Raw genomic sequence first — 56,056 nt, 5'->3', positions numbered from 1 at the left:
CGATTGCCGGGGGGCAATATGCGCAGGTGCTGCAACGTTGGGGCCTGGATGTGGAACGGGTCGACCAGTCGCTGATCAACCCGCCTGGGCTGCCGGATTAAGGAGGTACAGACATGGGACTGACACGACGTGAAGCGCTGTCGAGTATCGCAGCGGTGGGCGGTGAGAAAGCGGTCAAGGATGCACTGGCAGTGTTGGGTCTGGGCCCATCGTCACACCGTCGACCGCAACCACTGAAACTCAAGGACGGCCTGGGGCAGGGCACCCGTGTACTGGTGCTGGGCGCCGGGATTGCCGGGCTGGTCACTGCGCTGGAATTGACGCGCGCCGGCTTCAGCGTGCAGGTGCTGGAGGCTCGCGAGCGCGTGGGTGGCCGCACCTGGACCCTGCGTAACGGCGACCGCGTGGACTATAAGGACGGTCGCTCGCAGACGGTGGGGTTTGACCCAGGCCAGTATTTCAACGCCGGGCCGGCGCGCATCCCCAGCCAGCACCGCACGATCCTCGACTATTGCAGTGAGCTTGGCGTGCCGTTGGAAGTGCTGGTCAACAGCAGCCATGGCGCCCAGGTGCGGCCGGACCTCAGCCAAGCGGCGTTCAGTGTCGGCCAGGCGCTCAACGATACCCGCGGGCATCTGTCGGGGTTGCTGGCCAAGGCGGTGCAACGCGACGCTCTCGATGATGTATTAAGTGGCGAAGAGCGCACACGCCTGCTCGGTTTTTTGCAGGTGTACGGTGACCTGTCCCAAGAGCTGGCTTTTGAAGGCACCCTGCGCTCCGGGCACCTTGAATCGGCCGCCCACCCTGGCGCCTTGCCCGACCGCCGCAGGCCGTTGACGTTAGAGCGGTTGCTGCACCCGGAACTCTGGGGGGCTTTACTGCACACCGAGTTCCCGGAATTTTCGGCCACCATGTTCCAGCCAGTGGGCGGCATGGACCGCATCACCGAGGCCTTCTACCGACGCGTGCAGGAGCAGGTGCAACTGGGCGCCCAGGTGCGGCAGATCCGCCAGCTGGAGGACGGCGTGGCGGTGACCTACCACGACCAGCACAGTGGCCGTGAACAGGTGGTGCGTGCCGACTTTCTGGTCTCCACCTTGCCGCTGCCCCTGCTGGCCAAGCTCGATACGGACTTCAGCGCGCCGGTCAAGGCGGCCCTGCTCAGCACCCGCAGCGACCAGGCGACCAAGGTGGCCTGGCAATCCCCGCGCTTTTGGGAGACCGACTACCGTACCTACGGCGGCTTGTCGTGGATCGAGCACCCGGCGCGCCTGCTGTGGTACCCCAGCAACGACCTCAACACCCGCGAAGGCGTGCTGGTGGCCGGTTACGTGACCGGCGAGGGCGCTGACGTGTTTGGCGGCCAGCCCCTCGATCAGCAGTACGCCGCTTCCCGGCAAGCCGTGGAGCTGTTGCATCCAGGTTATTCCAGGCACTTGCGCAATCCTCTGGCGGTGTCCTGGGAGCAGATCCCCTACAGCGAAGGCCCGTGGTTGCAACGCGAACACTTCCCCGCCGAGGCCCACGCCCTGCTTGAACAGCCCCATGGCCGGGTGTACTTCGCCGGCGACGGCCTGGTGCAGAGCGGCGTGGGTATCTGGCAGGAATCGGCAGCCAACTCGGCGCGCCATGTGGTCGCGCAACTGGCCGAGCGCATCACCCAACAACACCAACTCGCGGCGTTGGCCGCATCCTGAGGAGCCTCACCATGAGCGACAGCATCCAACGCACCAGCGTCGGCGAATTCCCCATCTCGCAAACCGTCACCGTGCCGGCCTCGGCCAGCCTGGTGTTTGTCAGCGGCACGCTGCCGGACCCCGCCGACCCGAAGGTGCCTGGGGTATATGGCGACACCGAAGTGCAGAGCGTTTCAGTGTTCAACAAACTGCGCCAGATCCTGCGCCAACACGACCTGGACCTGGGCGACATCGTGCAGTTACGGGTGTTTCTGGTCGGCGCCGAAGAGACCGATGGCAAGCTGGATTTTGCCGGGTTGCAGCGCGGCTATACCCAGTTCTTTGGCACGCCCGAACAGCCAAACAAACCGGCGCGCACCGCGTTGCAAGTAGTGGCGTTGCCGTTGCCGGGGGCGTTGGTGGAGGTGGAGGCGATTGCGGCCAGGGCGGTGTGATCACACCCGTCACTCTGCGGCGTGGAGCCTTTGCTCTGTCGCTTGATCGATCAGTGCTCGCAACGCTTCGAACAAGGGTTGGGCATCTGTGTGTTTTTTGCCGTAGGCCAGGTTGAAGGCGTAATCGAAATCGGGAGGGTTCAGCCCCTGGGTGTGCTGCAGCAGGGTCTCCAGTTTGTCCATGGCCTTGACGGCTTTTGCTTCCGGCGAAAGCGCGTTCTCGTAGTCATCCCATAACGCCAGGATCTCGGCTTTCAGGGGGCTGTCCAGGGACTGCGCCAAGAGCAGCAGATCGCGCCGTTCCTGTTCGCCCTTGTTGGGAAAGGCCACCTGATTAACCGCAGGGACATCGCCGTGGATGGCTTCGCCCAAATCGTGGATAACGCACATCTTGAGGATTTTCAGCAGGTCCAGGCCGGGCAATTGATCAGCGAACACCATCGCCATCAGACACAGGCGCCAACTGTGTTCGGCCGTGCTTTCAGTGCGACCCGAAGCCGTGTGGGCGCTTCTGAGCACATCCTTGAGTTTTTCCGCCTCGCGCAGAAAGTCGAGACGACCTTTGATTTTTTCCATGTCCATGCTGCTGCCCCGCAAGGTCGATTGTGCAGGTAAGCCTAGGTGCGGGAGTGCAGATCGTCCACGCATAAAATATGCGCGGCGGGCTTTATAGTGTTTCGACCAGGCGTGCTGCGCTGCCATCGCTCAGGGTCATGCGTGTCCAGCGACAGATGCTGGGGCGTATGGGCACGAGGTTGGAATCGTTGCTTCCAGTGGCGAACTCAAGAGCCGGTGGCGCCTGGGTTTCGCGCCAGCCGGTGTGCTCCAGGCTGGCTTCGATCAGTTGGATTTGCGGCGTTGCGAAGCGCCACAACGACTGGCCCATAAGCTCGGCGAGCGGGCTGCTGAACTGGCGTGCGCGGGAGGGCGAGCACGCGAGCAGGCGGTGAGTCAGGTCGCATACCAGGTGCATCGCTTGTGAACTCTCACTGACCAGCCGGGCCAATGCCTGATCGGCGGCTGCATCAAGCCGGGCTGCCAACAGTTGCTCTAGCTGCTGATGCGCAGCCGGATCCATCGCTTGTACGCCACTTTCCCAGCGCGAAATAGTCGATTGCGTGACGTTGAACAACTGCGCCGCATGACTTTGCTTGATGCGGTGCAGCAAACGCCACCGCCGCAGCGCAATGCCGGGCAAGGCAGGCTTGAGCAACGAGTGAGGCATCTGTGATTCCTGAGTTGGCGGGTTGATGACGAGTGTGATGACAAGAGGGCGGTGGTGCAAATGAGTGGGATGAACGGCCCACATGGTTACTCTCTATTCCTGCAACAGCAATGCCTGCTGCTTGAGCCTGCGTTTTTGCGCAAACAGCAAGCTCTCATCATCCCCATACGGCGCGCTATACCAGTTGCCGTAGCTCGGGTTGGGCAGCAGGAACCAACGCTGACCTAGCCAATTCACATAGGGTTCGACGGCCTTGCGTTGTGCATCCAGGGTGTTGTGTTCGGCTTGCACGAAATCTCCCAGCGAGTCACCGGCCATCAACAGCACGCGGGCATGGCTGGCGACCCACTGGCGGCGGCACTGCTTGCCGTAGCCCGCGCTTTCGCAGTGGCCGATGGGGGTGCTGGCCGCCAGCATCTGTGCGTCGCTCTCAATCGGAAAGCCGCGCAAACGCAGGTTTTTGGCGGTGGCCGCGACCTGGCTGTGTTCGCGGTTGGTGAGGTAGTAAACCTGGATGCCTTTTTGCCGGGCCGCCTGCAGGAACGCTACCGAGCCTGGCAGTGCCTGGGCCTTGGCCTGGTTGACCCAGGTGTTCCAGCGGTCATAGGAATAGACCTGATTGTTGATGATGTCGCGAGCGTTGAGCGGCACGTTGTCCAGCAGCGTTTCGTCGATGTCCACCACCACGGCCGGGGGCAAGCCGGCCATGTTGCGTGGGGCAAAGGGCAGGGCGTCCCAGCTCGGGTCGGCCAGGGCGACATCCAGTTGGCGGGTGGCATTGGCGAAGAGCTGGCGGTAGATCAACTCGTGCTCGATGGAGGTCTGAGTCCAGAGCACGGCGTCGAGTTGGTCGTTGGCAGGCGGGTGTTGCTGGCAGCCCGCGAGGGCGGTGGTGAGCAAGCAGAGGCTGACGAAGAACAGGTTGCGCATTGGGCTCGGTCTCGAAGAACGTGGTGGCGTGGTCTGCACGCCAGTCTAATCACTTGAGAGGCTCGCGGCTCGTTGCCGTTTCGGAATCGTCTTAAAGCCAGGCTTCACCCTTGGCGGGTAATGTAGCGAGCGTTGAAGGATCGTCGTCGCTGCCCATCTGCCAGGTTTGCCTATGTCCAATAAAACATTACGTTTTCTGATCGCCGACGGGGAGCATTTGCAGCGGGTCAAGATCGAGAAAATGCTCAACCAGTTGGGCTATTACCGTATCGCCCCCTTGAGCTCATTCGAAGAAGTGCAGGCGCTGACGCGCTCGAACGGCGTGATGTTCGACCTGTTGATCATCAACACCGCGCTGGCGCTTTCGCGCCAGTTCGACCTGCTGAAGTTCTGCCGTGAGAACCCGATGATCCGGCATGCGCTGATCTACGACGGGCAGTGCGCGCAGCGGTCAGTGGTGCCGGTGTCGGCCAGCCAGACCTTGCATCTGTCGTTGTCGCAATCGCCGGATTTCAACTCCCTGTGCCGCTGCCTGGAAATGCTCGACCCAGCGGCGATGGCGCGTGTCGCCGGGATGTCACCCAAGCGTTGAGCGTCAGCGCCCCCAGCTGGGCAGGTGGTGATTGCCCATTCGCCAATGGGGCTGCCGAGGCCTGAGGCACACACCGCCGACCCAACGCTCATGGCTGACGTGGTCCATCCAGTTGGCGTCGCCGTTCAATACAGCCTGCCCCAGTGGCGTCAACGCCAAGGGGCGCTTAGGCCATGGTTGATCCCTCTCTGTTTCCACCAGCAACGGCTGCTCGCCATCGATCAACGGCCGCATCAGCGCATGAAACATCAGGTCGCCAAGGAACGGCAGGGATTCGCGCCTGGCCATCAACTCTGCGAAGACCCGGGCAAACGCCACTGGCCCGCTTTCGGCGATATACCTCAGCGCCAAGCGCTCGGTCAGTGAGAGGCCATCCTCAATCCCTGGCAACTCCTGCAATTGGCGGCGTAGCGCCGGTGCAAGCAGCGGCAGGCTCGGGTGAGCGGTACGGGCCAGTTCTGCCAGCTTGATCGGCGAGGGGGCGCAGTAAGCCGACCAGGCTTGTTTGGCCACGTGCACGGCCGCGTCGTCGATCAAGCGTCGCTGAGGCCACAGCCAGGCAAGCACGTCGGGCGCCAGTTGCCCGATGCCGATAAACCGTTCGACGCCCGGTATGCGGTCGACCTCGATCAGCTCAAGCTTTTTTGGCGCGCGTTCAAGGCTTGAGAGTGCGCGAATCAGGAACAGTTGGTCATAGGCGTCCGCTTCACACCACAGCACGCTATGTTCGGCGCCGGCCAGTGCGTCCAATTGGGTGTATTCCTCGTCAACGCGCAGGTTTACATCAGCAGGGGTCAAGGCAAAAGTCTGGCTGATAAAAGCGCTGCGCAGGCGGCGGAATTCGGCGCTGGGAAGATTGCGTACGGGGCCCATGCACAGTGGGTCGCTGAGCATCTGGAAGCGGCCCTTGAACCCAGCCACCAGCAAGCTGTGGGCAATGTCATTGCCACAGCGCCAATGGTGAGTGCGTGCCTCGTCGCTGGCCTCGAAACCGGGGTGGCGCGCAGCAAAGTCCAGGGCATCGATATGCGCCTTGAGCTTGGGCCAACTGGCAAAACCCAATTGCCTGGCGACCTGCCATTGGGCCTGGGCCAAGGTGGCGCTGGGGTCTAGTTTTTTCAGGTGCGACAACAGTTCCTTGGCGCGCTTGCGCTGCTGCTCAAGGTTGAGGCGGCCATTGGTAGAGGAGGCCAAAGGGCGTTGCGACATACGAGCTCCTTGCACAAACCTTTTCCGCTTCAAGGTTGGGAGTCGTAGAAATGTGGTGGAGCTGGGATGTCTTGGGCGCAGCCCTTTCCGCGGAAGGTGGCGTAGAGAGCGCCAGGCGGGAAATATAGGCAGCATTGCCGTTCGGTGCAACCCTGAAAATGTGGGCTTGCCCCAATGCCACTCTGTCAAGCGCAGTTCCCGTGTGGGAGCGGGCTTGCGAAAGCGGTAGGTCAGTCGCTGCATCTGTTACTGCACCACCGCTTTCGCAGGCAAGCCAGCTCCCACATTGAATCTTCGTGCATTGCGTTCGCTTAATTCATCGACATTGGGGCAGGTGCTGTTTTATTTGTCCTGGCGCGCATCCAGGGTTTTTTGATGCTCGGCCAGGAAGGGTTGCTCCGCTGGATCAAAGCGATCAATCCCGGCTGTGAAGCGGTGCCAGTAGGGGTACAACGGCTGACGGCGAGTGACGGCTTCGATGCGCGCCGACTGCTCTTCGGTGAGTTTCAGCTCGGTGGCCGCCAGGTTGTCGCGCAGGTGTGCTTCCGTACGGGCGCCGATAATCAGCGAGGTGATCCCCGGGCGATCCTTGAGCCAGGCCAGGCAGGTGCGGGCGACCGAGACGCCGTGTTCATCACCGACGGCGGCGAGGGTCTCGATAATGTCCAGCGCACGCTCCTGGTCGTGGACGTAGGGTTCCGGCCAACCGCTGCCCTGGCGGGTATTGGCGGGCGGCTTGTGCCCGCGTCGGGTCGTGCCGGTCAGCAAGCCTTCGCCCATCGGGCCCCATACCAAAGTGCCGACCTTCTGGTCCAGGGCCAACGGCAGCAACTCGTACTCGGCCTCGCGGGATTCCGGGGTGTAGTAGATCTGCTGGGTAATCGGCTTGAGCATGCCGTGCAGTTCAGCCTTGCCCAGGGTTTTCATCATCTGCCAGGCGGTGAAATTGCTGGTGCCGAAGTAGCGGATCTTGCCTGAGCCGACCAACAGGCGCAGGGCTTCCAGGGTCTCTTCGATTGGCGTCATGCCGTCCCAGTTGTGCAGTTGGTACAAGTCAATGTGGTCGGTGCCCAGGCGCTTGAGGCTGGCTTCGCAGGCGCGGATCAAGTGGTAGCGCGACGAGCCGGAGTTGTTGGGGTTGTCGTCCACCGGGCTGCGGCCTTTGGTGGCCAGCAGAATGTCGTTGCGCTTGTCGCCCAGCGCCTTGCCCACCACTTCTTCGGCCAGGCCGTGGGAATAGAGGTCGGCGGTGTCGACCATATTCACTCCGGCGTCGAACGCCATATCGAACATGCGCTTGGCCAGGGGCACGTCCACCGCCCCGCATTTTTCAAACTCTGCGCGACCGCCAAAGGGCACGGTGCCCAGGATGATTTCCGATACCAGCAGGCCGGAATGACCCAGTTGTCGGTACTGCATGTTGCCTCCTACTTAACGTTGCACGTGAAGGTGTGAACGACGGGGACGGCGATAGTTTGAATTTTTTCATGAAATCCTCGCGCCAGGCTTGGCTGCGACGTGCACGAGGGATTGTTTCGCTGGATGAAATGCTGGATTGTGAATCCTGGTCATTCCGCCAGGCATGGCAGTGGTAGAACATCCCTGGCGTCGATACCCACTCATTTGGAGCCTGTCATGACCCAGCCTGCGATCAAACTCTATGGTTTCCCCCTGTCCGGCCATTCCCACCGGGTCGAACTGATGTTGTCCCTGCTGGGGCTGGCGAGTGAATTTATCCTGGTGGACCTCAAGCAAGGTGCGCATAAAGCGCCTGAGTTCCTCACCACCTTGAACAGCTTTGGCCAGGTGCCGGTGATTGATGACGGCGGCACGGTACTGGCCGACTCCAATGCGATCCTGATTTATCTGGCCAGCACCTATGGCCGCGGGGAATGGCTGCCGAGCGACCCTGTCGGGCAAGCCCGGGTGCAGCGTTGGCTCTCGGCCGCCGCCGGCCCACTCCATGCCGGCCCTGCCACGGCGCGCTTGGCCACGGTGTTTGGCGCCGAGGTGGACACTGTCAGCGCAATCAACCGCGCCCATGCCTTGCTGAACGTGATGGAACAGCAACTGAGCCAGAGCCGTTTCCTCGCCAGTGAGCAGCCCAGCATTGCCGATATCGCTTTCTACACCTACGTGGCCCATGCGCCGGAAGGCAATGTGTCCCTGGCCGACTACCCTGAGGTGCGCGCCTGGCTCGCCAGAATCGAAGCACTGCCGGGTTTTGTCGGCATGCCGCGCACGGCTGTCGGTTTGCAATCGAGTTGAAGCCCAGCACCTGTGGCGAGGGAGCTTGCTCCCGCTGGGCTGCGCAGCAGCCCCAACAAGGCTGCCGTATTTATTCAGCCAAACCGCGCTGGCAGCTTTCAGGGCCGCTGCGCGCCCCAGCGGGAGCAAGCTCTCTCGCCACAGGGGGACACATAATCAGAAGGCGTAAAGATGGATCGATTTCATGAAATGCAGGTGTTCCTGGCCGTGGCCGAGGAGGAGGGCTTCGCTGCTGCCGCCCGGCGCCTGAACACGTCGCCGCCCAGCGTGACCCGCGCCATTGCCGCCATGGAACAACGCATCGGCACGCAGTTGCTGGCGCGCACCACCCGCAGCCTGCACTTGACCGAAGCCGGCCAGCGTTACCTGGACGATTGCCGACGCATCCTTGCCGAGCTGGACGAAGCCGAGGAAGCGGCGGCGGGCAGCTACTCCATCCCGGGCGGCCAGTTGACGGTGACCGCACCGGTACTGTTTGGCGAGCTGTATGTGGCGCCGGTACTGGGGGATTATCTGGACCGTTTTCCGTTGGTGAGTATCAACGCCTTGCTGGTCGATAGGGTGGTCAATATGACCGACGAAGGTGTTGACGTGGCGGTGCGTATCGGCCACCTGCAGCCATCCTTGCAGCAAGCGATCAAGGTCGGCGAAGTACGCCGGGTGGTGTGCGCATCGCCGGCTTATCTTGACCAACACGGGCGCCCCCAGCGCCCCGAGCAGTTGCGTGAGGCCAAGCTCGTCACCTCATCGTCCAGCCAACTGATCAGTGAGTGGACATTCGTTGACGCCGGCCAGCCGCTGAAGGTACCGATCGCGCCACGCCTGGTTGTCACCGCCAACAATGCCGCGATCAACCTGGCCCGCCTGGGGTGGGGCATGACGCGGGTGCTGTCTTATCAAGTCGCGGCAGCGGTGGCGGCGGGGGAACTGGAACTGGTGCTGGAGGATTTCGAACCGGCGCCGCTGCCGATCCACGTCGTATTCCAGCAAAACGGCCGAGTGCCGGCCAAGGTCAATACTTTTGTGGATTTCCTCAGCCATCGCCTTGGGCATGACCCGGCCCTGAGCGCCGCGACCAAGCAGCGTGCCTGATGGAGCGTTATCGCGATATGCAGCTGTTTGCCGCGCTGGCCGGGCAACCCAGCCTGGCGTCGGCGGCACGCCATGCGCAGGTTTCCGGGCCGACGCTGGTACGTGCAGTTGCGCGCCTGGAGGCACGCCTGCGCGTGGTGTTGCTGCAACGTAGTACACGCGGTGTCAACCTGACCGATGCAGGCCAGGCTTACCTTGCCGACTGCGTGCGCCTGCTGGCAGCGGTGGACGCGGCCGAGGCCTCGGCCAACGGTTTGCATGTGCAGGCCCAGGGCGACCTGCGGATATTTCTGCCGTTGCTGTTCAGCCGCAATGTCATGGCGCCGCTGTTGGCCGGTTATGCGGATCGCTACCCGGCGGTGCGTGTCATCGCTCATTACCACGACTCTTACCCGAACCTGCACGTAGAGGGGTTGGACGTAGCGGTGCTGATCGGTGAGTTGCCCAACTCGTCACTCATTGCGCGGCAAGTCGGGCAGGTGCGCACTGTCGTATGTGCCAGCCCCGCTTACTTGGCGACCCGGGGCGAACCCCGGCATCCGGCTGAACTCAAGCAGCATCATCTGATTGCCAGCGCCGACCCGGTGCACTGGGATTTCCCGCATTACACCCTCAAGGCTCGCGCCCGGCTGCGTTGCGCCACTGTCCAAGGCGCGATCAATGCAGCGGTGCAGGGGGCGGGCGTGATTCGAGCCTTGAGTTACCCGCTGCACGAACACCTGGCGAGCGGCCAGTTGCAGCGCCTGTTGCCTACCTTCGAGTTGCCGCCGCAGCCGGTGCATGTGGTCTACCGCGAAGGCCGTCATGCGTCGATGCGCGTGCGCAGCTTTGTCGACTACTGCGTCACCGCGTTGCGCGAGCATCCGGCGTTTCAGTTGGCGTAATAGTGGATTGCCCTGGGTGGGCATTCTCTCCATTACGGCCTGGGCGCAGCATGCTCGTATCTAACCGGAGGTGAGCGCCATGCACTCGATTGAAGCAACCCCTTGGCATGTCGGCGAACGACACATGCAGGAAAGTGCCGGCGTCTCTGAACGCATGGCCATGATCGGGCCCAAGGTCATTCGTGATCATTTGCCTGAGCAGCACCGCGATTTTTATCCGCTGCTGCCGTACTTGATCGCGGGTGTGGTGGACGAACAAGGCATCCCCTGGGCAACGATGCTGGAAGGCGCTCCAGGGTTTGCGCATTCACCGGACTCACACACGCTGCAGATCGACAGCCTGCCCGCCAAAAGCGATCCCGCCTGGGCTGGGATAACGGATGGCGCGGCGATCGGCCTGCTGGGCATCGACCTCAACACCCGCCGCCGCAATCGCATGAATGGCCGGATCGGATCGCTTGAGGATGAGGGCTTTGCGGTGGACGTAGTGCACACCTTCGGCAATTGCCCCAAGTACATCCAACTGCGGCCCGTCGCTGGCATTGCACGCAAACCCGGCAACCTGGCCGAGCGCAGCTGCCGCCTGGACGACGCCGCACAAGCGCTGATCCGCCACGCCGACACCTTCTTCGTCGCCAGCTACATCGACCAGCACGGCGAACGCTCGGTGGACGTCTCCCACCGAGGCGGCAATACGGGATTTGTGCGCGTGGAAGGCAACGTACTGACCATCCCGGATTTTGCCGGCAACCTGTTCTTCAACACCCTCGGCAACCTGCACGCCAACCCGGTGGCGGGGTTGTTGTTTGTTGATTTTGAGACCGGTGACGTGCTGCAAGTGGCCGGGCGTACAGCCTTGATCCTCAGTGGCCCGCAAGTAGCTGAGTTAGAAGGCGCGCAGCGCTTGTGGACAGTGACGGTGGAACATGTGGTCCGCCGCCCGGCAGCGTTGGCCTTGCGTTGGCAATTCGCTGAATTTTCACCGCACAGCCTGGCGATGGGCACCTGGTAGCCTGGCACGATAATGCCTTGTAGGAGCGAGCTTGCTCGCGAAAAACGTCAACGATAACGCGTGCTTCCTGAGTAAGCGCGGCGGCTGTGGGTTTTTCGCGAGCAAGCTCGCTCCTACAGAAGGTGGTGTGAAGTGTGGCGCAGGCTGGTGGGTGAGCTCACTCTAGGGAAGACGGTCGAGTCATGCCGTAATCAGCATTGGGAAACAGCTGATTGGTCATCTCGATGATTTTGCTTTGCGCATCGATGAACTTGCCCATTCGGGCGCCACCCGAAGTTGAGTCATACAACGCCTGTCCGACCCTTCGACCGTTCTCGAACACCTGAATATCGGCGAAGCTCATGTACAGCGCCATGTCCCAGCTCCATGTACCGATATAAGTGGTCGACAGCGCGCAACTGGCGGGCGGGGCGCCTGGCGGCAACTCGCGGGGTTGAAAGCCCTTACTGCGTAATTGAGCGGTGTAAGTCGTATTGAAGCCTTCACGCAAGCCTGCGGCGGGAATCATGCAGATTTCGGGCGAGTGAATAGTTGAGGAGGGAACAGGGGTGACGGTTTGGGTGATGCTGCAGCCGGTGAGGGCGCCGCATACCAGTAAGCCAGCGAGGGTTGTTACCTGGTGCATAGCGACCTCCATGTCATAAGTAGTGGCTGGATGATAGCAGTGAAGTTCCAGCATGGATCACTATCTACTGAGACGCGGCCGATCCAATGTGGGAGCTGTCGAGCCCCAGCGAGGCTGCGATGGCGGCGGCACGGTCAACATATTCATTGCCTGACCCACCGCTATCGCGGCCTCGCTAAAGCTCGACGGCTCCCACAGGGGAATGTCATTGCCTGTTGGGTTTGCGCGTTTTCATCAGGCCTCCGGGCACTCAAGGTTCAGCGCTTGACCCATGAACATGTTGCTGGATGTTGAACCGTCAGCGTGGGTAGTGTCTCTAGGTTAGCCTTGTCTTCCTACTGACAAACAAGGATTGGTCATGCAACGAAAGGTCATTAATCCCACGACGGTATTCAACTCCCTGCAATACGGATTCAGCCAGGCCATGGAAGTGCCAGAGGGTCGGCGGATCATGCTGTCCGGGCAGGTGGGGGTCGATGCTCAAGAGCGTACGGTGGGCCCAGGCATTGCGGAGCAGACGGCCACGGCGTTGGACAATGTCGAAAAGGTGCTGGCCGCGGTGGGCGGTGATCTGTCTCATGTGATCATGCTGCGGCTGTATATCGTCGAATCTGCCCGGGATCAGCAGGAGCCGATTGCCGAGGCGCTGCGCCAGCGCTTCGCGCACAACCCGCCGCCGTCTTCGTGGATTATCGTCAGTGGGTTGTCGTTGCCTGAGTGGTTGATCGAGGTTGAGGCGGAGGCGGTGGTTCCGTTCAGTTAGAACTTTTGCAGGAGCGAGCTTGCTTGCGAAAAAACCATAGCCGCCGCATGTATTCAGGATGCACGCGTTATCGTTGACGTTTTTCGCGAGCAGGCTCGCTCCTACAGCCATTCAATACCGAATCATCACCGACTTAAGCTCGGTGTAATCCTCAATAAACGCACCACCAAACTCCCGCCCTAACCCCGAAGACCGGCTACCCCCAAACGGCACTGCCGGGTCGAGCAAGGTGTGCATGTTCACCCACAGAGTCCCCGCCTTGATGGCCGGGATCATGCGCAGGGCCTTGCCCAGGTCATTGGTCCACAGGCTGGCGCTCAAGCCGAAGGGGCCGTGGTTCATCATGGCGAGCAGTTCGTCTTCATCGTCGTAGGGCAGGAAGGTGGCGATGGGGCCGAAGGTTTCTTCGTTGAGCAGGGTGTCGTGCAGGTGGTTGGCCAGGATCACGGTGGGTTCGACGTAGCAGCCGGGACGGTTGATGAGGTGGCCGCCGTGGATGATCGTGTTGTTTTCGGTGCGGGCCTGGTTGAAGTAGCCGAGCAGTTTTTGTTGGTGTTGCTGGTGGGTCACCGGGCCGAATTCGGTGTGTTCATCCAGGGGCGAGCCGATGGTCAGGCGGCTGAGACGCGCCTTGAGTTTTTCCAGCACGGCGTCGATTTGCGAGCGGTGCACGAAGAAACGTTCGGCCGCTGCGCAGATTTGCCCCGAGTGCAGGAAACCCGCTTCGATAATGCCATCCACCGCTTTGTCTACATCCATGTCGCGCAGGAAGCCGGCGGCGTTCTTGCCACCCAGTTCCAGGGTCGCACGGGTGAGCCCGGCGCCCATGGCGCTGCGGCCGACGGCGATGCCGGTGGGCACTGAGCCGGTGAAGGACACCTTGTGCGTGCCGGGATGTTCCACCAGCCCCTTGCCGACATGGCCGCCGCCGGTCAGCACGTTGAGCACCCCCGCCGGCAACCCGGCGTCGATGGCCAGTTCGGCGATGCGCAGCAGGGTCAGCGGCGTGAATTCGCTGGGCTTGATGATGATGCTGCAGCCGGTCACCAGCGCCGAGGCCAGCTTCCAGATGGCGATCATGGTCGAGAAATTCCACGGCACAATGCCCACCACCACGCCCACCGGTTCGCGCAAGGTGAAGGCGGTGTAACGCTCGCCATTGAACGAAGGCAGGGAGGGCGTGAGGGTCTGGCCGCTGAGCTTGGTGGCCCAGCCTGCGTAGTAGCGCAGGAAGTGCGCGGCCTGGTCGACCTCAAAGGCGCGGGAAATCTGGATGATCTTGCCCGACTGGCAGGTTTCGATCTGCGCCAGTTCTTCGCGATGGTGTTCCAGCAGGTCGGCCAATTTAAGCAGCACGTTGCCGCGGATGGCGGGCGCAGCCTGGGACCACAGCTGAAAGCCACGGTTGGCAGAAGCGACCGCAGCGTCGATATCCGCCAGGTCAGCATCGGCCACTTCGGCGATCACCTGGCCGTTGGCAGGGTTGATTACGTTCAGGGTTTGATCGGCGTGGCTGTGCACGCTGACACCGTCGATAAACAGCCCATGGCGGCGACGCAAAAAGGCTTCCACTTGAGGCAGCAACGGGATATCGCTCATGGCAGGTTCCTGGCAGTTCACAAAGAAAACCCGAGGTTAACCAACGCACTGATAAGCGGCTTGACTGTGCCTGCCAGCTTTTATGCCTGTGCCTGCCGTGCTTGTGAAAAGTACAAGCTTGCCTGCCGAACGTGCATTTCCCGCCTGCACGACCCGTTTGATACTGGCCCTGCATCCCGCGCCGTTCCACGATTCGGAGCGCCTGCCGGACTTCCAATAATAAGCAGGGCCGTCCATGAAAAAGCCAAACCCGCTCCTCGAAGACCTCAAGCCTCTTCTGCCTGCCATTGCCGCGAACGCCAGCCGTGCCGAACAGCTGCGCCAGGTGCCGGATGAGAATATCGCGCTGCTCAAAAGTATCGGCCTGCACCGCGCCTTCCAGCCCAAGGCATTCGGTGGCCTGGAACTGTCGCTGCCCGAATTCGCCGACTGCATCGCCCTGCTCGCCGGCAGTTGCGCCAGCACCGCCTGGGCCATGAGTTTGTTGTGTACCCACAGCCATCAACTGGCGCTGTTCTCGGCGCAGTTGCAGGAGGAGATCTGGGGCGCCAACCCGGATGCCACGGCCAGCAGCAGTATTGCGCCGTTCGGCCGGGTGACCGAGGGCGAGGGCGGCGTGTACTTCAGTGGTGAGATGGGCTGGAGCAGCGGCTGTGACCATGGCGAGTGGGCGATTGTCGGCTGCCGTCGCCAGAATGCCGAAGGCACTCAGGATTACTGCTTTGCCGTGCTGCCGCGCAGTGACTATCAGATCCGCGATGACTGGTTCGCGGCCGGCATGAAAGGCAGCGGCACCAAGACCCTGATCATCGACAACGCCTGGGTGCCTGAGCACCGGATCCAGAAGGCCAAGGACATGATGGAGGGCAAGTCTGCAGGCTTTGGTCTCTACCCAGACAGCCAGATTTTCTACGCGCCGTACCGGCCGTATTTCGCCAGTGGTTTTTCCACCGTCAGCCTCGGCGTGGCCGAGCGCATGCTGGAGGTGTTCCGCGAAAAAACCAAAAACCGTGTGCGCGCCTATACCGGTGCCGCCGTCGGCGCAGCGACCCCGGCGCTGATGCGCCTGGCCGAGTCCACCCACCAGGTGGCCGCTGCTCGGGCGTTTTTGGAGAAGACCTGGCAAGACCACGCCGAACACAGCGCCGCCCACCGCTACCCCGCGCGAGAAACCCTGGCGTTCTGGCGCACCAACCAGGCCTACGCCACCAAAATGTGCATCGAAGCGGTAGACCGGCTGTTCGCCGTCGCCGGTGGCAATGCCTGGTTCGAACACAACGAAATGCAGCGCCTGTTCCGCGATGCCCACATGACGGGCGCGCATGCCTACACCGACTATGACGTGTGCGCGCAGATCCTCGGCCGTGAGCTGATGGGCCTGGAACCCGACCCGAGCATGGTGTAGCTGCGTTTTCCCTACAACAATCAGGCGGCCCATAGAGGCCACCCGGGAGTCTTGCATGTCCGACGTATTTGACCCACGAGCCTTTCGTCGCGCCTTGGGCAATTTTGCCACTGGCGTGACCGTGGTCACCGCCGCCACCGCCTCCGGGCGCAAGGTGGGCGTGACGGCCAACAGTTTCAACTCGGTATCCCTCGACCCGCCGCTGGTGCTGTGGAGCATCGACAAGCGCTCCAACAGCCATGCCGTGTTCGAGGAGGCCAGCCACTTTGCCGTGAATGTCTTGGCGGCGGACCAGGTGCACCTGTCGAACAATTTTGCCCGCCCCCGTGAAGACCGCTTCGCCCTGATCGAGTACGAGCCGGGGGAGGGTGGCTCGCCGGTATTCGCCGATTGCTCGGCGCGTTTTCACTGTGAGAAATACCAGCAGGTGGACGGCGGCGACCATTGGATCATGATCGGCAAGGTGGTGGCCTTCGATGATTTTGGCCGTGCGCCGCTGCTCTATCATCAGGGCGCCTATGCCGAGGTCCGGGCGCTGCCTCCCTGCGCGCCCGAAGCAGTTTAGAACGGCACGGCCACCACCAGTTGGCTGTAGACATTGGTGCCGTTGCCGCCGACCTGATTGCCACCGGTATCGGCTGATTTATCGGGTTTGTACAGGCCCAGCAGCGGCGTGATGATCAGGTGCTCGTTGACGGCCCATTCGGCATACAGGTCCAGTTCGCGGCCATCCAGGTTCAATTGGCCGTGGGTACTGACGGTGTTGTAGTCGAAGAACAGCGCCCCCAGGGTGACGTTCTCCAATGGTTTGACCTTGAGCGCCGCGTGCTGCACGGCGGTGTTGCTGTTGAAGGGGCCGGAATAGTTGCCCGCCACTTCGCCCTGCACCCAGGTGCCGTAGCCACGGTTGAAGCCTGAGAACATGCCGTCCCAGTTCTTCGAATAACGGGCGTAGCGGTAGGTCAGGTCCGGTGACCACGGCAGGTTGGCGAAGGTGTAGCCGGCTTCGGCGTAACCGGCATTTTCCTGGCCATCGCGACGGCTTTGGCGCGCCAGTTCGAAGGCGACGTGCGCGTTGTCGATACCGGCATTGCCGGTGCCGCGCAGGCTGTAGAGGTTCATGCCTTTGCGCTGGCGCTGCAGGTCGGTGGCGAAGCGCTCATCCACATCGATGCCGTGAATATAGGTCAGCCCCAGGGTGCCCGGCGCGGCACTGTATTCCAGGGTGCCGGCGGCCATTTCAGTGAGGGCCTGGGCACGGTTGTCGGACTTGATCCACATCAGGCTGCCATGCACACCGTCCTTGCCGCCCAGGCGAATCACCGCCGTCTTATCGAAGGCATGGCGTGCGGCGATGTAGTAGGCGCCGCCGCGATTGAACTCGCCGTCGCCGACGCCATTGCCCAGGTTGGGGCCGTCGTCGTTAAGGATAAAACCGTCGCCGAGCATGATGATCTGGCGACCGAACGACAGGTCCAGGCCGTCCTTGCCCAGCGCCGGTAACAACTCGCCAGACCGCCAGCCGGCGAAGGCTTCGTCAAACTTGGTGGTGCGCTCGGTGCCGTTGGTCAATCCGGCCGCATCGCCGTCGCCCCAGGTACCGGAACTCACCAGGTTGGCCGTGCCATACACACCGCCCAGGTTGCCCAGGCGCTGTTCGACGCTCAGGCCGTACTTGATGAACGCCTCACGCCAAGTGGAGCCGCCGCTGCGCCCATCGTAGTTCTTCGGGCTGTTGAACATACCGTACACGGCGAGGAAGTTGCCGGTGACCTGGGTGTCGGCGTCCGCATACAACTCGATGGCCTGCGCCTGGCCCACCAACAGTGCCACGCCCAGGCCGACCGTCTGGCGCAGGCAGCGGTTTTTCAGTGTGTGCTCCATTGTTATTGCCCCCATCTTGGTTAAGAGTGAGGGCGCATTAGGGCGAGCGGTGTGAGGCCAAGTCTTTTCCCTGCGTGCCAGGCAATTGACTCTGCCCGCCAGGCAGCAGGCCTTGGCAGGCAGCAACAAAACCGGCGGCAGACAGGGGCAAGACGATCAACGGGAGTGGGGCGCAGAGTGCCGACACATTAAAAAAAACCGCTTCGAGGACCCCTCCATGTCGATCAACGACCGACTCACCGCACACCTCAACCGGGGCACGGTAGGTTTTCCCACTGCGTTGGCCAGCACCATCGGCCTGATCATGGCCAGCCCGGTGATTCTCACCGCCACCATGGGTTTTGGCATCGGTGGCAGCGCGTTTGCCCTGGCGATGCTGATCGCCGTGGTGATGATGCTGGCCCAGGCGACGACTTTCGCCGAGGCCGCCTCGATGCTGCCCACCACCGGTTCGGTGTACGACTACATCAACTGCGGCATGGGCCGGTTCTTTGCGATCACCGGGACCTTGTCGGCCTACCTGATCGTGCATGTGTTCGCCGGCACCGCCGAAACCATCCTCGCCGGCGTCATGGCCCTGGTGAACTTCGAACACCTCAACACCCTGGCAGAGTCGGCCGGCGGCTCGTGGTTGCTGGGCGTCGGTTTCGTACTGGTGTTCGGCGTGCTGAACGCCTTTGGCGTCAGCGCATTTGGCCGCGCCGAGATCATCCTGACCTTCGGCATGTGGACCACCCTGATGGTGTTCGGCGTACTGGGCCTGATCGCCGCGCCGGCGGTGCAATTGGAGGGCTGGTTCGGTGAGTCGCTGGTGGGCACCGACCTGGTCACCGTGCTGTCGCTGGTGGGCATGGCGATGTTCATGTTCGTGGGTTGCGAGTTCGTCACCCCGCTGGCGCCGGACCTGCGCCAATCGGCCAAGGTGATGCCACGGGCGATGATGCTCGGGCTGATGGGCGTGGCGACGTGCATGTTCATCTATGGCGCGGCGATGAAGCGCCAGGTGGAAAACGTCGTGCTCGACGCCGCGTCCGGCGTGCACCTGCTGGACACACCCATGGCCATCCCCCGATTTGCCGAACAGGTAATGGGGCAGATCGGCCCGTTGTGGCTGGGTATCGGCTTTCTGTTCGCTGGCGCTGCGACCATCAATACCCTGATGGCCGGCGTGCCGCGCATCCTCTACGGCATGGCGGTGGATGGCGCCTTGCCCAAGGTGTTCACCTACCTGCACCCCCGTTTCAAGACGCCGCTGTTGTGCATCCTGGTGGCCATGTTGATTCCGTGCCTGCATGCGCTGTACCTGGGCGGCAACACCGACAACATCATGCACCTGGTGCTGGCGGCGGTGTGCGCGTGGAGTTTTGCTTACCTGTTGGTGACGCTGTCGGTGGTGATCCTGCGCGTTCGCCGTCCGGACTTGCCTCGGGCCTATCGTTCGCCGTGGTTCCCGCTGCCGCAGATCGTCTCCAGCATCGGCATCCTGCTGGGCATGTGGTTTATCACTCCGCCAGGCATGAACCCGGCTGACATTTATGTGCCGTTTGGCGTGATGCTCGGCGTGACGGCCACCTATGCGCTGTTCTGGACCCTGGTGGTGCAGAAGGTCAACCCCTTCAAGCCCGCCTGCGTGGAAGAGGTGTTGGCCAAGGAATTCAATCACGAACCGGGGCACGCCCATGAGGGTTATAGCGACCTTGCGGCAAAAACTGTTTGAGCTGTTTCGTGCTGACCGCGCACCCAGCGGGTATCGGCCGGGGGTGACCTTGGCCCACCTGCGGCGTAATCTGGGCCTGGCAAGCCTTGAAGTGGGCGGTGTGGCCTTCGAGATTGTCGAGCGCACCGAGTCGCAGTTGTTGATGCACCTGGTGCTGACCGAATGTGTCCTGCGCGTTCCTGCTGCAGCGGGTGGCGCTGGCAGCTTCGAGGTGCACCATGGCGGCGCGATCCGGCGCAGCGGTATTCATGTGCGGCGCCGCGCTGGCAACCAGGCACTGGGCCGTGAGTTGCAGGCGCGTTTGCAGGCTGACAGCGTGTTGTTCCAGGCGTTGATGCCGCTGGATTTCAAGCGCCTGCGCATCGAGCTGCAAGACCAGCAATGGTGCGTGCGCCTGGAGCATATGGGCGGCAGCGAGGTGGTCAACCGCATGCCGGCGTTCCGGCGCTACATTGCGTTGAGCCCCGAGCAACGCGGGTATCTCTTGGCCGTACTGGCCGGGTTGCGGCGGGTATTGTCGGACCTCTGATTGGCACCATTAGTGCTTCTGCAAAGGGCAAACAGGTTGTTGTTGCGTGCATATAGATAACATGTTAACTATTGCGCCAGAACAACAAGAATAACGCCACTGCGGAGACACCCAATGAGCATCCCACAGCATGCACCCGACGGGCTCGACAGCTGGAACCGCGAACTGCGCGACGCGTGCGGCCACTTCGATACCGAGCTGGCTTTCAACCGTTCGCTGTTTATCGGCGAGATCCATAACCTGCCGCGTGGCTTGGCCATCCTGCGCACCAATGCCGGGCTGATCAAGCGCTCGACGCACCACGCCGACCATGACAACGACCAGGAATGTTTCCTGGTCAGCCAACGCAGCGGCTACTCGCAAATCACCCAGAACGACCAGACGGTGCAACTGGCCCCCGGCGAAATGCTGTTGATGGATTCGGTAGGCTCCATTGAAATTACCCCCTTCGGCCTGATCGAACACGCCTCTCTGTCCTTGTCGCGCAACGCCGTATGCAAGCACCTGGGCGGCCAGGCACGGGCCTTCGGCAAGATCTCCTCGACCAAAGCCTGTGGGCGCATGCTGCATGTGCTGATGGACCAACTGTGCAAGGACGATACCGACGATGACGCCACGCAAGTGGAGGCGCTGCAAGCGGCCTTCGTCTCGCTGTTGGGTTCGGCGTTGGAGCAGGGCGACGAGTGCCGCGAGGGCGTAACTGCGTTGCACGGCAATAACCTGCGCAGCTATGTGCAAAAAGTCATTGATGAGTCGCTGAGCCAGCCAGGCCTGAGCCCGATCGGCCTGGCCAACCGCCTGAATATCTCGGTGCGGCACCTGTACCGTCTGTTTGAAGAACAGGACGACAGCGTCTGCCGCTATATCCAGCGCGCACGGCTCAAGCGCAGTGCGGATGACTTGACCAACCCGTTCCTGCGCAGCGAGTCGATCACCTCGATTGCCTACAAGTGGGGTTTTACCGACTCGGCGCACTTCAGCCGCTCGTTCAAGAAGCAGTTCGAAGTGTCGCCCAAGGATTTTCGTTCCAGCCGGTTGCAGGCGGTGCAAGCGTGATCGTTCCCACGCTCCGCGTGGGAACGCCGCCCCGGACGCTCCGCGTCCCGCGCCAGAAGTCGTGACGCGGAGCGTCACAGGATGCATTCCCACGCAGAGTGAACTGACCCCACAAAGTTGGACGATTTTCTATCTATGCCTGAGCGGCCTGAATTCTGTATTCAACAGGACTCAGGCCGTTTAGCTTCAGTCTGATACGCGAGTGATTGTAATACTGGATGTACTCGTCGATGCCTGCGTGAAGCTCATCCAGGTCGTTAAATTTGTTCAGATAAAAAATTCGGACTTCAGTGTGCCGAAGAAACTCTCCATGGCCGCGTTGTCATAGCAGTTACCCTTGCGCGACATGCTCGGCGTAACGGAGCGTTTTTTGAGAGCCCGCAGGTAAATGGGCATTCGATACTGCCAGCCCTGGTCTGAGTGCAAAACCGGTTTCTCATGCGGCTGAAGCCGCTTGAATGCACCTTTGAGCATCTTCCCGACCATATCGAACAGCGGTCTTCTGGCAACCTCGTAGGAAATGATTTCGCCGTTGTACAGATCCAAAACGGGAGACAGATAAAGCTTCTGACCTCCAACTTTGAACTCTGTAACGTCGGTTACCCACTTTTGATTGGGTGACGGAGCTTCGAATACACGCTTCAAAAGATTAGGCGCTGCCTTGCCTACCTCCCCCTTGTAGGCCCTGTATTTCTTCACCCGCACCAAGCTCTTGAGCTGAAGCTGCGCCATCAGTCGCTGAACAGTCTTGTGATTGACGAGATGACCAGCGCTCCGTACAGCAGCCGTTATGCGGCGATAGCCATACCGGCCCTTGTGCTCGTCGAACGTCGAGCGAATCTTGTCTTTCAGTTCTGCGTACTTATCAGCCGCTTGCAGCGCCTTTTGCTGATAGTAAAAGGTGCTGCGTGCCAAACCGGCAAATTTCAGCAGGCTTTCGAGAGAATGCAGCGGCCTCAGTCCTATTACGATTTGCGCTTTTTCTGCTGCGCTACTCGTTTCTTCTCCTGAACCAAGGCATCGAGCTTTTTTAGGTAGTCGTTTTCCATCCGCAACTGCTTCACCTCGGCAAGCAAATCATCGCGTGAGCGCGATTCGTCATCGGTTGAGCTGGGTTGAACGGGAGGAGTGGTGGTCGGCATTTTTTTCGGACGTCCGGCTCTATTAGGCTGCTTGGTAAGGGCATCAAAACCGCCCTCATCAAAGCGGCGTTCCCAGAGACCGATGATGTCGAACTTACGGATGTCGAACAAGGCCGCCGTCTGCCGATAGGACAGCTGTTCCTCACGCATACGTTTCAAAACAGACAGTTTGAAGTCGTTGCTATAGCGCTGCAGTTTTTTCTCTTTAAGCCCAGCAACGCCATGCACTTGATAGGCCGCGACCCACTGGCGAAGGGATGAAAAGTCCACATTGTGACGGTGTGCAACATCCCTCAAACCCGCGCTACCGGAACAATAGTCCTGCACGGCTGCGAGTTTTGCTTGCTCTGTGTACTTACCCATGACACCCCCCAAGGTTGTGTCCAACCTTTGGGGGTCAGTTCAGAGCGTGGGAACGATCGGCAAACCGCCCTCATCAAAGCGGCGTTCCCAGAGACCGATGATGTCGAACTTACGGATGTCGAACAAGGCCGCCGTCTGCCGATAGGACAGCTGTTGATCGTTCCCACGCTCCGCGTGGGAACGCCGCCCCGGCCGCTCCGCGTCCCGCTCCAGAAGTCGTGACGCGCAGCGTCACAGGATGCATTCCCACGCAGAGCGTGGGAACGATCGGGTTTCAGATTTCGGGCAGCGTCGCGCCACCATCCACCACCAGCGTCTGCCCGGTGATATAGCCCGCCAGGTCAGAGGCCAGAAACACCATCGCCCCGGCAATATCCGCCGCAGCGCCCAGGCGCCCCAGCGGCACACGGCGGGCGATGCTGTCATTCACGGCCGCATCGCCCAGGTTGCCCATCGCCGGCGTGGCGATCATGCCGGGCTCCACGCCGTTGACCCGCACATTCAACGGCGCCAGCTCCAGCGCTGCATTGCGGATAAACCCATTCACCCCAGCTTTGGACGCCGCATAGTGGCTCAGCCCCGGATAACCGACCCGGTTGCCGGTGACCGAAGACGTCACCAGCACGCAGCCCCGGCCTTGTTCGCGAAACATCGGCAACGCCGCCTGGGTCAGCCAGAACAGCGCCGACAGGTTCACCGCCAGGGTGCGCTCCAGGATCGTTGGGGTAATGTCGGCAAAGGCGGTCAGCGGAAAGTACCCGGCGTTGTGCACCAGCACATCCAGTTGCGCCAAGCCTTGGACGCAGGCGAACACCGCTTCGGCATCCGCCAGATCAACGCCAACGGCGTCAACGTGATGCCCCTGCGCGCATAACCCGGCAGCCAGGGCTTCAGCCTGTTCAACCCTACGGTCGGCAATCACCACTCGCGCACCGCGTTGGGCAAAGGCCTGGACGATGCCCAGGCCAATGCCCTGGGCGCCGCCGGTGACCAGCACGACCTGGCCGCTGAAATCCAGGTCATTCGTCATGGGCAGGCTCCAGGTGCGTAAACGCCAGCGTCGGCACGTCGACGATGCTGGAGCCACCGTCCGCCACCAACGTGGCGCCGGTAATGATCGAGGCGTCGTCGCTGGCCAGGAAGCGGCACACCTTGGCGATCTCGTCGGCACGGGCGGCGCGCCGCAGCGGGACATCGGCACACACACGCGCATAGGCCTGCTGCAAGGTTTCGCCGTACGCCTCCATCAACGGCTGCATCTCCGCGTCGGCCATCGGCGTGTGCACCCAGCCTGGGCACACCGCGTTCACCCGCACGCCATGGGGCCCATAATCACGGGCCAGCGAGCGGTTGAGCCCGAGCAGCGCATGCTTGGCGGTGGTGTAGCCACACACCTCGGGGCCTGCCGCCAATGAGGCGATGGAGCCAATCAGCACGATGTTCCCGGCGCTTTCCTGCAACAGCGGCAGGCAGGCGCGGGCGCTGTAAAACGCACTGTCGAGGTTGCTGCGCAGCGCGTCTTCCCAGGTGGCCGGGCTGGTCTGGGTCGCACTGCCCAGCCCGTGGCCACCGGCACAGGCCAGCAGCACATCGAGGCGCCCGAAGTGGCTGCGGATTTGTTGGATGAAGCCGTCCCAGGTGTCCGGGCAGGCGGCATCGCCCACCAGGATCAGCCCGCCGGTGTCTTGCGCCACCTGTTCCAGTGGCTCACGACGCCGACCGATCAGCACCAGATGCGCGCCTTCCTGTGCGTACAAGCGTGCGCAGGCAGCGCCGATGCCGGTGCCGGCCCCGGTGATCACCACCGTGCGCGGCTCAGTCACGGGGGTACTCCGTGCGGTTGAGCACCTGGCAATAGGAACTGATCGGGAAGTTCGACAGCGCGTCGAAGGACGCCCCGGCATAGCCGAAGATCTTGCCGTCGCTGCGGTGCTGTTGCAGGTCGATCAGCACCAGGCCGAGGGTCGGTACGATCTTCTCCTGCCAGACGAACAGGTACAGCTGTTCGGCGATCTTGTAGTAATGGCAGCGGTCGGTGTCGCACAGGCCTTTCTCCACGCCCTCAAGGCATTGCCAGGCGTAGAACCGCGGGTTGAGGTAGATGTGTTCGTAGACCTCGCTGGGGCTGTAGCGGTAGTGGTTGCGCAGGCCGACCAACTCGTCGGTGGGGGCGTGCAGGCAGTGGCCGTCCTGCCACGGCCGGTCGAGGCTGCCATGGAGGAAGTCAACCTGTACCGAGGTCAGCGGTTTGCCGGCCAGGGCGCGGTGGTAAAGGCCTTCGTGGGTCTCTGCCGGTTCCGGCATACGGCCAATCACTGCGGTAAAGGAGGCATTTGGCGTGTCCAGCACCAGGCTGATCGACCAGCTTTGCCCGGCCTCGTGCTTGATAAAATCCACCAGGTACAGGCCCGGGCGAATCGAGCTGGCGCGGTAGGCGGCGCTGCCGCTGGAGTGGCCATCGGCGGCGTGCCAGGCCAGGCGCTCCTGTTCGAAGCGGTGTTCGATCTGCCAGCCATTGGCAAAGTGCAGGGTGAAGGTCTGGCCGGCCAGGTCGGCCAGGTTCGGCAGGATGAACGCCTCGGGTGCAAAACCGTCGGCCAGGGCGCCCACGGTGATCCAGTCAGATGAATTCGACATGGCAACGCCTCCCTTACACGACGGCGAAGTAGTGTTTGACGAAACTCTCGCTGACCACTTCCCACAGCACCGGCGTGCCCTTGGTCACGAACCAGCTGTCACCGGCCTTGTAGCGGGTGGTTTGGCCGGTGGACTCGTCGGTCAGCACCACTTCGCCGGTGACCACCGTGGCTTGCTCGGCGAAAGGGTAGACCATGCGGAACTTGCCCTGGGTCGTGCCGAAGTACGCACTGCTGACCGCATCGGTGGGCGCGCCAAAGGTCATCTTGCCGAAGGCGCGGACGTCGCCTTCAAGGATTTGCGAGCCGAGGTCGGCCACGGTGCCCCAGGCGTCGAGTTCCGACAGCTGGACGTTGTGTTTGAGGGTGGTAAGTGTCATGGCAGATGCTCCGATAAGTACGAGATTTTTGTAGGAGCGAGCTTGCTCGCGAAAAACTCACAGGCGCCGCGTCCATTCAGGAAGCACGCGTTATCGTTGAAGTTTTTCGCGGGCAAGCCCGCTCCTACAGGGGGTTAGCGGCGACCGTTCCAGTAGCCGGAAAGTTGGTGCCAGGATTTGCCCGCCGTCAGCAGCAGCGGGCGAATCGCGTCCTTGCCGATGATGGTGGGGCGGTGAATCGAGCTGACCAGGTCATAGCGCGCCGAGCCTTCGCTCATGCCTTCGGCCAGCACCTTGCAGATGATGTGGCTGGGGGTTACGCCGAAGCCGGAATAGCCCTGCACGAAAAACGCATTGCTGCGCCCCGGCAAGGTTCCCACTTGCGGAAACAGGTTCGGGCTGCACGCCATCGGACCGCCCCAGGCCAGGTCGATTTTCACGTCCTTGAGGTAGGGGAAAATCTTCAGCATCAGGTGGCGGTTCCAGGCTTTCAGGTCGCCGGGAATGTGCTCCACCAAAGGCGTGGCGGCGCCGAACAGCAGGCGGTTTTCGTTAGTCACGCGGTAGTAGTCGATCACCGGGCGGATGTCGCTATACGCCCCACGGATCGGGCTGATGCGCTGGATCAACTCCTCGGACAACGGCTCGGTCATCATCTGGAATGCGTAGGTGTTGATGGTCGAGCGGTGCAGTTCCGGCTCCAGCTTGTTGAGAAAGCTGTCACAGGCCCACAGCAACTTGCTGGCGCGTACCGAACCGCGCCCGGTGCGCACGGTGATGCGCTCGCCGTAGCTGACGTCCAGGGCCGGGCTGTTCTCGAAGATTTTCACACCATGGCTGACCAGCGCGGTGGCTTCGCCCAGCAGCAGGTTGAGTGAATGCACATGCCCGCCGCCCATGTGCAACAGGGCGCTGGTGTAGGCGGTGGAGCCGATGATCTGCTGTACGTCGGAGCCGCCGAGAAAGCGGATTTCGTGCTGGCTGTTGATCGACTTGAAGTCCTTCTCCCAGGCGCGCAGGGTTTTTTCCTGGCGGGCGTTGAAGCCCATGTAGCCGTAGCCGTGGCAAAAGTCCGCGTCGATGTTGTACTTGGCGATGCGGTTCTTGATGATGTCGGCGCCCAGGTCGCTGATCTCGAACACTTGGCGCAGGCCGTCTTCGCCCACGTCCTTCTTGATCTTCTCCAGGTCATGGCCGATGCCTGCCATGATTTGCCCACCGTTGCGGCCCGTGCCGCCAAAGCCCAGGTAGCGCGCTTCAAGCACCACAATGTTGGTGATGCCTTTTTCCGCCAGCTCAAGGGCCGTGTTGATCCCGGAAAAGCCGCCGCCGATGACCACGACGTCTGCCTCGATATCCTGTTCCAGGGTGGGGAAGCTGAGGTTGTATTTCTTGGTGGCGGTGTAGTACGTGGGGGTTTCGATGTTGATCATGGCGCAGCCTGAAAAAGTGAAGGAAGGCGCTAAAGCGGATGCCTCCATTAGGGCCCCTGGCGGGCGGGAAGTCTTGATCCTGCGTGCCCGGGTTTTTGATTCAGCGCGCCACGGGCGAGGGCACCTACAAGTTATAGCGCGCTCGCCGGCCGGGAATGTTAGAGTTTCGTTAAACTATTAACTAAATACTTCGTGACCCTGAGCCCTATGTCCACACCTCGACAATCCCTGACCCTGGCCCTGCTGCAAGCGCGCGAGGCCGCGATGAGTTTTTTCCGTCCTTCCCTGAATGAACACGGCCTGACCGAACAGCAATGGCGCATCATCCGCATCCTTGAACAGCATGGTGAGTTGGAGATCTACCAACTGGCAGAACTGGCCTGCATCCTCAAGCCGAGCATGACCGGCGTGCTGGTGCGCATGGAAGCGGCCGGCATGGTGCACCGGCGCAAGGCCGAACAGGACCAGCGCCGGGTGCTGATTACCCTGGCGGACAAGGGCAAGGCGAGTTTCGAGTCCATGAGCCAGTGCATGGAGGCCAACTATCAGCGTTTGCAGGATCAGTTTGGCGAAGAGAAATTCCAGATGCTGTTGGGGTTGCTGGATGACTTGAAGAACATCAAGCGATAAACCAACAGCTGAATCACCACCGATCAACTGTGGGAGCTGGCTTGCCTGCGATAGCGCCGGGTCAGCTGGCTTATCTGTCGCTGATGCACCGCCATCGCAGGCAAGCCAGCTCCCACATGGATTTCAGTAGACACCACCGGTATTGGCAGCCACCGGTACGTCTTTGAACTTCCCGGCCAGGCTTTGCAGCCCCCGCATCAACACCGTGGTATCCACCCCCACCGCCACGAACGTCGCCCCCAACTCGATATAGCGTCGTGCGAGATTTTCATCCGCACTGAGAATCCCTGCCGCCTTACCCACCTTGACGATACGCACGATGGCTTCCTCAATCGCCGCCTGTACCTGCGGATGCCCCGGGTTACCCCGGTGGCCCATGGACGCGCTCAAATCTGCCGGGCCGATAAACACCCCGTCCACGCCTTCGACGGCGGCGATGGCGTCCAGATTGGCCAGGCCTTCGGCATTCTCAATCTGCACCAGCAGGCACATCTGCGCGTCGGCCTGGTCGAGGTAATCGGCGATGGTGTTCCAGCGCGAGGCGCGGGCCAGGGCGCTGCCGACCCCGCGAATACCCTGGGGCGGGTAGCGCAGGGCGCGCACCAGTTCCCGGGCCTGGGCGGCGTTTTCGACCATGGGCACCAGCAGCGTCTGGGCGCCGATATCCAGCAGTTGTTTGATCAGCGCCGTGTCGCCGATCACCGGGCGAATCAGCGCCTGGCTGGGGTAGGGCGCGATGGCCTGTAATTGCGCGAGCATGTCCCCCAGCTGGTTGGGCGCATGTTCGCCGTCGATCAGCAGCCAGTCGAAACCGGCGTTGGCGGCCAGTTCCGCGCAGTAGGCGTTGGCAAGGCCGAGCCACAGGCCGATCTGTACCTCGCGGTTGTGCAGGCGTTGCTTGAAGCGGTTGACAGGCATGTCCATGAAAGCACTCCTGAGTTCAGACGAAGCGGCAGGCAATCGAGCCGAGCAGGTCGTAGTCGACGTGGAAGGTATCGCCAGGGCGGGCTGCCACGGGGCGGGTAAACGAGCCGCCGAGAATCACTTGGCCGGGCAGCAGGGTGACGTCATAGGGCGCCAGCTTGTTGGCCAGCCAAGCCACGCCTTTGGCCGGGTGGTTGAGCACCGCCGCCGACACCCCGGACTCTTCGATCACGCCATTGCGATACAACACCGCCGGCACCTTGCGCAGGTCGATCTCGGTGGGGCGCACGGCGCGGCCGCCGAGGACCACACCGGCGTTGGCGGCGTTGTCGGAGATGGTGTCGAACACCTTGCGGGTGGCGTTGGTATGCGGGTCGACCTGCTGGATGCGGGCGTCGATGATTTCCAGCGCCGGGATCACCCACTCGGTGGCGTCGAGCACATCGAACACCGTGCAGTTGGGGCCTTTGAGCGGCTTGCCGAGGATGAAAGCCAGTTCCACCTCCACCCGCGGCACGATGAAACGCTCGAAGGGAATGTCGCTGCCTTCGTCGAAAAACATGTCGTCGAGCAGGGCACCGTAATCGGGTTCGGTGATATTCGAGGACACCTGCATGGCCCGTGATGTGAGGCCGATCTTGTGGCCCTTGAGCGTGCGCCCGTCCTTGATCTTCTGCGCGACCCATTCACGCTGGATGGCGTAGGCGTCCTCGATCGTCATATCGGGGTAGTCGAGGGAAAACTGGCGCACCTGTTCGCGGCTGCGTTCGGCGCGGTCCAGGTGGGCGGCGGCCGCGAGGATTTGCTGGGAGTCGAGCATGGCAACGGTCTCTAGTGTGGGTTGACGATGGCGGCCTGGGTGCGCAGCACCAGCAAGCCACCGAGGGCGATAAACAGCGCGAGTACGTACAGGGCCAGGCTGGCGCTCTGGGTGGCGTCGCGCATCCAGCCGATCAGGTAGGGCGCGAGGAACGCCGCGATGCTGCCGAACGAGCTGATCATGGCGATGCCCGCCGCCTGGGTGGTGTGGGAGAGAAACGCCGGTGGCAGTTGCCAGAACATCGGCAGGGCGGCACTGGCGCCCATGCCGGCGACCACCAGCCCGCCCATCACCAGCAGCGCATTGGCGGGCGCCAGGCCCGCGACGGCGATGCCGAGCGCCGCCATCAGCAATGGCACGCATAGGTGCCAGCGGCGTTCGCTGTGGCGGTCGGACGAGCGCCCGCAGCCGAGCATGAAGAAGCAGCCGGCCAGGTACGGCACGGCGCTGAGCAAGCCGACCTGGCTGTCACGGCCGATGCCGGCGCCGTGGATCAGGGTGGGCATCCAGAACGCCAGGGTGTTGACCGCCAGCATCACCGCAAAATACACGGCCACCAGCAGCCACACCTGCGGGTCACGCAGGATGCCGCCGAACGAGGTGATGGTCTTGCGCTGTTCCTCGTTGCTCAGTTGGGTGTGCAATTGCTGTTTTTGCTCGGCAGTCAACCAGTGCACCGACTCGAAACTGTCCGGCAGCCACTTGAGTACCACCAGTCCCAGTAGCACCACGGGCGCGCCTTCGATCAGGAACATCCACTGCCAGCCGCGCAGGCTGCCGACGTCGTGGAAGTTCTCCAGGATCGCCCCGGAAATCGGCCCGCCCAGCACTCCGGCCATGGGCACCGCAATGGCAAACAAGGCAGTGACCTGGGCGCGACGGCGTGCCGGGTACCAACGGTTGAGGAATACCAGGATCCCCGGGAAAAAACCGGCCTCGGCCACACCCAGCAGAAAGCGCAGCACGTAGAACCCGCGTGCGCTCTCCACCCACAACATGCCGGTGGAGAGCAGACCCCACACCACCATCAGGCAGGCGATCCAGCGCCGTGGCCCGACGCGGTCCAGGGCAATGTTGCTGGGCACGCCGAACAGTGCGTAGGCGATGAAGAACAGGCCGGCGCCGAAGCCATACACGGTGTCGCTGAAGTGCAGATCGCTGCTCATCTGCATCTTGGCAAAGCCGATGTTGATGCGGTCCAGATGGGCGAACAGGTAACACACCAGCAACAAGGGCATCAGGCGCCAGGTCACCAAACGATGGGTGCGGTCGTGCTCGGCAAGCCGCAGGCTTGCAGTGGAATGGGCTGTGCTCATGGCGTTGTTCTTTTTGTTGTAGGAGCGAGCTTGCTCGCGAAAAAAACGTTAACGAAAACGCAGCGCTGCCGGTGATCCGCGGGGCCTGTGGGTTTTTCGCGAGCGAGCTCGCTCCTACAGGGAGGACGGGGCCGTTTCAGTTCGCCGGGTTGTTCAGGAACGCATGCACATTGTTCTGCTTGAAGTTGAGCTGCGGGTGCAGCTCGATCATCTCGAACGACAGCGCCAACAACCGTTGCGCCTGCAGCTCGGCGAAGTGTGCGGTGACCACCGCGAACACCGCTTGGGCGACTGCTTCGCGCGTCGCCAGGTCGCGGCCATGGCCGACCTTGAGGGTCATGTGTACAAAGGCATAATCGTGCTTGCCGTCGGCCATGCGCCAGGTGTCCAGGCGCACGCCGCGACTGCGAATGCCGCCCAATGGAAACACACCGCTGTCACCCAGCACGCGGTGGACTTTTTCAAACAGGCCGGGCAAATCGGCCTGCTGTTCGAGGTTGTCGGTGTACTCAGCGATAAAGTGCGGCATGGTGTTCTCCCAGGGTTAAAGCGGGAAAATCGCGTTGATCTGGCCGGTGCCCGAACTGCCGAACGGCGGCGTGATGATCTCGGTCGGCTTGGCATAGTCCGGCCCACCCAGCAGGCCCAGGAGCATGGCGGTGTCGTGCATCTTGCCTTCGCCAAAACAATGTTCGGCGTAGTCGGGCAACATGGCGCAGAACTCCTTGAAGCGACCTTGCTTCCACATTTGCACGACATGCAGGTCCACCTGCTTGTCGAATTCGCGGGTCCAATTGTGGATATTCGCCTCAGCCTGGCGGTCGTCCGAGAACCGATGGGACAGCGAGCCGGACGCCAGCACCAGCACCTTGCGGTCGCTCTTTTCGATCGCCCGGCGCACGGCGGCGCCGAAGGCGAAGCTGTCTTCCAGGCGATGCCAGGCGCACCAGGCAGCGATGGAAATGACCTTGAGCTTTTGCTCCTCGGGCACGTCCATATGCATGTAGCGCATGGGCACCAGGGTGCCGTATTCCAGCTCCAGGCTCGGGATGTTATGGGCCATGCTGCGCACGCCGGCCAGGTTGGCTTCGGCGGCGATCAGCTCACCCAGTTCAGGGCAGCCGGGGTAGGCGTAGTCCATGTTCTTGATGAAGTGCGGCAGTTCGTTGCTGGTGTAGGTGCCCTGGAACTGCTCGCCGCAATTGACGTGGTAGCCGCTGTTGACCAGCCAGTGCACGTCGAACACCACCGCAGTGTCTGCCCCGAGTTCGCGGGCACGCCGGCCGATCTCCTTGTGCCCGGCAATCGCCGCTTCGCGACAGCCGTGATGCTTGCCGGGCAGTTCCGACAGGTACATCGACGGTACGTGGCAGATCTTCGCTGCCAGAACCACTTGGCCCATGATGACTCTCCTGAATAATTATTCTTGTATGGCCTGTGAGGTCCCTGTGGGAGCTGGCTTGCCTGCGATGGCATCGACTCGGTACGGCTGAAGGACCGCGGTGTCTGCATCGCGGGCAAGCCCGGCTCCCACAGGAGGCTCGTTTGAGCCTGGGCTACACGCCCCAGCGCGGAATGTGATGACTGCCCATGGAAATACACACGTTCTTGATCTCGGCAAACACTTCGAAGCTGTACTGGCCGCCTTCACGCCCGGTGCCCGAGCCTTTGACTCCGCCAAACGGCTGGCGCAAATCCCGTACGTTCTGGCTGTTGATAAATACCATGCCCGCTTCGATACCGCGCGCCAGGCGGTGGGCCTTGCCGATGTCCTGGGTCCAGATGTAGGAGGCCAGCCCGTATTCGGTGTCGTTGGCCAATTGCAGCGCTTCAGCTTCGTCTTTGAAAGGGATCAGGCACACCACCGGGCCGAAGATTTCTTCCTGGGCGATGCGCATCCGGTTGTTCACGTCGGCAAACACCGTTGGCTGGATAAACTGGCCGCGGCTCAGGTGCGCCGGCAGGTTGGCCGGGCGTTCCAGGCCGCCAGCCAGCAGCGTGGCGCCTTCCTCCAGGCCGATCTTGATGTAGCCGGTGACCTTGTCGTAATGGGCCTGGGTGATCATCGAGCCGACCTGAGTCTTCGGGTCCTGGGGGTCGCCGACGATCAAGCGCTTGGCTCGCGCCGCGAACTCGGCGACAAATTGCGGGTAGACGCTTTCCTGGATGAAGATGCGGCTGCCAGCGGTGCAGCGCTCGCCGTTGAGGGAAAAGATCGTGAACAACGCGGCGTCGAGGGCGCGTTCCAGGTCGGCGTCTTCAAAAATCAGCACCGGCGACTTGCCGCCCAGTTCCATGGAGTACTTTTTCAGGCCGGCGCTCTGCATGATTTTCTTACCCGTGGCGGTGCCGCCGGTAAAGGAAATCGCCCGTACATCCGGGTGGCGCACCAGTGCATCACCGGCGGTGGCGCCGTAGCCCTGGATCACATTGAGCACGCCGTCGGGAATCCCGGCTTCCACCGCCAGGCGCCCCAGTTCATTGGCGGTCAGCGGCGACAGCTCCGACATCTTCAACACCGCCGTATTGCCCAGCGCCAGGCACGGCGCGGTCTTCCAGGTGGCGGTCATGAACGGCACGTTCCACGGCGATACCAGCCCGCACACGCCCACCGGCTGGTACAGGGTGTAGTTGAGCATCTGGTCATCCACCGGGTAGGTGTGGCCGTCCATGCGGGTGCAGACTTCAGCGAAGAAATCGAAGTTGTGTGAGGCACGCGGGATCAACATGTTCTTGGTCTGGTGGATCGGCAGGCCGGTGTCCAGGGTTTCCAGCTCGGCCAGGTGTGGCACGTTCTGTTCGATCAGCTCGCCCAGTTTGCGCATCAAGCGCGCGCGCTCCTTGGCCGGCGTATTGGCCCACTTGGGGAACGCCGCCTTCGCCGCCGCTACGGCTTGCGCGACTTCTTCGGCGCCGCCGCTGGCGACTTCGCCGATGGCCTCGCCGGTGGCCGGGTTGTAGTTGATAAAGGTGTCTTTGCTTTCGACCTCACGGCCGTTGATCCAGTGTTTGATCATGGTGCTCAAGCCTCTTTGCGCGCGGAGAAAAACTCCGTTTCACTGACGATACGGTTGACCAGGCGGCCCACGCCTTCGACTTCCACCACTACCTCATCCCCCGGCACCACATCGGCCAGGCCCTCGGGCGTGCCGGTGGCGATCATGTCGCCCGGTTGCAGGGTCATGAAGCTGGACAGGTATTCGATGAGGTAGGGGATATCGAAAATCATGTCTTTCGTGCTGCCTTCCTGGCGCAGTTCGCCGTTGATCCAGGTACGCAATTTCAGGTTGCCTGGGTCGGGCACATCGGCCACGTCGACAATCCACGGGCCGACCGGGGTGGTGGCGTCGCGGTTTTTCACGCGCAGGTTGGGGCGGTAGTAGTTTTCCAGGTAGTCGCGGATCGCGTAGTCGTTGCACACCGTGTAACCGGCCAGGTAGTCCAGGGCGTCGGCGCGCTTGACGTTGCGCGCGGTCTTGCCGATGACCGCCACCAGCTCGCACTCGTAGTGCATGTAGGCGACGTTGTCGGGGCGCCAACTGACTTGGCGGTGACCGGTGTAGGTGCCCACCGATTTGATGAATGCCAGCGGTTCGGTCGGCGGCGTAAAGGCCAGTTCGGCGGCGTGGTCGGCGTAGTTCAAACCCAGTGCGAACATGTTGCCGGTGGCGGGTGGCAGCCATTGCACCTGGTCTTCGGCCAGCAACCGCCCATCCTCCAGGCGCACGCTGCAGTCGGCTTGCACCAATACGTTGTGGGTTGCACCTTCAAAGTGGATACGTGCGCGTTTCATGCCGATGCCTCCGCTGCAATGGTGTTGCTCAGGCGGCCAATGCCGGTGATATCGACCTCAACCTGGTCGCCTGGCTGCACATCCACGCGGCCTTGCGGGGTGCCGGTGATCAGTACATCGCCGGGGTACAGGGTCATGAACTCGCTGATCTCGGCGATCAATTGCGGGATGTCGCGTACCCAATCGGCGGTAGAGCTTTCCTGGCGCAGCTCGCCATTGACGAACAGCTTGAGGCTCAATTGATTGGGGTTGGCCACTTGATCCCGCGCCACCAACTGCGGGCCCAGGGCGCAAAACCCATCGCGGCATTTGGCTTTGACGGCGGGGCGGTAGTAGCTGTCTTCCGGCAGGCTGAATTCATTCACCACCACATACCCGGCCACATGCGCCATGGCGTTCTCCAGGCTGACACGGCTGGCGCGCTGGCCGATCACCACACCCAACGCCGGGCCCGGCTGCAGGCGCTCGCCCGCAGGCTGCAGCACTACGCCGCCATGGGCATTGCGGGTGTTGGGGGTTTTGATAAACAGCACCGGCTTGGTCGGCGGCTGCTGGTAGGGCGGCTGTTGGAAGGCGGCGAGATGCTGGTCCAGCAGGCCCTGGTAGTTCAGCGCAACGCCGAACAGGGTGCCGCTGGCAACATCATGCAGGGTTCGGCTCATGCGTTTCTCCTGGCGGTGACGACGGCTGCACAGGCCGTTCGTTAAGTTGTTAACGTTATAATTAATATGTTAACTACCGTCAAGCGTGGCACACTGCGCTGGCCTCACAACAACAAGAAGAGAGCCCCGTGAAGCCGATTCCCAACATCAACATCGGGCAGGTCTACGACCAGCGCTACAGCGACGCCGAGGTGCATTACGACAAGCTCGGCAACCTGGCGGGGTTTTTCGGGCGCAATATGGCGGTGCATCGCCATGACCGGTTTTTCCAGGTGCATTACGTCAAGAGTGGTGCAGTGCGGGTGTATCTGGATGACCGCCAGTACGTTGAATCGGGGCCGATGTTTTTTCTCACGCCGCCCACGGTGGCCCACGCGTTTGTCACCGAAGCCGATGCCGACGGGCATGTGTTGACGGTGCGCCAGCAGCTTGTATGGGGATTGATCGACGCCGACCCCAGCCTCGCCTCCGGCGCCGCATGTGTGGCCTTGACTGGCGACGCTGAGGGGTTGGAACAACTCTTCGAGGCGCTGTGCAGTGAGATCAACGCCGAACGGGCAGGGCGCGCCGCCGCCCTCGACAGCCTGACGCGGTTGATCATGATCCGGTTGCTGCGCCTGTGCGCCCACGCCCAGCCGGCACGCCCGACAGCCCATGAAGACCTGCGCATCTTCCATCGTTTCAACGAGCTGATCGAAGCCCACTACCTGGAACACTGGCCGTTGGCGCGTTATGCCGAGGGCATTGGCGTGACCCAGGCGCGGCTCAATGAAGTGTGCCGACGCATTGCCGACCTGCCGTCCAAGCGCCTGATCCTTGAACGGCTGATGCAAGAGGCCAAGCGCCTGCTGTTGTTTACCGGCAGTTCCGCGAATGAAATCTGCTACCAGCTGGGGTTCAAGGACCCTGCGTATTTCAGCCGGTTTTTTTTGCGCTATGCACAGATGACGCCGGGGGAGTACCGGCTGCGGCAGTCGGGGTTGCGCTGATATCCCAGGCGCCACCCAGTGCGGTATACAAATTCACCTCGGCGACCAACTGCGCCAGCCGGTCCACAATCAGCGCCTGTTGCGCGCTGAACAGCGAACGCTGCGCATCGAGGAACGTCAGGTTGCTGTCCACGCCGCTGCGGTAACGGTGCTCGGCCAGGTCATAGTAGTTCTGGTTGGCGGCGACGAAATCCCGTTGCGCCGCCAGTTGGTCGTTGAAGGTCTGGCGTGCGGCGAGGCCGTCGGCAACTTCCTGGAAGGCGCCCTGGATGGATTTTTCGTACTGGGCCACCGTGATGTCCTTCTGCAGCCTGGCGTAATCGAGGCTGGCGCGCAGGCTGCCGGCGTTGAAGATCGGCAGGTTGATCTGCGGCTGAAAGGTCCAGCTACCCGAGCCGCCCTTGAACAGCCCCGACAGCTCCTTGCTGGTGCTGCCGGCGTTTGCCGTCAGGGTCACGGAAGGAAAGAACGCAGCACGGGCCGCACCGATATTGGCGTTGGCCGCCTGCAGTTGGTATTCGGCCTGGAGGATATCCGGGCGGCGTTGCAGCAGGTCCGAGGGCAAGCCGGCGGGCACGCGAGCGACCAGATCGTCGGCCAGCGGTCGCGCAGGCAGGTGTTCATCCACCGGGCCACCCACCAGCAGCGTGAGGTTGTTGAGGTCCTGGGCCACCTGGCGTTCATAGCGGGCTACGCTGGCGCGGGTACTTTCCACTGCTGTGCGCGCTTGCACTACGTCCAGCGCCGAGGCTTTGCCTGCGCTTTTACTGCGGCTGGTCAATTGCCAGCTGTGGTCGTTGGCGACCAGGGTTTGCTCGGCCAGGGCCAGCAGTTCCTGATCGGCGCGCCAGGTCAGGTAGGCATTGGCGACGTTGGCCACCAGGCTCAATTGCGTACTGCGCCGCGCTTGTTCGGTGCCCAGGTAAGTGAGCAGCGCCTGTTCGCTGAGGCTGCGCACGCGGCCGAACAGATCCAGTTCGTAAGCGCTCAGGCCCAAGGTGGCGGAGTAATTGGAGGTTATCGCTGACTTGCCGGTGCCGGTCACGCTCCCCGGCAGCTTCTGGCGCTTGCCGGCGCCTGTGGCAGAGATCGCCGGGAACAGATCCGCGCGCTGGATTCGGTACTGGGCCTGGAACGCTTGCACATTCAGGGCCGCCACTCGCAGGTCGCGGTTGTTGAGCAGTGCATCATTAATCAGCTGTTGCAGCGCCGGGTCGCGGAACAGCTGCTGCCAGTCCGGGTTTTGCGCCTGGGTGCCGGCCTGCGCCAGGCGGTATACGCCGTCTTGGGGGTACTGCGCAGGCGTCGGCGCGGCTGGTCGCTGGTACTCGGGAATCAGCGAGCAACCGCCGAGCATCCAGGCCATGCCGACGGTGCACAGTGCTCGTGTGCTCATCAGGCGCCCACCATCCATTTGGCCAGGCCATGCCGGCCGCTCACGCCCAGCTTGGCGGCGGCGCGCTTGAGGTAGGTCTCGATCGAGCTGTTTTTGACACTGAGTTTCTCCGCGATTTGCGGCACGGTACCGCCGGTCAGCAGGCCCAGGCACACCTCCTGTTCCCGCGCCGAAAGGGTGATGTCGCTCAAAGACAAGCGTTTGTAGAACTCACGCTGCAACTGCGATTGTTCCAACAGGGTATGGGCCGGCTCAGTCTCGGCGTGCGTCGCCTGGCGCAGGCTCTGGGCGTGCCGTTCCATCAACGGCAACAGCGTGTCCGACAAGCACTTGAGAAACGACAACTCAGCCAGGGAGAACCCCTGCTGCGTCGGCGGGCGGTAGAACGAAATCACACAGCGTCGATTGCCCTGGCGCGATACCAGGTTGCACTGGTGCGAAGTACCGCGCGGATGCGCGCTGTTGGCCTTGGCGTTCATCTGGATCAGCAGCGGGTCTTGCATGTGCAGCATCTGCCGCAACAGCGGGTGGTCGTTCAGCGCATGCAAGGTCTGGGGCACCGACAAATCCTTTTTCACCCCGGCGCTGCCCAGTAACTTGATGTCCAGCACGCGGTCGCGCAGTTCATCCAGGGTCCATTCGCTGAGGTCCACCAGGTGAATCGGTACCCACTTGCCCACCAGCTGCAACATCGTGGCGGCGAAATGTTCGTCGCCGCTGTTTGAAATCAACTCGCCCATCTCGGCATAAAAATGCGGGCCGCAGGTGTCGCCAATACTTGGGGTCAGACTCATAGCCATCTCATCCTTGATGTCGAAAACCGTCAACGGTTGCCCAGGGCCTGTGCAGGGCGCTCCGTACTGCTTGAACGTAACTCGGCGTTCGAGATTTTATTTAGCCATAGGGATTTGTCCTACGTATGTAGCGGAAACGAGGGACACAAGCTGCCATAAAAGCTGCGCCATTAATCCGACGTTTCTCGTGAATTAAGCCGGCTACGTACAGGTGTAAGTTATTTTTAGTCTTGGTTAAGTTATTGATTTAAATTATCAATTATTAAAATGAAGGGGTTATCCAGAGGCTCGGCATGGATGCGCTGTAGCCAATCTCCTACAACGCTTTAATCGTTTCAGCCATGCACCTTCGATCAAGGCCTATCAATCCATTTGAATGTCCGGGTTTCGGGTGTCAGACACCCCTCGGCGGCCATGCTCCAATCCGGCAACTTCGGCGTAATGGGCCACCTCTGCGCGGCCAGTGCCTGACCCCCATGAGAAGGATCTTATGCAGTATTCCTCCAGCCAGCCGGCCCGCTTCCCCCTCACTGGCGCCCAACAAGACATTTGGCTCGACCAACTGCGCGTGGGCGATTCGCCGCTGTACAACATTGGCGGCTATCTGGATTTTGCCGGCACCGTCGAGCCCGAACACATGCAGCATGCTGTCGCACTGCTGGTGGCCCGTCACGATGCACTTCGCACCCAACTGCACACCGACGCCAATGGCCTGCCTGGGCAAACATTCGCCCCGGAGCTGAAGGTGGAAATGGCGCTGCATGATTTCTCCGCGCTGCCCGACCCATCCGCGGCAAGCCAAACCTTGATGCAGGCGCAAATGGCTCGGCCCTACGCCCTGAGCGGCGAGCCACTGTGCCGTTTTTTCCTGGTCAAACTTGATGATGATCACTACCGCCTCGGTACCCAGGCTCATCACCTGATCCTCGACGGCTGGGGCTTCGGCCAGATGCTGCAATCCCTCGCGCAGCTCTACAGCGCCCTGGAGCAGGGGCACGCCACCGAGCCACTGGCGCCTTCCTACATCGACTTTATCGACACCGACCAACGCTACCTGCAATCGGCCCGCTACGCCCGCGACCGTGATTATTGGCTGGGCAAATACCAGGTGCTGCCCGAGCCGCTGCTCACCCCCAGGCACAACACCAAGACGTCGAGCAACACCTGGGTGCAGGGCTTTCCGGTGCAGTTGCTCAACCGCATGGAGCAGGTTGCCAACCACTACCAGGCGTCGGCCTTTCATGTGTTGCTGGCGGCGATGTATGTGTATTTCACCCGCACCAGCCAACGGCAGGAATGGGGAGTGGGCCTGCCGATTCTCAACCGCTCCAACGCGCGTTTTCGCGCCACTGTGGGCCTCTTCACCCAGGTCAGCGCGGTACGTTTTGCGTTCAACGAGGGCGTGTCTTTCGGTGCTCTGGTACGGGGCATCCGTGATCAGCTCAAGCAGGATTTTCGTCATCAGCGCTTCCCGTTGAGTGAGATGAACCGCGAGCTGGGCTTGCGCCGAACAGATCGCGGGCAACTCTTCGACGTGTCGGTATCGTTCGAGCCGGACGACCACGACCTGCGCTTCGGTCAGGTCCAGGCCCGCGCGATCAAAGTCTCCAATCACCATGAAGCGCTACCGCTCGCCATTCACTTGCGCAGCAACCGTTACCAGGACAATGCGTGGCTGCATTGCGTCTACAACGAGGCGTATTTCCAGGCGCACGATGTGCAGGCGTTGGCCCAGCGTTTCATCGGGCTGCTGGAGCAGGGGCTGGAGGACACTGCGCTGACCATCGGCGAGTTTTGCATGCTGCTGCCCGAGGAGCAGGCCCGACTACTGCACTGGAACGCCACCGCGCAGCCCAACGCTACGCCGCAAACCCTGCACCAGCGTATCGAGGCCCAGGCCGCACGCACGCCCCACGCGATTGCGGCGGTGTATCAGGACCGCTCACTGAGCTACACCCAACTCAACCGCCAGGCTAATGCACTGGCCCATCAATTGGTGGCATTCGGCGTACAGCCCGATGACCGTGTGGCGATCCTGGCCCGGCGTGGCCTTGACACCCTGGCGGGGCTGTTGGCGATCCTCAAGGCCGGCGCCTGCTACGTGCCGCTGGACCCGGCCCATCCCGGCGAACGCCTGGAGTACCTGCTGCACGACAGCGCGCCTGCGGCCATCCTGACTCAGCGCGATTTACGCCAGCGTCTGCCCGTCTCGACGGTACCGGTGATCGCGCTGGAGCCTGGCAGCGCATCCATCGACAGTAACCCTCAGGTTGCCGTCACGCCGTCGAACCTGGCTTATGTGATTTACACCTCGGGTTCCACTGGGTTGCCCAAGGGTGTGATGGTCGAACATCACAGCGTGTCGAACCTGGTGGACTGGCATTGCCAAGCGTTCGACCTGCATGCGGGCAGCCACACTGCCAGCGTCGCCGGCTTCGGTTTTGATGCCATGGCCTGGGAAGTCTGGCCGGCGTTGTGCGTGGGGGCGACCTTGCACCTGCCACCGGCCCATGAAGGCGCGGAAGATATCGACGCGTTGCTCGGCTGGTGGCGCTCGCAACCATTGGATGTGTGTTTCCTGCCCACGCCTGTGGCCGAATATGCGTTCAGCCAGGGGCTGGGGCATCCCACCTTGCGCACCTTGCTGATCGGCGGCGACCGCCTGCGCACCTTCACCCAGGCGCAGACGTTTGCGGTGGTGAACAACTATGGCCCCACCGAAGCCACCGTTGTGGCGACCTCGGGGCGCGTTGAGGTGGGCCAGCCGTTGCATATCGGCGCGCCGGTCGCCAATGCCCGCGTCTACCTGCTGGACGCGCAGCAACGCCCGGTGCCGATTGGCGTGGCGGGGGAGTTGTATGTCGGCGGCAAGGGCGTGGCGCGGGGGTACCTGAACCGTGCCGAGTTGAGTGCCGAACGGTTTATCGACGACCCTTTCAGCGGCGGTCGCATGTACCGCACCGGCGACCTGGCGCGCTGGCTGCCAGACGGCAATCTCGACTACCTGGGGCGCAATGACGACCAGGTAAAAATCCGTGGCGTGCGCATCGAACTGGGGGAAATCGAGTCGGCCCTGGCCAGCCATCCGGCGCTTCAGGACGCGGTGGTGCAGTTTCGCGACGGGCAATTATGGGCGTGGTTTGTGCCCCGTCAGCCTGTGGAAATCGAAGTGCTGCGCACTCACCTGCAAGCCTCGCTGCCGGACTACATGCTGCCGGCGGCTTACGTGTGCCTCGACGCGTTGCCCCTCACCGCCAACGGCAAGCTCGACCGCCGAGCCTTGCCGTCACCGACCCAGGAAGCCTTTATCACCCGCCGCTTCGAAGCGCCACAAGAGGGCGTGGAGACCACACTGGCGCAGATCTGGGCCGAGTTGCTGAATGTGCAGCCAGTGGGCCGCCATGACCATTTCTTCGAGCTGGGCGGGCATTCGCTGTTGGCGGTGCAACTGGTGCAGCGCATGCGCGAGGCCGGCCTGCGCGCCGATGTGCAAGTGCTGTTCGGCCAGCCCACCCTGGCGGCGCTGGCGGCGGCGTGTGTCGGTCACGAAAAGGCGGTGCCGGCCAATCGAATCCCGGCCGGTTGCACCCATATCACCAAGGATTTGCTCGTTCTTGCCGAACTTGACCAAACCAGCCTCGACCGCATCGTCGCCGGCATCCCTGGCGGCGCCGCCAACGTGCAGGATATCTATCCGCTGGCGCCGTTGCAGGAAGGGTTGCTCTACCACCACCTCACCGATGCGCACGACCCGTACCAGCAACAAGCGCTGTTCAGCTTCGCGCGCCGCGAGCAGCTGGATGCCTTCGCCAGTGCCCTGCAACAGGTGATCGATCGCCACGATATTTTGCGCACCAGCCTGGTGTGGGATGCCCTGGAACAACCGATGCAGGTGGTGTGGCGCCAGGCGCAGCTGCGAGTTGAAGTGCTGCGCGAACCGGCGCAACCCCTGGACTTGCGCCAGGCGCCGCTGATGGCCCTGGATTACGCCGAGGAGCCCCAGCACCAGCGCTGGGTCGCCAGGCTGCGCTTTCATCATCTGGTCAACGATGCCACGTCGACCACGCTGCTGGTGGACGAGATTCGTGCCCATCTGCTGGGTCAACAGGCGCAGCTGCCTGTGCCCGTGCCTTATCGCAACATGGTCGCGCAGGCCCGCTCAACGGCTCGCCAGGCGGCGCACGAGGCGTTCTTTCGAGAGCGTCTGGCGGATGTCGATGAGCCGACCTTGGCGTTCGGCCTACAGAAGCGTCAGGCCCTGCGTGCCGAGACCGAAGAGGCGCAGCGCTCGCTCAGCGACGCGCTCAATCTGCGCCTGCGCAGCCAGGCACGAGCCCTGGGGGTCAGTGCCGCGAGCCTTTTCCACCTGGCCTGGGCTCAGGTGCTCAGCCGTGTCGCCGGCCGCGAAGATGTGGTGTTCGGTACCGTGCTGCTCGGCCGCTTGCAAGCCGGCGAGGGGGCCGAGCGGGCCTTGGGCATGTTTATCAACACCTTGCCGCTGCGCCTGCGCCTGGCCGGGAAAAACGTGGCGGATGCGCTGCACGACACTCACGCGCAACTGAGCGCTTTGCTCGCCCATGAACAGGCGTCCCTGGCGTTGGCCCAGCGTCGCAGCGGCGTGCCGGAACTGTTCAACAGTTTGCTCAACTATCGTCACACCTCGGCGGACCCTGGGCTGAACCTTGTGCCGGGCATTGCCTTGCTTAGCAGTGAAGACATCCTCAGTTACCCGTTGATGCTCACGGTGGACGACACGGCCAGCGGCTTCCGGCTCAAGGTCATGGCCCCGGACACAGTGGGCGCTGAACCTGTCTTGAGCTACTTCGACACCGCGCTGAATGGCCTGCTGGACGCATTGGAACGCACGCCGGATATGCCGCTGCGCGGTGTGCAGGTGCTGCCCGCGAGCCAGTTGCACACTCTATTGGTGGACTTCAACGCAACCTCCACCGACTACCCACAAACGCTGACCGTGCAAGCGCTGTTTGAAGCCCATGCGCGGCGAAACCCCGATGCCATTGCGGTGCAGGCGGGTCAGCACGCATTGACCTACCGCCAACTCAACGAACGTGCCAACCAACTGGCTTTTCACTTGCGTGAGCACGGCGTACAACCGGACTCGCGGGTGGCGTTGTGCGTGGAGCGTGGGTTGGACTTGGTGGTGGGCTTATTGGGAATTCTCAAGGCGGGCGGCGCCTACGTGCCGCTCGACCCAGGTTACCCACGCGAGCGCCTGGCCTACATGCTCACAGACAGCCAGCCAGTGGCACTGTTGGTACAAGCTGCCACTCGCGAAGGGGTGGGCGATGTCTCGATCCCGCTGATCGACTTCGACCACTGCACCTGGAATCAGGCGCCAATCGACAATCCAAGCGTGCCAGGCTTGAGCGTCGCCAATCTCGCCTACGTGATGTACACCTCGGGCTCCACCGGCACGCCCAAGGGTGTGATGATCGAGCACCGTGGCCTGGGCAACCTGTTGCATTGGGGCTCGCAACTGTGCCCGAACGCCGAAGGCGGCGCCTTGTTGCAGCGCGCGCCGTTCAGCTTCGATGGTTCTGTGTGGGAGCTGTTCTGGCCGTTGAGCAACGGCATGCGCCTGGTGTTGGCGCGGCCCGATGGGCACCGTGAACCGGCGTACCTGGCCCAGGTGATTCGTGAGCAGCAGATCAGGGTGATCCAGTTCGTGCCCGCCATGTTGCAGCAGTTTCTGGACCTGGACGAATCGGCCCTGTGCACCAGCCTCACCGATATAGTGTGCGGCGGTGGCGAACTCACCGCCGCCTTGGCCCGTGGCGTGCAGGCGCGCTTGCCCACGGTGCGCTTGCATAACGTGTACGGCCCCACCGAAGCCACGGTGGACAGCTGCGCCTGGACCCTCGAACCCGGCGCGCCGGTGCCCGCCTTGCAACTGCCGATTGGCCGCGCCATCAACAACACCCGCCTGTATGTCCTGGACGCTCATGATGCGCCGGTGCCCATGGGTATCAGCGGCCAACTGCACATCGGCGGCGTCGGCGTTGCCCGTGGTTACCTGGGCTTGGAACAGCTGACCGCCGAACGTTTCATCGAAAGCCCCTTCGTGCCCGGCGACCGCCTGTATCGCACCGGCGACCTGGTGCGCTACCTGCCAGACGGCACTCTTGAATTCCTTGGGCGTAACGACTTCCAAGTCAAGCTGCGCGGTGTGCGCCTGGAGCTGGGAGAGATCGAAGCACACCTGGCCGCCCACCCGGCGCTGCACGAGGTGGCGGTATTGATTCGCGATGAGCGCCTGGTGGCCTACTTCACCCTGCGCGGCCAGGCGCCGAGCCTGCAAGCCTTGCGTGACCATGTGCTGGAGCACCTGCCGGAATACATGGTGCCGGCCGCCTTCGTGCAACTCGACGCACTGCCCCTCAACCCCGCCGGCAAACTCGACCGCAAGGCCCTGCCGGCGCCAGGGCTGGAGGCCGTGCTTAGCCGAGCCTACGAAGCGCCAGTGGGCGAGATGGAAACCCTGATGGCCGGGATCTGGGCTGACGTGTTGAAGCTCGAACGGGTAGGGCGCCATGACCACTTCTTTGAACTGGGCGGGCACTCCCTGTTGGCAGTGAACCTGGTAGCCCGCCTGCGCAAGGCCGGGCTGGACGTGGACGCCCGCACCTTGTTCAGCCAGCCCACGCTGGCACAACTGGCCGCGAAAACGGCGGCGCAGGCCCCGCGCGTGGAAGCTCCCCAAGCCGCCATCCCCCAACTCAACCGCCGTCGACGGATTTAGCTGACTTGTGGTGAGGGGAGCTTGCGGTGGAAGCGGGCTTGCTCGCGAAAGCGGCCTGACAGCCGGCATTGATCCAACTGATGCCCTGCGAACCCATGTGGGAGCTGGCTTGCCTGCGATGGCATCGACTCGGTGCGCCTGAACTACCAAGGTATTTGCATCAATACCAATGTAGGAGCGCGCTTGCTCGCGAAAAACCTCAACGATAACGCGTGCCTCCTGAATAAACGCGGCGCCTGTGAGTTTTTTGTGAGCAAGCTCGCTCCTACAGAGAGCGATCTGCCGTCGTCTTGGCAATCTCCAACAAATGCCACACCGCCAGGATCTTCGCCCGCCCCGGGCTATCCAGCAGCTCACCACAATCGAGCGCCGTTGCCAAAGCGCTGTCGAGCAAGCTGGCGGTGTAGAGCAAGGTATCTTCAAACCAGGTCGTCGATGGCGCGGTTGGATGTGCCACGGTCTTTTGCGGGATCGAGGGGTGGATCGGGTAGGACTTTATTCATGTTGTAGCTCCGCCTTGGATAGGAGACGACACCCGCCGCGTCTAAACGAGGGACACGGCTTGCTGGCCTTTTAAAGTGTTTGAAGGCGCTAACTCGGCGGACCACTTGTCGGATTTATTACTTTTTATTTGTAATTTTACGTCGCTTCCTATGGAGAACTCGCCAGGGAAGGGTTGTTGAATTCCGAAGTTGGCAACTTCTAAGATGTTATTTTATGAGGAAATAATTTGGTGTGTGAAAGTTAATTCATTGTGTCTTCTTTATGACAATTGTTGGTTTTCTGATTTTAATGAGTGAAAGTTCTTAATTGGGTGTGACCGAATTCCTACAAGGGTAAATTGCTTTTGTTGCAAGTTTCTTTTTGTCTACTAGATTATGGGTGGTACTTCAGTTTGCATTTTTTGTTTTTGTCTCGCTTGGATAAAATGGTGCCATTTCATGAGGTGAGCTATGCATATCTACCCATTATCTAAGCCTTTCTTGCTGGCAAAGCTTTTTATTAAGGAACAATTGAAAGAGCCGGTCGCCCTATTGTGGATCGTAATATCCCCAGTGGTAACCTTCTACTTGATTACTTACGCTGGGTACACTGGCGGAGAATCTTTACGTGACTACGCATCTGCCACTTCATGGTTTTACGCTTTTATTTCTTCAAGCGTGGCACTTTTTGGTTTGGCGTTTTATATAGTAGGGCGAAGAGAAAGTGGTTTTTTGCGCTCCTTTGTGTATACAAAACGTACTAAGATCACCTTTCTCGCTGGGCAGTTTTTAGCGTACTCATTTATGTCGCTGATTTATTGTTCGGTATTTTATGTGCTGACGCGGGGCTATTTTGGTTTGATGGCCTTGGAAGAGTGGTTGGTTATTGTTGGTCGTTTCTATATGTGTTTTTTGCTTTTTTCTACGCCATCCTTATTGTTGACGCTGGTGCCCATAGGCTTTCAAAATACTAATACTCTTTTCTCCATATTATCAGTCTCTATGTTGGCGCTGGGTATCGGTAGCCTTAGCACCTCGTATTCACTATTTAACGTAATCGATCTTTTTAATCCGATGGGGTGGGCCAATCGCCTGATGTTGGTGGGGGTGACCGGGTCCGCTACATTGGTAGCGTCGATTTTAGGAATGATCATTGTCACAGGGTGGTTTGTGTTCCGATTTTTACTCATCAACCCCGTTTGGAGTCGGTACTGATGAAACGGCTAATCGTGGATGCACTGGACGTTAGGTACGGTCAGCATATTTTATTCAAGAGTGCCTCATTGGAAGTCGAGGCCGGCACAATGATAGGTTTGTTGGGGCCTAATGGTTCCGGAAAAACTACGTTTTTTGACGTGATCTGTGGCCTGAAGAAAATGAATGGAGGTGAAGTGCAACATTCATTTTCCAAGCTACTTTACCTTTCACAGATCATCGCCACGCCTCCAGTATTTCGAATGTTCGATGTTTTTAACATGATGATGCTTTTTTGCTCCGATACGCGCGTTACCCAGCGGCACGCCTTGGAGAAAATTGAAAAGTGGAGCCCTGGTATTGCTGAACGCTATTGCGAAATCTGGAAGAAGAAATCATCCCTTTGCAGCTATGGCGAAAAGCGTTGGTTTTTCACCTTGTCGTTATTGTCCGTTAACGCAGACCTTGTGATTTTGGATGAGCCCACTGCAGGCGTTGACCCGGAGTTCCGTTACCACATTTGGCGGTGTTTGGAGGGAGCGACGGCGGAAGGTGTGGCGATACTTGTGTCGTCGCATAACATTGACGAGATCGTCACTCACTGCGATGACTTTTACATGCTAAGCCAACAACGCTTTAATCGGTTTTCCAATGCCGAGGGATTTTTAAGCAGGTACGGCGGCAGTACTTTGGATGAGGCATTTATTCACGCGGCGAGTCTGCCCAGAACTTGAGATGCTGGTATCGGTGTCTGAATGCCTGCGAGATGGGAACGGGTTTCTCCGCGATAGTGGTCCTCGATGGAGATATCACCATAGCGGGCAAGCTGACGCTTATCAGTTGAGACTGACCGGTAACTGTAGCGAGGGAGCTTGATCCCGTGACGGCCTGACAGCCGATATTGATTCGACTGATGCCCTGCGAACCCATGTGGGAGCTGGCTTGCCTGCGATGGCCATAGGTATCTACACAACTTTGTAGCCTGTAGCCGCCGACGGTAACCACGATGCGAAGCGAGCCGCTCTTGATCTTGATCTGCTTTTGATCTTAGGCGCCCCGTTAAACCACGCTGTCGGATTACGGGAACACCGAGACTAGGCGAGGTGCCGAGTGGTGGGGCAAGAGCCTTTTGGTTACTTTTGGCTGGGCCGGCATCCCGGCTCTTTTCAACAGTGACCCGCTGTAAAAGCGGAACCAATAGCAGCCATTACCGCAGGAACCGATATGTACGCGGTCTGACCCGAGATACTGGTTGGCTTTAAGGCCGCCTTCGCAGGCAAGCCAGCTCCCACATGGGTTCGCGGGGCATCAGTTATATCAGCGTCGGCTGTCAGGCCGTCGCGGGAGCAAGCTCTCTCGCCACAGGTCCGGCGTCGCATTAAAGTTGTGTAGATATCTATGCTGCGATGGCATCGACCCGGTTCGCCTGAACTACCAAGGTATTTGCATCAATACCAAGGTAGGAGCGATCCACCGTCGTCTTGGCAATCGCCAACAAATGCCACACCGCCAGAATCTTCGCCATGAAAAAAGGCCAGCAAACAAAGTACCTCAGCGTGTCCCCGGAACAAACGCCACACTGCCTCCCTCACGCGCCTTGAACAACCGCTCCCCATTATCCGGTTGCGTCGTCACCACTTGATGATCTACCCCCAGGAACGCCAACGGCGCGGGCTCGTCCTTGGAATACTGCGCGACGATTATCGTGCGTTGCGGATCAAACCCCTGGCCGCTGGTTTTCTCCAGCCAGGCCATGAATGCGGCGCTGTCGCCCTGGCGCGGGAAGTCCTGGCTTTCGCTGACGTAGTAGAAAGGTTTGCCGTGGTTTTGCAGGTACATGGGCAGTTTGTTGTCGACCTCTACCAGCACCAGTTGCCATTGGTTCCAGGGTGCGCTTTTTTCTGCCTGGGCTTGCAGGTCGGCGGCGAAGCGGGTGACGCCGCCGTTGCCGTTGGTCCAGGGGTAGATCACGCCCAGCACCAGCAAGAGCAGGCCTGCGCTGAGGCCAAAACCTGTTTGCCAGCGCGGCCAGCTCGAAGGTTTTTTGTGCAGGCGCTCACTCAACCACCAGGCGCCGAGCAGTTGGGCAAAGGGCACCAGCGGCAACACGTAGTAGCTGCGGCGGCTGCCGCTGGCGGTGAAGAATACAAACAACAGGGCCAGGCCCCACACCAGCCAGCGTACGTTGGGCGGCGCCTTGCGCCAGTTGCGCACGGCCAGCCACAGGCCAAGTAACCAGCAGGGTGCCCAGGGCAGGGTGTAGACCGGCAGGTAGATCAGGTAGGTGTAGATCGGCCCCATATGGTCGAAGGGGTCGAAGAAACGCACCACGTTTTCGCGGAACACCAGCTCCAGGCCGCTCTCGCCGTAAGTAGGGGCGCCGTAGCGGTGGGACAGCACAAAGGGAATCGCATACGCCACGCCGGCGATGAGCAGGGCCAGCACCAGGCGCGGGTTGAGGTGGCGTTTGTAGCGGTGTTCGCTGAGCAGGTGTGGCAGCAGTACCAACCCTGGCAGCACCACGCCGATCAAGCCTTTGAACAGCGAGGTGGCGGCCAGCAACAGGAAAAACACCGTGTAGCGCCCCAGCCGCGTGTCATCCGGCCCGCGCCAATACCACCACACCGCTGCCAGTACGCCGCACACGGTGAGGACATCGGCGGTGGCCACGCGGGCCCAGAACAGGAAGTAGAAGGTGGTGGCGAGCATCCACCCGGCAATCAGCCCGGTGCCTTTTCGAAACAGGCGTTCACCGATCAGGTACACCAGCCAGATGCTCAACCACGCGGCAATCACCGATGACAGGCGCAGCGACCACGGGCCGAGGCCGCCGAGCAGATGGGCAAACCCGGTGATCAGCCAGTAGGAGGGCAAGGGTTTGTCGTAATACGGCATGCCTTTGAGATACGGGTCGAAATAGTCACCGTTTTGCAGCATCTGCAAGGCGATATTCGCCCAGCGCGTTTCCGGCCCCCACAGGTCGCGGCTGCCCAGGCCCAGCAAGAGCAGCAAGGCCGAGGTGCCCAGCAGTAACACCAGGGCGCCGCGTTCGGTTTTCCAGAAACTCATGGGATGTTCCCCGTGGCAGGCGCTGCATTCAAGGTTGTTGGGAGTAAATCGTCAGTACCAGGTTGCCCTTGCGATAGCGTTTGCCGCCGGGCGGCAACTGCCCTTCTTCGCGGTGTTCGCTGGTGCTCTTGACCTGCATCAGCACGCCGACCGACCCGTCTCGGCGGGCCTCGGCCAACCAGGCCTGGATACTGTCTGGCGTGACCTTGCGCTGTGCCGCGTCTTCGTAGTTCAAGCCATAGCGCAGCTCGCCCTGGGTGTTATAAAACGCCACATCGGGCCGGCGCAGGCGCCAGGTCAAGGCCGATGCCAGGCCCAGGTCATTGCTCAGCAAAGCACGGGTAGGTTGCAGTTCGTCCAGATGTTCCAGTACGAATTGGTCGGGCATCTCGTTATCTTCGATCAGGGCCGGCATGCCCGCCGGTAGCAATGCCACCAGCAAACCAATGCCCAGGGCAGGCATCGCCCACAACGTCAGCGGGCGCACCGCTTGCAACAGGTTGGCGAGGATCCAGCCCAGCAGCACGATAAACGTCAGGGACAGGTTGAACATCTCCGCATGGCTATTGCCGTACAGCGGGTGGGTGATTTGCAGGTAGATCAGCGCCACCATGGCTGTCATGCCAAGCACGAAATTGAGCGCGCCGTTGATGACTAGCGTGCGGGCCTTGCCTTGCTTGATCAGGTCGATCAGACCGTGGCCCATTAACAAGGCCAGGGGCAACAGGCACGGCATGATGTAGGTCGGCAATTTGCCTTTGCTCAGGCTGAAAAAGCCCAGGGGAAGCAGCAGCCACAGGGCGAGAAAGGCAATCGCCGGCTGGCGCTTTTCCTGCCAGGTTTTTAGCAGGGTGCCGGGTAGCAAGGCAGCCCACGGCAGGCACGCCACCACCATGATTGGCAGGAAGAACCACAGCGGCCGCGCATGCTGTGCGTTGTCGGCGGCAAAGCGGCGGATATGCTCATGCCAGAAAAAGAAATGCCAGTAATCTGGTTCGCACAGGTGGATCGCCAGGGCCCATGGCAGGCACACCAGCACGGCAACCAGCACCGCCAGCGGCCCGTAGCGCATCAACTCACCGACGCGCCGCTGCCAGACCAGATAGGGCACGGCGATCAACACCGGCAACAGCCAGGCCAGGAACCCTTTGGTCATGAACCCCATGGCGCAGGCCACGCCCAACACCGCCCAGGCACCCAGGCGTTCCCATGGCGTGCGGCAGTCCAGGGCAAACCACAACGCCACCAGGCTCAGGTTCACCCACAGGGTGAATTGCGGGTCGAGATTGGCATACCCGGCTTGCCCGGCCACCAGGCCAAAACTCAGGTAGAGCAGGGCGCAGGCAAAGCTCTTGCGCGGCTCGTTCCACACGCGACGGGCGAGCAGGTAGGCCAGCACCACACTCAGGCCCGTGCTCAGCACTGAGGCGATGCGCACGCCGAACAGGTTTTCACCGAACACCGCCTGGCCAAGGGCGATCAGCCAATAGCCGGCGGCGGGCTTCTCGAAATAACGCACGCCCATGAAGTGCGGCGCCACCCAGTTACCGCTCATCAGCATTTCCTGGCTGACCTGGGCGTAGCGGGTTTCGTCCGGCGTCCATAAACCGTGAAAGCCCAGGGGCAACAGGAAGAACACGGCAACGCCCAGCAATAGCCAGGACACAGGGTTTATGCGGGGCATGCGCACATCGCTCCATAACGTTCAAGTACGGGCAATGGCGGTATTAACTTAATAGGGCGAAGCATCGTAAGGATCACTAAGTTGTTGTTGGAGAGCATAACTAACAGGCGCGGCTAAACATGCCAGAGTGGGGCTGTCATTTTGCTGAACGTCTCAAGGCTTAATATGTAAACAAGTGTAATTAAAGTTGTTTAAGTGCGGCGGTCCACTCTTCGCTGTTCATGGTGCCCATGGCCTTGAAGGTGCCGTTGGGCAGCACCTTGACGAACAGTGCGCTGCCGTACTCTGCAGCGGCTGCGTGAGGGAAGCCGAGGCTGGTCTGGAAGTCGCTCATGCAGGCGCTGTGGGTGATCAGCATCAGGTTGCGTCCCGGCTGTTTGTGGCCGAGGATTTCACCGCCCATGGCGTCGCCGCAGATGGCCAGCGGGCCGGGGGACAGCTCGGTCTTGCCGAACATGAACAGTGACGTCTGGGCGGTTCGCGTGGTGGGGCTGCTGAGCACGTCGGTCAGAGCCATGCCCAATGAATCAAAGGCTTTGCCCAGTTCAACAGCGCGTTCAGTGCCGTTGATGGTCAGGCCATCGGCAGGGCCGAAGCAGGGGTTGGCCGAGCGGTCGCAGCGCTCCTCATGGCGCACCAGCACCACCAGCTCACCCTCACGCCAACTGGCGAGCACCCCGGAGGTCACCAGGCGATTGCCCACGCCCAGGTCCAGGGGCGAGCTGGGCCAGAATAAAAAAAACGTCAACAACAAGGCGGTAACGCTGATGCCAAGCAGGTGCAGGCGGTATTTTCTCAGGCGTTTTAACCTTGACCTTTTGGGTTGGGGATTGGCCAGGATCATGTCTGCCACGCTGTTCATCCTCGGCACTGTTTATTGTGTTTATAAAAAGGCGGCACAACTGGGCAGTTGCCCTTGGTGAGGCAGGAGACTGTCACAACTCCGCTGTCTTTTTGCTGAACACTTGCATGTCAGGAGTGTCACTTGGATTAACTAATAAGTTGTGAGTCACTACGAGTTGGCGGGCACTTTAAAGTTCGGTGGATGGGCAGACGGTGAAATCCATGTGAAAAATTTGCGTAGGCACGAGCGTCAGCCGTTATTCTCATTGCTGGTCCTTCAGATGAGCGTTCTTATGTTGCAGGTGCAAGGTGTTGTTAAAAACTACGCGACCCCGCAAGGCCCGCTGACCGTTCTGGCTGGCGTCGACCTGCACCTGGGTGAACGCAGCAGCCTGGCGCTGATGGGCGAATCGGGCAGTGGCAAAAGCACCTTGCTGCACCTGGTGGCTGGGTTGGACCGAGTGGACGCCGGCAGCATCCGCATCGGCGAGCAGCGCCTTGACCAACTCAACGAAGGGCAACTGGCCCATTGGCGCCGCACGCAAATCGGCCTGGTCTTCCAGCAGTTCAACCTCATCGGCAGCTTGCGCGTGGAAGACAACCTGGCGTTCCAGGCGCGGCTGGCGGGGCGTTTCGACCCGCACTGGCAAGCGCAATTGGTGGAGCGCCTGGGGCTGGGCGACTTGCTCCGGCGTTACCCCGAGCAACTCTCCGGTGGCCAGCAGCAACGGGTTGCCGTCGGGCGGGCGCTGGCCTCGCGGCCGGGTTTGTTGCTGGCTGACGAACCCACCGGCAACCTCGACGAAGCCACCAGCGATGAAGTGCTGCAACTGCTGTTGGACCTGCTGCGGGACAGCCCCACCAGCCTGCTGATGGTCACCCACAGCCCGCGCCTGGCCGCACGGCTTGACCGGCAAGTGGTGCTGCACCGTGGGCGTGTCGTGCCGATGGACGCTCGCTGAGATGGCGCTGTTTTACTGGACGCTGCGCGCGTTGCTGAGCCACTGGCGGCGTCATCCGGTGCAATTTTTCAGCGTGCTCACCGGCCTGTGGCTGGCCACCGCGCTACTGACCGGCGTGCAGGCCCTCAACAGCCAGGCGCGGGACAGCTACGCACGTGCCAGCCAATTGATCGGTGGCGAACCCCAAGCCAGCCTGGTTGCGCCGGACGCCGCCAGTTTCCCCCAGGCACTGTTTGCCGAGCTGCGCCGCGCCGGCTGGCCGGTATCCCCGGTGGTGCAGGGGCGGGTGGTGCTCCAGGGGCGTGAGCAGCAGCGTCTGCAACTGATGGGCATCGACCCGGTGTCGTTGCCCGGCAGCGGCAGCGTGGCGGGGCAACGCTTGAGCCAGGCGCAGATGCTGGCGTTTTTCGAGCCGCCGGGGCGTACCTGGGTCGCTGCGCAAACGTTAGAGGCGCTGGGGCTGCAGGCGGGCGAGCAGCCGCTGACGTCCACCGGGCAACGCCTGCCACCGTTGCAGGTACAGGCCGATATGGCGCCCGGCCTGCTGCTGACCGATATCGGCTTTGCCCAACCCCTGCTCAACATGCCTGGGCGCCTGTCGCGCCTACTGTTGGACAACACCTTCGCCGCCCACCACCCCACGCCGCCCGCCGCGTTGCAACTCAAGCAGGGCGAGGACAGCAACCTGTCACGCCTCACCGAAAGCTTTCACCTGAACCTGGATGCGGTGGGTTTTTTATCCTTTGTGGTGGGGCTGTTTATCGTGCATGCGGCCATCGGCCTGGCCCTGGAACAGCGCCGCGGCCTGCTGCGAACCTTGCGCGCCTGTGGGGTCAGCGCACGCATGTTGATCCTGAGCCTGGGCGTCGAATTGGGCGCTTTGGCGGTGTTGAGCGGTGTGCTCGGTATCGCCAGCGGCTACCTGCTGGCCAGCCTGTTGCTGCCGGATGTCGCCGCCAGTTTGCGCGGCCTGTACGGCGCCGAAGTCGCCGGCCAATTGAACTTGAGCCCCTGGTGGTGGCTGGCCGGCCTGGGCGTGAGCCTGCTCGGCGCGTTGCTCGCCGGAGCCAGCAGCCTGTGGCGCGCAGCGCGTTTGCCGTTACTGGCGCTGGCCAACGCCCAAGCCTGGCATCAAGCCCATGGGCGCTGGCTGCGGCGCCAGGGGTGGGTGGCGTCCGCGGCCCTGGCGATCGCGTTGTTGGCGCTGTGGCTGGGCGATAGCCTGGCCGCCGGGTTTGTGCTGATGGCGGCCTTGCTGTTGGGCGCGGCGTTGGCATTACCGGTGCTGCTCAACGGGTTATTGAAAGCGGTGCTGGGGCGTAGTCGCTCGGTACTGGGCCAGTGGTTCCTGGCCGATTGCCGCCAGCAACTACCGGCCTTGAGCCTGGCGCTGATGGCGTTGCTGTTGGCCCTGGCGGCGAATATCGGCGCCGGCTCCATGACCTCGGGCTTTCGCCAGACCTTCACCCATTGGCTGGAGCAACGCCTCACCGCCGAGCTGTACCTCAACCCACAAAATCCGCAGCAGGCCGAGCAACTGAAGACGTGGTTGACCCGCCAGCCCCTGGTGCAGGCCGTACTGCCCGCCTGGCAGGTGGCGGTGCAACTGCAAGGCTGGCCCGCGGAGGTGTTCGGCGTGGTCGACAACCCCACTTATCGTCAACACTGGCCGCTGCTGGAGGCGGTGGACGCGCCCTGGGACCGCTTGCTGCAAGACGACAGCCTGATGCTCAGCGAACAACTGGCGCGACGCCTGAAGGTGCAACTGGGCGACACGGTTTCCATCCCCACGCCGCAGGGCACCTGGGCGCCGAAGATCGTCGGCATCTACGCCGACTACGGCAACCCCAAGGGCCATCTGCTGGTCAATGCCCGGCACCTGTTGGCGCATTGGCCGACGCTCTCACCGGCACGCTTCAACCTACGGGTAGCGCCCGCCGACGTGCCGTCGCTGATCCGTGAAGTGCAGCGTGAGTTCGCCCTGGAAGACAGCCGCATCGTCGACCAACAGCAACTCAAGGGGTGGTCCAGCCAGGTCTTCGAACGCACCTTCGCTGCCACTGCCGCGTTGAACAGCCTGACCCTTGGCGTCGCCGGCGTGGCGTTGTTCATCAGCCTGCTGACCCAGAGCCAAAGCCGACTCGGCCAACTCGCGCCGTTGTGGGCGCTGGGCGTGACTCGCCGACAATTGATGCTGCTCAACCTCGGCCAGACCTGGCTGCTGGCGGTACTCACGTTGATCCTGGCGTTGCCGCTGGGGCTGTTGCTGGCGTGGTGCCTGGATGCGGTGATCAACGTGCAGGCCTTCGGCTGGCGCCTGCCGCTGCAGGTATTCCCCGGGCAGCTTGCGCAATTGCTGGGGCTGGCGATGCTTGCCACCTTGCTCGCGTCGGCCTGGCCCTTATGGCAGTTGTACCGCAGCCGTCCGGCGGATTTGTTGAGGACGTTCGCCCATGAAGATTAAGGCATTGGCGTGCATCGCCTGGTTACTGCTGAGCGGCTGCGACCAGGCGCCCGCACCCGAGGACAGTTTCGCCGGGCTGGGCAGCGATGCGGCGGACTTTGCCCAAGTGGTGCCCGGCAAAGTCTTCAGTTTTCCCGAGGACCACGGGCCCCACGACGGCTTTCGTATCGAATGGTGGTACGTCACGGCCAACCTCAAGGATGCCCAGGGCAATGTCTTCGGCGTGCAATGGACGCTGTTTCGCAACGCATTGAAGGCCGGCCCCGTCCAACCGGGCTGGCGCGATTCAACCGTGTGGCTCGGCCACGCCGCCGTCACCTCCGCCACCCGCCACTACGCCGCCGAACGCCTGGCCCGGGGTGGCGTCGGCCAGGCGGGGGCTCAGGCAGAGCCGTTCAA

At 61.7% G+C, this 56,056-nt stretch carries 48 protein-coding genes and 3 pseudogenes (1 of these 51 cut by a window edge); 22 read left to right on the top strand and 29 right to left on the bottom strand.

Features of this window, described 5'->3' with window-relative positions; genetic code table 11:
• The 3 genes in view from GIV26_RS21690 to GIV26_RS21680 are tightly spaced (at most 12 nt apart) and all read left to right on the top strand, a layout consistent with a single transcriptional unit that may run on beyond the window.
• Positions 1-101, top strand: the 3' portion of a protein-coding gene (locus GIV26_RS21690) for an ABC transporter substrate-binding protein (protein WP_236282158.1). 823 nt of this gene lie to the left of the window's left edge; 101 of the gene's 924 nt are visible here — the last part of the coding sequence; its start codon lies off the left edge, out of view; its stop codon occupies positions 99-101.
• Between the two features lie 12 nt (positions 102-113).
• On the top strand, positions 114-1,697 hold the full coding sequence (locus GIV26_RS21685; protein ID WP_236282156.1) for a flavin monoamine oxidase family protein: 1,584 nt from the start codon (positions 114-116) through the stop codon (positions 1,695-1,697).
• Between the two features lie 11 nt (positions 1,698-1,708).
• Positions 1,709-2,131: a RidA family protein gene (locus GIV26_RS21680; RefSeq protein WP_032896335.1), complete on the top strand. Its 423-nt coding sequence runs from the start codon at positions 1,709-1,711 to the stop codon at positions 2,129-2,131.
• A gap of 9 nt (positions 2,132-2,140) precedes the next feature.
• Here GIV26_RS21680 and GIV26_RS21675 read toward each other — a convergent pair whose 3' ends face one another.
• The 3 genes from GIV26_RS21675 to GIV26_RS21665 all read right to left on the bottom strand — a co-directional run bounded on the left by GIV26_RS21675 (position 2,141) and on the right by GIV26_RS21665 (position 4,286).
• Positions 2,141-2,713, bottom strand: coding sequence for an HD domain-containing protein (locus GIV26_RS21675; protein ID WP_054917517.1), 573 nt, complete (start codon positions 2,711-2,713; stop codon positions 2,141-2,143).
• Positions 2,714-2,798: 85 nt separating this feature from the next.
• Positions 2,799-3,356, bottom strand: a complete 558-nt coding sequence (locus GIV26_RS21670) for a helix-turn-helix domain-containing protein (protein WP_034128210.1) — start codon at positions 3,354-3,356, stop codon at positions 2,799-2,801.
• Positions 3,357-3,449: 93 nt separating this feature from the next.
• On the bottom strand, positions 3,450-4,286 hold the full coding sequence (locus GIV26_RS21665; RefSeq protein WP_236282154.1) for a 5'-nucleotidase, lipoprotein e(P4) family: 837 nt from the start codon (positions 4,284-4,286) through the stop codon (positions 3,450-3,452).
• A 172-nt stretch (positions 4,287-4,458) separates the two neighbouring features.
• On the opposite strand from GIV26_RS21665, the gene GIV26_RS21660 reads away from it, so the two are divergent.
• Entirely contained in the window at positions 4,459-4,878 is a 420-nt protein-coding gene (locus GIV26_RS21660; RefSeq protein WP_205548317.1) for a chemotaxis protein CheY, read from the top strand.
• A gap of 3 nt (positions 4,879-4,881) precedes the next feature.
• Here the strand turns inward: GIV26_RS21660 and GIV26_RS21655 are convergent, their stop codons facing one another.
• Together GIV26_RS21655 and GIV26_RS21650 are read right to left on the bottom strand one after the other, a co-directional pair.
• On the bottom strand, positions 4,882-6,087 hold the full coding sequence (locus GIV26_RS21655; protein ID WP_236282152.1) for a DUF1835 domain-containing protein: 1,206 nt from the start codon (positions 6,085-6,087) through the stop codon (positions 4,882-4,884).
• Positions 6,088-6,429: 342 nt separating this feature from the next.
• Positions 6,430-7,506, bottom strand: a complete 1,077-nt coding sequence (locus GIV26_RS21650) for an aldo/keto reductase (protein ID WP_089042179.1) — start codon at positions 7,504-7,506, stop codon at positions 6,430-6,432.
• Between the two features lie 216 nt (positions 7,507-7,722).
• Here GIV26_RS21650 and GIV26_RS21645 point away from each other — a divergent pair, with 216 nt between their 5' ends.
• The 4 genes from GIV26_RS21645 to GIV26_RS21630 all read left to right on the top strand — a co-directional run bounded on the left by GIV26_RS21645 (position 7,723) and on the right by GIV26_RS21630 (position 11,343).
• On the top strand, positions 7,723-8,355 hold the full coding sequence (locus tag GIV26_RS21645) for a glutathione S-transferase family protein (RefSeq protein ID WP_236282150.1): 633 nt from the start codon (positions 7,723-7,725) through the stop codon (positions 8,353-8,355).
• Positions 8,356-8,526: 171 nt separating this feature from the next.
• On the top strand, positions 8,527-9,447 hold the full coding sequence (locus GIV26_RS21640) for a LysR family transcriptional regulator (protein WP_236282148.1): 921 nt from the start codon (positions 8,527-8,529) through the stop codon (positions 9,445-9,447).
• Positions 9,447-10,331 (top strand): LysR family transcriptional regulator, encoded by an 885-nt coding sequence (locus GIV26_RS21635; RefSeq protein WP_236282146.1) that lies wholly within the window; start codon positions 9,447-9,449, stop codon positions 10,329-10,331. Before GIV26_RS21640 ends, GIV26_RS21635 begins: the two co-directional genes overlap by 1 nt.
• Before the next feature lie 79 nt (positions 10,332-10,410).
• Positions 10,411-11,343, top strand: coding sequence for a pyridoxamine 5'-phosphate oxidase family protein (locus tag GIV26_RS21630; RefSeq protein ID WP_236282145.1), 933 nt, complete (start codon positions 10,411-10,413; stop codon positions 11,341-11,343).
• 157 nt (positions 11,344-11,500) lie between these two features.
• Here GIV26_RS21630 and GIV26_RS21625 read toward each other — a convergent pair whose 3' ends face one another.
• Entirely contained in the window at positions 11,501-11,968 is a 468-nt protein-coding gene (locus tag GIV26_RS21625; RefSeq protein WP_054897399.1) for an Sbal_3080 family lipoprotein, read from the bottom strand.
• Between the two features lie 358 nt (positions 11,969-12,326).
• Between GIV26_RS21625 and GIV26_RS21620 the strand changes: the two genes are divergently transcribed.
• Positions 12,327-12,731, top strand: a complete 405-nt coding sequence (locus GIV26_RS21620) for a RidA family protein (RefSeq protein WP_060763682.1) — start codon at positions 12,327-12,329, stop codon at positions 12,729-12,731.
• Between the two features lie 111 nt (positions 12,732-12,842).
• Here GIV26_RS21620 and GIV26_RS21615 read toward each other — a convergent pair whose 3' ends face one another.
• On the bottom strand, positions 12,843-14,330 hold the full coding sequence (locus GIV26_RS21615; protein ID WP_236282143.1) for an aldehyde dehydrogenase family protein: 1,488 nt from the start codon (positions 14,328-14,330) through the stop codon (positions 12,843-12,845).
• Between the two features lie 235 nt (positions 14,331-14,565).
• On the opposite strand from GIV26_RS21615, the gene GIV26_RS21610 reads away from it, so the two are divergent.
• Positions 14,566-15,735: a p-hydroxyphenylacetate 3-hydroxylase oxygenase component gene (locus tag GIV26_RS21610; RefSeq protein ID WP_236282141.1), complete on the top strand. Its 1,170-nt coding sequence runs from the start codon at positions 14,566-14,568 to the stop codon at positions 15,733-15,735.
• A 55-nt stretch (positions 15,736-15,790) separates the two neighbouring features.
• Positions 15,791-16,264: pseudogene (locus tag GIV26_RS21605) on the top strand (flavin reductase family protein); the annotation flags it as partial.
• A gap of 32 nt (positions 16,265-16,296) precedes the next feature.
• Here GIV26_RS21605 and GIV26_RS21600 read toward each other — a convergent pair.
• The gene (locus GIV26_RS21600; protein WP_236282139.1) at positions 16,297-17,619 is read right to left on the bottom strand and encodes an alginate export family protein; all 1,323 of its coding nucleotides are present in this window, start codon (positions 17,617-17,619) and stop codon (positions 16,297-16,299) included.
• 217 nt (positions 17,620-17,836) lie between these two features.
• Between GIV26_RS21600 and GIV26_RS21595 the strand changes: the two genes are divergently transcribed.
• The 3 genes from GIV26_RS21595 to feaR all read left to right on the top strand — a co-directional run bounded on the left by GIV26_RS21595 (position 17,837) and on the right by feaR (position 20,921).
• Complete coding sequence (locus tag GIV26_RS21595; protein ID WP_198716052.1) at positions 17,837-19,336, top strand: APC family permease; 1,500 nt, start codon at positions 17,837-17,839, stop codon at positions 19,334-19,336.
• Positions 19,299-19,865, top strand: a complete 567-nt coding sequence (locus tag GIV26_RS21590; protein WP_236282137.1) for a DUF3156 family protein — start codon at positions 19,299-19,301, stop codon at positions 19,863-19,865. The genes GIV26_RS21595 and GIV26_RS21590 overlap by 38 nt, the downstream gene beginning before the upstream one ends.
• A 114-nt stretch (positions 19,866-19,979) precedes the next feature.
• Positions 19,980-20,921: a transcriptional regulator FeaR gene (gene feaR / locus GIV26_RS21585; protein ID WP_236282135.1), complete on the top strand. Its 942-nt coding sequence runs from the start codon at positions 19,980-19,982 to the stop codon at positions 20,919-20,921.
• Positions 20,922-21,054: 133 nt separating this feature from the next.
• On the opposite strand, the pseudogene GIV26_RS21580 reads toward feaR, so the two are convergent.
• The 6 genes and pseudogenes from GIV26_RS21580 to GIV26_RS21555 form a co-directional block, all read right to left on the bottom strand.
• Positions 21,055-22,426: pseudogene (locus GIV26_RS21580) on the bottom strand (IS3 family transposase).
• Positions 22,427-22,700: 274 nt separating this feature from the next.
• Positions 22,701-23,456 (bottom strand): SDR family oxidoreductase, encoded by a 756-nt coding sequence (locus tag GIV26_RS21575; protein ID WP_089042187.1) that lies wholly within the window; start codon positions 23,454-23,456, stop codon positions 22,701-22,703.
• Positions 23,446-24,249 (bottom strand): SDR family NAD(P)-dependent oxidoreductase, encoded by an 804-nt coding sequence (locus GIV26_RS21570; RefSeq protein WP_236282133.1) that lies wholly within the window; start codon positions 24,247-24,249, stop codon positions 23,446-23,448. The genes GIV26_RS21575 and GIV26_RS21570 overlap by 11 nt, the downstream gene beginning before the upstream one ends.
• Complete coding sequence (locus GIV26_RS21565; RefSeq protein ID WP_116665349.1) at positions 24,242-25,063, bottom strand: molybdenum cofactor biosynthesis F family protein; 822 nt, start codon at positions 25,061-25,063, stop codon at positions 24,242-24,244. The genes GIV26_RS21570 and GIV26_RS21565 overlap by 8 nt, the downstream gene beginning before the upstream one ends.
• A 13-nt stretch (positions 25,064-25,076) precedes the next feature.
• A complete protein-coding gene (locus GIV26_RS21560) occupies positions 25,077-25,442 on the bottom strand; it encodes a cupin domain-containing protein (RefSeq protein ID WP_236282131.1) in 366 nt (121 codons plus the stop codon).
• 134 nt (positions 25,443-25,576) lie between these two features.
• A complete protein-coding gene (locus tag GIV26_RS21555; RefSeq protein ID WP_236282129.1) occupies positions 25,577-26,875 on the bottom strand; it encodes an NAD(P)/FAD-dependent oxidoreductase in 1,299 nt (432 codons plus the stop codon).
• 207 nt (positions 26,876-27,082) lie between these two features.
• Here GIV26_RS21555 and hpaR point away from each other — a divergent pair, with 207 nt between their 5' ends.
• Complete coding sequence (gene hpaR / locus GIV26_RS21550) at positions 27,083-27,505, top strand: homoprotocatechuate degradation operon regulator HpaR (RefSeq protein ID WP_032896376.1); 423 nt, start codon at positions 27,083-27,085, stop codon at positions 27,503-27,505.
• A gap of 123 nt (positions 27,506-27,628) precedes the next feature.
• Here the strand turns inward: hpaR and hpaI are convergent, their stop codons facing one another.
• From hpaI to GIV26_RS21510, 8 genes are all read right to left on the bottom strand, one after another.
• The gene (gene hpaI, locus GIV26_RS21545) at positions 27,629-28,429 is read right to left on the bottom strand and encodes a 4-hydroxy-2-oxoheptanedioate aldolase (protein ID WP_236282127.1); all 801 of its coding nucleotides are present in this window, start codon (positions 28,427-28,429) and stop codon (positions 27,629-27,631) included.
• Positions 28,430-28,445: 16 nt separating this feature from the next.
• A complete protein-coding gene (hpaH, locus tag GIV26_RS21540) occupies positions 28,446-29,249 on the bottom strand; it encodes a 2-oxo-hept-4-ene-1,7-dioate hydratase (protein ID WP_019821184.1) in 804 nt (267 codons plus the stop codon).
• 11 nt (positions 29,250-29,260) lie between these two features.
• The gene (locus GIV26_RS21535; RefSeq protein WP_236282125.1) at positions 29,261-30,565 is read right to left on the bottom strand and encodes an MFS transporter; all 1,305 of its coding nucleotides are present in this window, start codon (positions 30,563-30,565) and stop codon (positions 29,261-29,263) included.
• 136 nt (positions 30,566-30,701) lie between these two features.
• On the bottom strand, positions 30,702-31,094 hold the full coding sequence (locus GIV26_RS21530) for a 5-carboxymethyl-2-hydroxymuconate isomerase (RefSeq protein ID WP_054917491.1): 393 nt from the start codon (positions 31,092-31,094) through the stop codon (positions 30,702-30,704).
• Between the two features lie 15 nt (positions 31,095-31,109).
• On the bottom strand, positions 31,110-31,967 hold the full coding sequence (hpaD, locus tag GIV26_RS21525; RefSeq protein WP_197900675.1) for a 3,4-dihydroxyphenylacetate 2,3-dioxygenase: 858 nt from the start codon (positions 31,965-31,967) through the stop codon (positions 31,110-31,112).
• A 154-nt stretch (positions 31,968-32,121) separates the two neighbouring features.
• On the bottom strand, positions 32,122-33,582 hold the full coding sequence (gene hpaE, locus GIV26_RS21520; RefSeq protein WP_236282123.1) for a 5-carboxymethyl-2-hydroxymuconate semialdehyde dehydrogenase: 1,461 nt from the start codon (positions 33,580-33,582) through the stop codon (positions 32,122-32,124).
• Positions 33,583-33,587: 5 nt separating this feature from the next.
• Positions 33,588-34,358, bottom strand: a complete 771-nt coding sequence (locus tag GIV26_RS21515; RefSeq protein WP_236282121.1) for a fumarylacetoacetate hydrolase family protein — start codon at positions 34,356-34,358, stop codon at positions 33,588-33,590.
• On the bottom strand, positions 34,355-35,020 hold the full coding sequence (locus GIV26_RS21510) for a fumarylacetoacetate hydrolase family protein (protein WP_054917480.1): 666 nt from the start codon (positions 35,018-35,020) through the stop codon (positions 34,355-34,357). The genes GIV26_RS21515 and GIV26_RS21510 overlap by 4 nt, the downstream gene beginning before the upstream one ends.
• A gap of 128 nt (positions 35,021-35,148) precedes the next feature.
• Here GIV26_RS21510 and hpaA point away from each other — a divergent pair, with 128 nt between their 5' ends.
• The gene (gene hpaA / locus GIV26_RS21505; RefSeq protein WP_089042196.1) at positions 35,149-36,009 is read left to right on the top strand and encodes a 4-hydroxyphenylacetate catabolism regulatory protein HpaA; all 861 of its coding nucleotides are present in this window, start codon (positions 35,149-35,151) and stop codon (positions 36,007-36,009) included.
• Here the strand turns inward: hpaA and adeC are convergent.
• Positions 35,936-37,405 (bottom strand): AdeC/AdeK/OprM family multidrug efflux complex outer membrane factor, encoded by a 1,470-nt coding sequence (adeC, locus tag GIV26_RS21500; protein ID WP_236282112.1) that lies wholly within the window; start codon positions 37,403-37,405, stop codon positions 35,936-35,938. The genes hpaA and adeC overlap by 74 nt on opposite strands.
• Complete coding sequence (locus GIV26_RS21495; protein WP_236282110.1) at positions 37,405-38,199, bottom strand: helix-turn-helix transcriptional regulator; 795 nt, start codon at positions 38,197-38,199, stop codon at positions 37,405-37,407. The genes adeC and GIV26_RS21495 overlap by 1 nt, the downstream gene beginning before the upstream one ends.
• Positions 38,200-38,689: 490 nt before the next feature.
• Here GIV26_RS21495 and GIV26_RS21490 point away from each other — a divergent pair, with 490 nt between their 5' ends.
• On the top strand, positions 38,690-44,959 hold the full coding sequence (locus GIV26_RS21490) for a non-ribosomal peptide synthetase (protein ID WP_236282108.1): 6,270 nt from the start codon (positions 38,690-38,692) through the stop codon (positions 44,957-44,959).
• Positions 44,960-45,224: 265 nt separating this feature from the next.
• Here GIV26_RS21490 and GIV26_RS21485 read toward each other — a convergent pair.
• Positions 45,225-45,462, bottom strand: a pseudogene (locus GIV26_RS21485) (DUF6124 family protein).
• Between the two features lie 450 nt (positions 45,463-45,912).
• Between GIV26_RS21485 and GIV26_RS21480 the strand changes: the two are divergent.
• Both GIV26_RS21480 and GIV26_RS21475 read left to right on the top strand, forming a co-directional pair.
• A complete protein-coding gene (locus GIV26_RS21480; protein WP_054917470.1) occupies positions 45,913-46,656 on the top strand; it encodes a hypothetical protein in 744 nt (247 codons plus the stop codon).
• On the top strand, positions 46,656-47,369 hold the full coding sequence (locus tag GIV26_RS21475; RefSeq protein WP_089042199.1) for an AAA family ATPase: 714 nt from the start codon (positions 46,656-46,658) through the stop codon (positions 47,367-47,369). Before GIV26_RS21480 ends, GIV26_RS21475 begins: the two co-directional genes overlap by 1 nt.
• A 662-nt stretch (positions 47,370-48,031) precedes the next feature.
• On the opposite strand, the gene GIV26_RS27155 is transcribed toward GIV26_RS21475, so the two are convergent.
• The 4 genes from GIV26_RS27155 to GIV26_RS21460 form a co-directional block, all read right to left on the bottom strand.
• Positions 48,032-48,160: a hypothetical protein gene (locus GIV26_RS27155; RefSeq protein ID WP_254989796.1), complete on the bottom strand. Its 129-nt coding sequence runs from the start codon at positions 48,158-48,160 to the stop codon at positions 48,032-48,034.
• A gap of 26 nt (positions 48,161-48,186) precedes the next feature.
• Entirely contained in the window at positions 48,187-49,704 is a 1,518-nt protein-coding gene (locus GIV26_RS21470; RefSeq protein ID WP_236282107.1) for an ArnT family glycosyltransferase, read from the bottom strand.
• A 28-nt stretch (positions 49,705-49,732) separates the two neighbouring features.
• Complete coding sequence (gene arnT, locus GIV26_RS21465; protein WP_236282105.1) at positions 49,733-51,388, bottom strand: lipid IV(A) 4-amino-4-deoxy-L-arabinosyltransferase; 1,656 nt, start codon at positions 51,386-51,388, stop codon at positions 49,733-49,735.
• Between the two features lie 181 nt (positions 51,389-51,569).
• The gene (locus GIV26_RS21460) at positions 51,570-52,250 is read right to left on the bottom strand and encodes a histidine phosphatase family protein (RefSeq protein ID WP_236282103.1); all 681 of its coding nucleotides are present in this window, start codon (positions 52,248-52,250) and stop codon (positions 51,570-51,572) included.
• A gap of 274 nt (positions 52,251-52,524) precedes the next feature.
• Here GIV26_RS21460 and GIV26_RS21455 point away from each other — a divergent pair, with 274 nt between their 5' ends.
• From GIV26_RS21455 to GIV26_RS21445, 3 genes are all read left to right on the top strand, one after another.
• Positions 52,525-53,193 carry an ABC transporter ATP-binding protein gene (locus GIV26_RS21455; protein ID WP_020301318.1) on the top strand — a complete coding sequence of 223 codons (669 nt, stop codon included), beginning with the start codon at positions 52,525-52,527 and terminating at the stop codon, positions 53,191-53,193.
• A 1-nt stretch (position 53,194) separates the two neighbouring features.
• Positions 53,195-55,657: an ABC transporter permease gene (locus GIV26_RS21450; RefSeq protein WP_054897423.1), complete on the top strand. Its 2,463-nt coding sequence runs from the start codon at positions 53,195-53,197 to the stop codon at positions 55,655-55,657.
• Positions 55,647-56,056 (top strand): lipocalin-like domain-containing protein (locus GIV26_RS21445; RefSeq protein ID WP_329610246.1); only part of this gene is annotated, 410 nt, incomplete at its 3' end. The genes GIV26_RS21450 and GIV26_RS21445, both read left to right, overlap by 11 nt.

The sequence above is a fragment of the Pseudomonas sp. PA-1-3F genome, assembly GCF_021609665.1.
In the GTDB taxonomy this organism is placed as follows: domain Bacteria; phylum Pseudomonadota; class Gammaproteobacteria; order Pseudomonadales; family Pseudomonadaceae; genus Aquipseudomonas; species Aquipseudomonas paracarnis.
The sequence above is the reverse complement of the archived record's forward strand: the minus strand, read 5'-3'. Positions and strand labels throughout refer to the sequence as shown.

What these genes read in the sequence shown, in the direction of transcription:
- GIV26_RS21685 (WP_236282156.1), top strand. Translation starts at nt 114, where the DNA reads ATGGGACTGACACGACGTGAAGCGCTGTCGAGTATCGCAGCGGTGGGC.
- GIV26_RS21680 (WP_032896335.1), top strand. Translation starts at nt 1,709, where the DNA reads ATGAGCGACAGCATCCAACGCACCAGCGTCGGCGAATTCCCCATCTCG.
- GIV26_RS21675 (WP_054917517.1), bottom strand. Translation starts at nt 2,713, where the DNA reads ATGGACATGGAAAAAATCAAAGGTCGTCTCGACTTTCTGCGCGAGGCG.
- GIV26_RS21670 (WP_034128210.1), bottom strand. Translation starts at nt 3,356, where the DNA reads ATGCCTCACTCGTTGCTCAAGCCTGCCTTGCCCGGCATTGCGCTGCGG.
- GIV26_RS21665 (WP_236282154.1), bottom strand. Translation starts at nt 4,286, where the DNA reads ATGCGCAACCTGTTCTTCGTCAGCCTCTGCTTGCTCACCACCGCCCTC.
- GIV26_RS21660 (WP_205548317.1), top strand. Translation starts at nt 4,459, where the DNA reads ATGTCCAATAAAACATTACGTTTTCTGATCGCCGACGGGGAGCATTTG.
- GIV26_RS21655 (WP_236282152.1), bottom strand. Translation starts at nt 6,087, where the DNA reads ATGTCGCAACGCCCTTTGGCCTCCTCTACCAATGGCCGCCTCAACCTT.
- GIV26_RS21650 (WP_089042179.1), bottom strand. Translation starts at nt 7,506, where the DNA reads ATGCAGTACCGACAACTGGGTCATTCCGGCCTGCTGGTATCGGAAATC.
- GIV26_RS21645 (WP_236282150.1), top strand. Translation starts at nt 7,723, where the DNA reads ATGACCCAGCCTGCGATCAAACTCTATGGTTTCCCCCTGTCCGGCCAT.
- GIV26_RS21640 (WP_236282148.1), top strand. Translation starts at nt 8,527, where the DNA reads ATGGATCGATTTCATGAAATGCAGGTGTTCCTGGCCGTGGCCGAGGAG.
- GIV26_RS21635 (WP_236282146.1), top strand. Translation starts at nt 9,447, where the DNA reads ATGGAGCGTTATCGCGATATGCAGCTGTTTGCCGCGCTGGCCGGGCAA.
- GIV26_RS21630 (WP_236282145.1), top strand. Translation starts at nt 10,411, where the DNA reads ATGCACTCGATTGAAGCAACCCCTTGGCATGTCGGCGAACGACACATG.
- GIV26_RS21625 (WP_054897399.1), bottom strand. Translation starts at nt 11,968, where the DNA reads ATGCACCAGGTAACAACCCTCGCTGGCTTACTGGTATGCGGCGCCCTC.
- GIV26_RS21620 (WP_060763682.1), top strand. Translation starts at nt 12,327, where the DNA reads ATGCAACGAAAGGTCATTAATCCCACGACGGTATTCAACTCCCTGCAA.
- GIV26_RS21615 (WP_236282143.1), bottom strand. Translation starts at nt 14,330, where the DNA reads ATGAGCGATATCCCGTTGCTGCCTCAAGTGGAAGCCTTTTTGCGTCGC.
- GIV26_RS21610 (WP_236282141.1), top strand. Translation starts at nt 14,566, where the DNA reads ATGAAAAAGCCAAACCCGCTCCTCGAAGACCTCAAGCCTCTTCTGCCT.
- GIV26_RS21600 (WP_236282139.1), bottom strand. Translation starts at nt 17,619, where the DNA reads ATGGAGCACACACTGAAAAACCGCTGCCTGCGCCAGACGGTCGGCCTG.
- GIV26_RS21595 (WP_198716052.1), top strand. Translation starts at nt 17,837, where the DNA reads ATGTCGATCAACGACCGACTCACCGCACACCTCAACCGGGGCACGGTA.
- GIV26_RS21590 (WP_236282137.1), top strand. Translation starts at nt 19,299, where the DNA reads ATGAGGGTTATAGCGACCTTGCGGCAAAAACTGTTTGAGCTGTTTCGT.
- feaR (WP_236282135.1), top strand. Translation starts at nt 19,980, where the DNA reads ATGAGCATCCCACAGCATGCACCCGACGGGCTCGACAGCTGGAACCGC.
- GIV26_RS21575 (WP_089042187.1), bottom strand. Translation starts at nt 23,456, where the DNA reads ATGACGAATGACCTGGATTTCAGCGGCCAGGTCGTGCTGGTCACCGGC.
- GIV26_RS21565 (WP_116665349.1), bottom strand. Translation starts at nt 25,063, where the DNA reads ATGTCGAATTCATCTGACTGGATCACCGTGGGCGCCCTGGCCGACGGT.
- GIV26_RS21560 (WP_236282131.1), bottom strand. Translation starts at nt 25,442, where the DNA reads ATGACACTTACCACCCTCAAACACAACGTCCAGCTGTCGGAACTCGAC.
- GIV26_RS21555 (WP_236282129.1), bottom strand. Translation starts at nt 26,875, where the DNA reads ATGATCAACATCGAAACCCCCACGTACTACACCGCCACCAAGAAATAC.
- hpaR (WP_032896376.1), top strand. Translation starts at nt 27,083, where the DNA reads ATGTCCACACCTCGACAATCCCTGACCCTGGCCCTGCTGCAAGCGCGC.
- hpaI (WP_236282127.1), bottom strand. Translation starts at nt 28,429, where the DNA reads ATGGACATGCCTGTCAACCGCTTCAAGCAACGCCTGCACAACCGCGAG.
- hpaH (WP_019821184.1), bottom strand. Translation starts at nt 29,249, where the DNA reads ATGCTCGACTCCCAGCAAATCCTCGCGGCCGCCGCCCACCTGGACCGC.
- GIV26_RS21535 (WP_236282125.1), bottom strand. Translation starts at nt 30,565, where the DNA reads ATGAGCACAGCCCATTCCACTGCAAGCCTGCGGCTTGCCGAGCACGAC.
- GIV26_RS21530 (WP_054917491.1), bottom strand. Translation starts at nt 31,094, where the DNA reads ATGCCGCACTTTATCGCTGAGTACACCGACAACCTCGAACAGCAGGCC.
- hpaD (WP_197900675.1), bottom strand. Translation starts at nt 31,967, where the DNA reads ATGGGCCAAGTGGTTCTGGCAGCGAAGATCTGCCACGTACCGTCGATG.
- hpaE (WP_236282123.1), bottom strand. Translation starts at nt 33,582, where the DNA reads ATGATCAAACACTGGATCAACGGCCGTGAGGTCGAAAGCAAAGACACC.
- GIV26_RS21515 (WP_236282121.1), bottom strand. Translation starts at nt 34,358, where the DNA reads ATGAAACGCGCACGTATCCACTTTGAAGGTGCAACCCACAACGTATTG.
- GIV26_RS21510 (WP_054917480.1), bottom strand. Translation starts at nt 35,020, where the DNA reads ATGAGCCGAACCCTGCATGATGTTGCCAGCGGCACCCTGTTCGGCGTT.
- adeC (WP_236282112.1), bottom strand. Translation starts at nt 37,405, where the DNA reads ATGAGCACACGAGCACTGTGCACCGTCGGCATGGCCTGGATGCTCGGC.
- GIV26_RS21495 (WP_236282110.1), bottom strand. Translation starts at nt 38,199, where the DNA reads ATGAGTCTGACCCCAAGTATTGGCGACACCTGCGGCCCGCATTTTTAT.
- GIV26_RS21490 (WP_236282108.1), top strand. Translation starts at nt 38,690, where the DNA reads ATGCAGTATTCCTCCAGCCAGCCGGCCCGCTTCCCCCTCACTGGCGCC.
- GIV26_RS21480 (WP_054917470.1), top strand. Translation starts at nt 45,913, where the DNA reads ATGCATATCTACCCATTATCTAAGCCTTTCTTGCTGGCAAAGCTTTTT.
- GIV26_RS21475 (WP_089042199.1), top strand. Translation starts at nt 46,656, where the DNA reads ATGAAACGGCTAATCGTGGATGCACTGGACGTTAGGTACGGTCAGCAT.
- GIV26_RS27155 (WP_254989796.1), bottom strand. Translation starts at nt 48,160, where the DNA reads ATGGCGAAGATTCTGGCGGTGTGGCATTTGTTGGCGATTGCCAAGACG.
- GIV26_RS21470 (WP_236282107.1), bottom strand. Translation starts at nt 49,704, where the DNA reads ATGAGTTTCTGGAAAACCGAACGCGGCGCCCTGGTGTTACTGCTGGGC.
- arnT (WP_236282105.1), bottom strand. Translation starts at nt 51,388, where the DNA reads ATGCCCCGCATAAACCCTGTGTCCTGGCTATTGCTGGGCGTTGCCGTG.
- GIV26_RS21460 (WP_236282103.1), bottom strand. Translation starts at nt 52,250, where the DNA reads ATGAACAGCGTGGCAGACATGATCCTGGCCAATCCCCAACCCAAAAGG.
- GIV26_RS21455 (WP_020301318.1), top strand. Translation starts at nt 52,525, where the DNA reads ATGTTGCAGGTGCAAGGTGTTGTTAAAAACTACGCGACCCCGCAAGGC.
- GIV26_RS21450 (WP_054897423.1), top strand. Translation starts at nt 53,195, where the DNA reads ATGGCGCTGTTTTACTGGACGCTGCGCGCGTTGCTGAGCCACTGGCGG.